The sequence below is a fragment of the Glaciimonas sp. GNP009 genome, from assembly GCF_054343755.1.
The window spans coordinates 4,495,281-4,552,951 of sequence record NZ_JBTGUV010000004.1 but is presented as its reverse complement, the minus strand read 5'-3'; the positions used below and the strand labels follow the sequence as shown (position 1 = coordinate 4,552,951).

The window sequence follows — 57,671 nt, the reverse complement described above, 5'->3', positions numbered from 1 at the left end:
AGCGGTGGTATCGGTTATAGCCTGTTGCCGGGACGCGTGGGCAAATTCAGTTCGCATATTCAGCTTATCGCGCTGGAATCAAAGTACGGAGCCAGACAACGCATCACTTTGTTACTACCGAAAAGTCGGGAACGCGATCCCAACTTATTGGCGCTGGCCGCTGAATGTCGGATGTATGGACGGCATGATGGAAAAAGTGAGGGCTTTTTTTAGAATTTTGTCGCGTTTAACTGATCCCGACGTATTAATTAGGAGTCAATTTCAATTAACGGAAAATGTCGGTAATTTTTACACAGCAGGCCTCAAGCCAATGTAAAAACTTGCGTTTCAAAATGTTGATCGTGTGAAGTTAGTCGTTATAAATTTCCACCCGACAATGTGTCGTCGTAGTCAACGCACTGATATGCCTAAACCGAGAGGCCATCGAATACCACTAAAAGAATGCTCGGAAACGATCGCAAACCCTTACTGGCAAAGGGTTGCGGTGTGAAAGACGGCTTTAGAGTATCGCCATTATTTTTCCGACGGCATAACGAACCTGCTTGCTATCGGATTTCCCGGCAGCAAGGCAACCTACCCGACCTAGGGCGGTAAATTCTATTGATCATTTTCACGGCACGATATTTGCTTTGGTAAAAAGCAACAATACATTGGTATGTGCCGCTGCTTAGACAGGCACCTTCCTGCTTGAAAACAAATTGAACTAACCGACTTTAGGAAACCGAATGAAACTGACAACCAACATTGCATACATACTCATCGCTGGCCTGTTCGCCGCATCTGCAGCGCAAGCTACTCCGACTGCGTATTCGAATATTGGCACCATCAATCCGGTAAACTATACATTTACCGCTGCCAGCACAGGCGACATAATGGCGTATTTCGCCGGATCAACTGCCGGTTACGATAATACTTTGGGCTTGTTGGTAAACGGCATCGATACCGGCTTCAATGGCTTGGACGATCATACTTCTGTCTACGGCCAACAATTGAATTTTGGCAATGTAAATGCTGGTGATGTACTCACATTCAAGCTCAACGTTTTGAGTACCGGCAATACTTGGTATTCGAATCGTGCCTTAAATAGCGATCAAACAAATCATATTTATTCGAACAGCTATGCCGGCGATATCCAAATCCCAGCCGGAACCTATGTCGCTTTCGAAGATGTTCGAATCCCAGGTGCCGACTTGAATTATCACGATGAAAACTTCGTCTTCACCAATGTTCAGGCGTCTAACGCTGTGCCGGTGCCAGCAACTACGTTGCTGATGGGCTTGGGCTTGCTTGCCATGAGTGTGTTCGCTAAGCGCAAGACTCAGGAATAAAGTCAAATCGCCGGTTGACGCGATCTGTCAGGGACAGCCTTGATCGGCGCATCGTAATAGCCGCATTTGCGGCTATTAGATTTTTATCCTTCCCTTGTACGCGATCAAAAGAGATGTCTATCTTGATGTCCATTTGGCCTTGGCGATCCATTTACCAATGGTCGCAAAATCAACGCTGCTAAATTAGCGGTTTTTTGTCTTTTGTGCGGATTTCTGTTCCAACTCTTTTTCTACCGCACCACGTACCTCAAATTTAACCTGATCGACCACCACATTTTTGCTATCCAGTAATTCCAACGTATGTCTGCCCGGCCACGGCATCCAGTCCAGGGCAATCTGGTGACTTTGGTCCGTTGCGAATTTGTGGCTATTTTTGCTCGATAGGTTAGCTGTTTTCAACACGGCGTTGGGTGAAGCCAGCAACTTTCCATCTAGTCGCCACGACCCGCTGGTTAACCCATCTGCCGCAAAACGTACGCGTTGCCGTTGCGGTGGAATATCGGGATCCAATGCCACTAACATGCCGGGTGTCGGATAGCGTATCGCGATGCTGATATCGTCAGATTTGGCGGTCGTCATCACACTTTGCTCTGTGCCGGCCATAAAATACTCTTTACGTGGCGCTTCAATCTTGTCTTGATAACGAATAGTTTGTTCGACTACTCCTTCAGGTCTCTGCGGTATCCGTTGCCGCGTTTGCTGACGCGTATGCAAGTATTGCATGACCTCTTGCCAGATTGGCGCTGCGCCAGTGACGCCGGAGACATCCCACATCGGCAAACCCGATGCATTGCCGACCCAAACGCCAACTGTGTAGCGATCCGAGTAACCGACGGCCCAGTTATCGCGCATATCTTTGGATGTGCCGGTTTTTACTGCGGCCCACACCCTGGTTGAAAGCGCACTCTCCAGACCGAAGGTGCGGCTGCGCGCACTGCGATCAGACAGAATATCGCCGATGATAAAGGACGCATCGGGACGCATCACTTTACGCATTTTTACCGGCGGATCGTTCAGCGCGGTACGTACGCCGCTGTATTGGCCTTGGTTGGCAAGCGCACGATAGGCATTGGTGAGCGCCAGCAAGCTGACATCGGCACTACCGAGTGCGAGACTGTAGCCGTAAAAATCGCCCGATTCACGTAGACCAAAGCCAAGTTGTTGCAGGCGATCAAAAAATGCCGTTGGCGTCACCGTCACCAAGGTCCGCACAGCGGGAATATTCAATGATGAACCCAGCGCAGTGCGCACACTGACCAGACCTTTAAATTGCTTATCGTAATTTTGGGGAATATATAAACCACTGGCAGTCGGCAAATTAATCGGCGCATCGTCCAGAATCGATGCGGCGGTCATCCATTTTTTCTCTATCGCCAATTCATATAAAAACGGTTTTAAGGTCGATCCAGCCTGACGCAACGCCACCACACCGTCAACCGCGGCAGCGTTCGAAAACGATCCGCTTGATCCAACCCATGCCAAGACGTCGCCGCTGGCATTGTCGATCACGACGATGGCGCCGTCTTCGATATTACGCTCAACCAATGACGCCATCTGCCGCCTTAGCGCATCATTGGCAAACCGTTGCACGCCCGCATCCAATGTGGAGCGCACCGATTGGCCGGGTGTTTTTAGTAATTTACGGGCAAGATGAGGCGCTAATTGCGGCGCAGTCGTGGTCACAATGACTTCCGAATTGGAGCCAGTTCGGGCCAGTGCCAACAAGGTGAAACCCGCCAATCCCTTGCATTCCGATGCAGCGTTCTGATCGGTCAAGATGCGACAGGCGCGTTCTGCGACACGTGCTGGTGTTGCATTAGGGCCGCGAATGAGCGCTACTGCAATCGCTGCTTCACGCTGATTTAAACCACTCGGATGCTTGTCGAACAAAACGCGGGACAAGGCGTGCATGCCGACTAACTCACCCCTAAAACTGACCAGATTTAAATAGGCCTCAAGAATTTGATCTTTGCGCCAGCGATGTTCCAATAATTGGGCCACAACGACTTGCGACATTTTTTGGCGGATCGTACGCGGCGCATTGCGGCGACGTAAATCGTCGTCCAGCAATCCCGCTAATTGCATCGTAATAGTCGATGCGCCACGGGTTCTGCTATTCCATAGATTGCCCCACGCGGCGGCGGCAACGGCACTCCAGTCAACACCGCTGTGCGCATAAAAACGTTTATCTTCGGACGCTATCAATGCATTTCGTAAAGCGGGTGAAACGTCTTCTATACCCACCCATGACAAACGTCGCTCGTTCGGATTCAAGCGGATTTGCTGTAATAACGCACCTTTGCGGTCGAGCAAGTTTGCCTCGGAGGTGCGGAACTCCTGCTGCACCTCATTAAAAGTTTGCAAGGCGTGAACCGGCGCGGTGCTGAATCCCAGCATCAATACAGCAGCCATTGATAGCCGCCCCAGACATGGTGAAGCTTTTGTACGCAGACAAAGGTTAACTGGCGACATTATCGCTTCCCCCATCCGACCAATCGGATGGGCAGCGCAATGACTAAGTCACGCACTAAGTCACTCACTTCACCGTCCATTTCGGATTAGGACTTTCACCAAACATTTCTGGCGCGTACATGGCTTCCACGCGTGTAGGCGGCAAATTAAATTCGCCCGGATTGTTGATGCGGAAGGTATAGGTCATTATGAATTTTCCTTTCGGCACGTATTCGTAGTAGCTACGAAATGCCTCAAAGCTGCGCTCTTCGTATGCCAGCCACGCACTGCCGCTTGGTCGTTCGCTGAGTGTGGAAATCGCCGAATCGCGTCCCAACCCGGAGCCCAGCAAAGTTCCACCGGCCTGGATCGGATCAGTGACGACGACCCACGTCATATCGGTCTGTGCGTCGACTTCCAGATTGATCTTATAAATATCGCCACGCGTGTATTTTCCTTTTTCTTTTTGCTCGATCGGAACGATGTTTTTATTGATCCGATAACCGCTGGAGAATGGCTTCTTCAATACAACCGCTGCCAAACTTTGGACGTTGATCCACGGTGCACCACCACCAATGTGCGTTAGCTTAAGCGTCGCTGGCGTGGCCGAGCTGGCCCAAGGGATTTGCAACTTACCGCCTCCCGTTGCTAGCCAACTGAAATTTTGGCCGTTTGGCGGATTTGGATTTGCTGAGACGATTCCCGGCTCTAGCGCAACTTTGGTGATGCCTGATACTTTTTCGGATTCGAACTTCTGTGAAAATTTCTGTAGTGCCAAACTGCCCCAACTATTGGCGGTCGTCGTTGACCAATGTCCGCGTGACTGCCGTTGAATCGCGCCATTGATTAATTTTGACATATCGTCTTTCCAGGCCGGATCGTTGAGTACGGTCAATACCAAACGGTTTGCGTTGACGTCGCCACCGGTCATCAACCACCACCAATAATCACTGCTCTCGGTAGAAAATCCCATCCGCGTTCCCTGATAATTCAGTCTTGAACGGAGTATTTGGTCCGCTTCGGCAAGACGTTTAGCGCGCTCAGGAATACTCGTAACCCGCTGCAATATATTAATCCAGTCGAGTACCGCTGAAGTCGGCCAACGATTTGGCGACAACTGGATCGCCCCCAACATGGAGGGCCGTGCGCGGTCATAGCGCGATAGCGCCTCTAACGCGGCCAGTTTGCGGACATCGAGATCTTTTTGCGGCGACCAAAAGTCACGCGTAATTTTGCCCTCAACAAATGCGGTTAAACCGTCCAGCATTTTGTCGCGACTTGGCTGTGAGATGGCAAAGCCCGACTCTTGCGTGATCGCCAGTAAATAAGCCGTTAACGTATCACTTCCGCGCCGCGCATTGCTTTCAGTCGGTGGGTAGTAATAAGCCAGACCATCGCTGTCGAGATAGGTCGGTAAGCCATTGAGGACCTTTTGCCATAATGCGTTATCTTGCAAACCAATCGCTCGCGAAGCCTGTTGTTCGAGGCAAGAGAACGGATACTCGGTGAAGTAACGTCGTAGCCCCTCATTATTGCCCGCTAATGAAGGTGACAACACAACCGCCACGCCACCGCGCCCCGGCAACGCGTCAGCCGGTTGTGAGACTTGTAGCGAAAACGCTTTATCAAGCTGGAAGAAGGTTGCCTGTTGCACCGTCACCGGCACGGCTGGCACCACACGCTGAGTGAATTTGATACTGTCTTTCACTTTAGCGCCGCCCTGCTCTTGCGCGTTGATTTCCCACGTTAATTGTTTCACCCCTGACGGCACGGTCACTTGCCAAACCAACTCACGCGACTCGCCAGGTGGGATGCTCAACTCCTTCCCTTGCAAGGTTGGCATTATAGGTAGAACAGCCTGAGCAGATCTGGTTGGTGCAGTTAGCGCGTTTGCCGAGGTCGGCAATAATACCGCCGCACCGCTAGCTTGTGCCGTGGCATTGACTTGCATGGCATGCGTGGTGGTATTGCGCACCGTCACCATTGCGCTAAAGTTATCGCCTTCGCGCACCAACGGTGGTAACCCGGAAATCAATTGCAGATCCTGCGTGGAGCGAATGCTGACCGATCCGGTGCCGAACAGGCTGTCGCCACTTTGCGCCACTGCGACTATCTTGAAACTGCTGAGCGCATCATTTAGCGGCACATCAATCTGCGCCCTTCCATTGGCATCCAGCACAATAACCGGCTTCCATAACAACAGCGTATCGAACAGTTCACGCGTGGGCGATTTGCCACCGCCACCGCCTGCAGGAATCGCCTTGCGACCATAATGGCGCTTGCCGACGACCTGCATTTGCGCGGTCGAGGTTTCAACGCCATAACTGCGACGTTGCAGCATCGCCTGTAGCAAATCCCAGCTGCGATTCGGCTCAAGTTCCAGCAACGCCTCATCGACTGCGGCCACGGCGATTTCGGCACGGGCGGCTGGCTTACCATTTGGCAAATTGGCCTGAATTGTCACCTTGGCCACAGTACGGATTGCGTAGCTCGGTTGATCGGCCTTGACTGTCACCGCCAACTGATTCGCCGCCGTGCCGACCATGATTTCGGCAATGCCAAATTTGTAGGCTGGTTTTGCCAGATCGACGGTTGCACCAGGTGCTTGATATTCTTTGAACTCACTCCACCAGTTCAACGGTTCTTTCCAACCCCATGTAAAGAATGAATACCACGGAACATCACGCATGCGGCCACGTACTGCCAATACTGAAACAAAGACGTTCGGGCCATAACTGGCTTTCACCGGCAGGCTAAAAGTCGGATCTTGTCCGTTCAATTGCATGACCTGCGTGTCGATCACACCTTCACGCTCAATGGCGATTAACGCGGTGGCATAGCGAAACGGCATGCGCACTTGAAATTTGGCGGTTTCACCCGGCTGATAATGTTTTTTCTCTGGCAAAATATCGATGCGGTCCTGGTTTTCACCATCGAACCACAACTCACCCTGTTTGGTGACCCACACAGAACTGGTCGCCAGCGATGCCTTGCCGCTGCCATCCTTGCCTTCAGCCGTCAATTCGACATTTCCCGCCTCTGACAACTCAATGCTACACATCATCACACCACGCGCATCGGTTTTACCCGAACACAGCGCTCCCAGATCGGTCGAAGTATTGGTATTTTCATACGCATAAAAACCGCCTACCATGCGTTTGCGATGGGAGTTAGTTTGCTTGCTACGGCCACTGATTTCAATCGGTATGCCAACTTGCGGCTGACCGGCGGGATTAAGGGCGACCGCAGTCAGGGTTAATTTTTTCTTCACAGATATCCACTCGCCCGCTTTTAGACCGACGACAATTGCCGAAGGCCATACCGGGGCCACGCTCGATACGGTCTGTATTTCGCCATTCGGATCGGCGAAGGTCATCTCAGTCAATAATTCTTTCGGCGCAATAATGGCTGGCAGATCCTTTATTACCGCTTTGCCAGCGCCATTTTTATCCAACGTGACCGGCAATTTGTCGGCAACAATTTTTTGATCGTCTCCGTTAGCGTTGTCGCTGCTGCCGTCATTGGATTCGCTGGAAAGCGTTGAAAAGGAATAACCGTCGTAGGCAGAAAAGCTGATCGCTTTAGTGCGCAATAAACTGGTGATATGCACCGCTTGACCAGAAGCACCGCCGCCGTTGAGGTAATTTAATTGGACATCAAGCGGTACGTCGGTCGGCGCTATTAACGTTTTCGGGGGTGTAATGCGTCCTTGTAAGAGTGGCAGACGAAACTCTTCCACCCGGAAGCTGCCGGTACTGTAACTCCGCTGGCCTCGAGCGTTAGTGTCGTTAGTGTCGTTAGTGTCGTTCGTATCGCTTTTCACCGTGCCGCTATCCAGAGTGACGTCATAACGTCCAAGCTTGGCTTCTTTTGGAATCGCGAATACGGTCTCGGCATTTTTTTGTCCGCGCCAGATCAACGGGAATTGAAACTCCTGACCACTACCTTGGTGGATAATCCGCACGCGTGTTGGCAATTGGTCTTTTGGTAGCAAACCGAAACCTTGCATGGTTTCGGTCCGGATGACATGCTTCATTGAGGCCGTTTCGCCTACACGAAAAAGCGTCCGGTCAAATACCGTGTGGGCGCGTACCGTTGCCGATTTGTCGTTGTCCATCGGTAGATTGAAACGCCAGGATTCAATCCCGTTGTTCCATGAAGTTAAGGCAAAGGTCATATCGGTACGGCCTTTTTCATCGATTTTACGGGCGCTAACAAACAGGCCATCAATTTGTCCTGGCGCACTTTGCCGACCGCTACGACAACCATCTTCGGGAAATTCAGGCACCATGGCGATGCCTAGCTTGTTGGTTTTTCCACGCCAAAGTTCGGTACCACGACAATCCGCGATTCTGACATCGGCGTTCTCTACCGGTTTGGCGTTGTCCAAAGTAGTTACCCAGACTGCACCATTTTGACGTCCGATCTTGACGTGAACCGACAAATTGGTCACTAGCGCACTGGTGCGCACGTACATCGGAACGGCCTTGCCTAATAGTGCGGCTCCTAGCTTTTGTGATTCAAGTTCGATCACATAAAAACCCGGATCTTTGAGCGGAATACCAATAACTTCGAACGGCCTCACCCCATTTTTGGCATCTGGTGAATGTGGCAAGCTTAACGTTTTGGCTCCGGCTTGATTTGCCAGCAAGCCGATGCTACGCGTTTCCACCGATTTTTTGCCGATTGTAATAGTGGTTTCGTGGTATCGATTGAGCTTGGTGAGCCATGCAATAACACTCTGATCATCGGTGACTTTGAGGTTGCTGACGTTGCCGGGATTCACTTTTCCATCCGCACTGCGGGCAAGCATGTTGGTCTCAACGCTGCGTAATGTGACCGGCAGTGTGGCATCGGCGTTCAGTTCAATAATGCCGAATGGTGCCGAGGGGAATTTTGCCAGCGGTGGGTAATCGGCCATGCGGACTTTCATCGGAAACGAATTGGCGTTTGTTAATGGGCGACCACTTTCGTCGTGGAATCCGCTTGGTAATACGATGGTTAGTTCCGATCTTTCGGCAAAAGGCGGTTTAAATGTGAGTTGCCAGACGGTGTCGTCGGTATTGTTTTTTTCAAAAAAAGGTTTCAATTTGCCATTGCTGCCATTCAGCGTTACGGCTTCCGCCAGTGCACGTGTGACGGGCGAAGTGAATAAAATACGCAGTGGCAAAATCGGTGCACAAGCCGCATTGGCATTCTCGCGCTCGCAGCTGACACTGGCCGTGAAGCTTGGGCGGACTTTGAATTTGAACACTTGCGGCTGCGTGGTGGCGATGCCTGATGGCGTAACCACACCCTTGTCCCACGTAAGTCGAACCGCGCTGTCGTTCGGCAAGCGCTGCTGGCATTGCACGGTACTAACGACTTCCGGATTAATTTTTTCTGCAAACTGATCCAGTAATACCTTGCGAGATGCCCCGGTAATCAACTTAACCGGAATCCGCTCATGCACGCCTTCGGCTTCGCAATAGACATGTTTAAGGAGACTATCGCTGGTGGCGACACCATTTTGCACGAGAATGAAAACTTGTTCCTCGTCGATGGAGTCGCCTCTGGGCATTACATTGATAACAGCGGGGCCACCGGTATTGAACTGAAATATTTTTTTACCGGTTATTACAGCACCGGATAACAATGTGAAGTCAGATTTCAGAGCAAAAGAACAGCGCGTGCCCGGTGGCACATCGCGCTCAAAATCATAAATCCAGTTTTTGTCATCGGCCCAACGTCCGCTACCGGCCTCTTTACATTGAATATCAAACGGCATCGGTGCTTTTGGATCACCGAACTTCACCGCGGCCTCAGAAAATTGTACCCGCACCTGACGCACTTGGATAATTGCTCCTTGCGGTGAAAAAGTATTGATTTTAGGTACCGGCGCGGCTTGCGCCATTTGAGCAAATATGCTCGATACGGCTACCAATATGGGCAACGATGTGGACCGTAATATCGGCAGAATTTGGTACAATATTCGGGCCAACACCATTGCAACGGGACTGCTAAAGGCTACACCCAAAAATCTGAAGACAAAAAAAAGCAGCATTAGAAATATCCTAACGCTACTTCTCTCTTCTTTTGGTTGTCTCACTTGTTGCATAGATATCCTCTGATTGGGCAAATATGAAATCTCAGATTGCGAGGATACTGCATTTTTGCACTTTTATAGTTTCCTTTATGCAACCAATAAATTGTTACAACAGTGTCCACCAATTAATATGCTGCCTATACCTTTATTGCAAATTCTCTAGTAAAGCCGGGCCAAAAATCTCCTGCCGAATTTGATTGGCCGCAATTCCTCTGTCGAGCAGAGCCTGCCGCTGGATGCGCATAAAGACGCTGGGACCACACAAATAGTAATCTCCATTTTTTGGTAATAGCGACGAGTCCAACTTGTCCAGTTCCAAATAGCCGGACTGGTCAAAATCATTGGCTGCCCGATCTTCGGCGGTTGGTGTCGCGTACGCAAAATGGGTAGTCAATATGGCTGCCTGTTCTGGCAATTTCTGAAATGCGCTTAATGCTGCCAATTCAGCCTTCAGTGGATGATGATGCCCATCCAGGGTCGCATATAAAAAATGCACATGGCGCGCCGGAGTTTGCTGAAGACTGCCATGCAACATACTCATCATTGGCGTGATGCCGACACCTGCACTAATCAATACCAACGGTGTCCGAATATTTTTGTCCATAACAAAGTCACCGCAAGGTGGACTGACCCACAATTTATCGCCAACATTAGCTTCGGCATGCAGCAGATTGGATACCATTCCGGCGGGATTGCCTTGCTCGTCCTTGTCTTCGCGTTTAACACTGATGCGCCAGTATGGTTGATCTGGTGCGCCTGACAAACTGTATTGCCGCAACTGCCTTAAGTTTAACGCAACAACGTTTCTTGCAATGCTGATGTACTGGCCTGGTTGAAAGGCTGGCAAGGGTAATCCATCTACCGACTCCAAATAAAAAGAGGTGACCGTTTGACTTTCTTTTTTCTTGTGAGTGACGACCATCTCACGTAGTTGACCTGGTTCAATCTGGTGCGACGCATACAACTTCTTTTCTTCGCCAATAAACGCGCTAGCTAACGCATCATAAGCCTCGGCCCACGCCGCGATCAATTCTGGGGTTGCCGCCTTACCGAGTACTTCGCCGATAGCCGCGAGTAAATGATGGCCAACGATAGGATAATGCTCCGCGCGGATACCAAGGCTGACATGTTTTTGCACGATTCGACTGATGACCGGGGTAAGCGCATCAGCATTATCAATGTTGGCGGCATAAGCAAATAATGCGCTTGCTAACGCTTGCTGTTGGCTGCCATTTTTCTGATTCGCCATATTGAAAATATTCTTTAGTTCAGGATGCGCCTCAAACAAACGAGCATAAAAACAGGTAGAAATAGCAACGCCATACTCCCGCAAAACGGGAACGGAGGCATCAATGTAAGGACGGGCATTAGCAGAAATCATAAATACTCCTATTGTTACATTTAAAATACTACAATATGAAGAAAAAAAGGCGTTGCATAAATAACAAAATCCCACTGCTATTTGCAGCGTGACGACTATCTTACTGCGCCATTGAGGGCTGAAAATGCATGCGCGCAATGATGCCAGCAGTTTGTGGCCCAGCGGTTTCCGGTTGCACCAACTCAGCTAGGCTATAGCGATTCATGTCGGCATAAAACGCGCGTTGCCCATTATCAAGAACCCGTTTCAAATAACAATTTCCTTTTAAAATACACAAAGGCTGCTCACAATCGACAAGTTGTGTATGCCCCTCCATCACACTCAAAATATCGCCTAAATGTAATGTTTGCGGGGCTTGCGCCATTCGAATACCACCATTACGTCCGGGCGTAGCGATTATCCAGTCTTGTTTAACCATCTTATTCACCACTTTATTCAAGTGATTCTTTGGAATGTCAAAACGATGCGCCAGTTCACCCACAGTTACAAGATCCTGCTCGGGTATTGAGGCCAGATACATCAGAATACGTAGTCCAAAGTCGGTAAATTTAGTAAGTTGCATAGGACGGAAACGTTGGGTGTGGCAGTTAAAAAATAGTCGATAAAGGCATCATACGTAAGATACATTTTAAATGCAACAATAAGAACGTAAATACGCTTCCTTAATCAATTTTCATGTCATTCATTTTCCTGAAATGTTTAAATTTAAATTTTGAAATTTTATTAATCACGATTAAGAAAATACAAACGCCAATAAAAAAAACCGATCCTAAGATCGGCTTTTTAACGTTGAATCGATCCAAAGGCCGATGTCACATTAGATTTCTTCGTATAGCGGCAATGTCAGGAACTCGGCGAAAGAAGACGAGGTCGACATTTCTTCAAAGATTTTAGCAGCGCGGTCATATGTTGGACCATTACCGACCAGTTCTTTAACCTTGGCCAACTCTTCCGGAATCATCGCAACGACCATCTCGGCGGTGACTTTCTTGCCATTGTCGAGGACGCCTTTGGTGGAACGAATCCATTGCCAGACTTGCGCACGGCTGATTTCTGCTGTCGCCGCATCTTCCATCAGGTTATGAATCGGCACGCAACCATTGCCGGACAACCAGGCACCGAGGTAATGGATACCAACGTTGATGTTGTACCGCAGACCCGCTTCAGTGATTGGCGCTTCTGGTTTAAAGTCTAGCAATTCAGCCGCAGTAACATTGACGTCATCGCGTTGCTTGCTGATTTGATTTGGCTTGTCGCCCAGGACTTTTTTGAACTCGGCCATCGACAGCTCGACCAGACCTGGATGGGCAACCCAACCACCGTCATAGCCGTCAGTGGCATCGCGTGCCTTGTCAGTGCGCACACCGCCCATGGCGATGTCGTTCTTCTCTGGATCGTTCTTGATCGGGATCAATGCGGCCATGCCGCCAATTGCTGGCGCATTGCGCTTGTGGCAAGTTTTCAACAATAGCAACGCGTAAGAGCGCATGAACGGTGCTGTCATGGTGACTTTGGCGCGATCAGCCAGACAGAAATCTTTGTCTAGCTTGAATTTCTTGATGCACGAGAAAATGTAATCCCAACGGCCAGCATTGAGACCAGCACTGTGTTCACGCAGTTCATACAAGATTTCATCCATTTCGAACGCGGCCAGAATGGTCTCGATCAATACGGTGGCCTTGATCGTGCCTTGTGGCAAACCAAGTTCGTTTTGAGTCATGACGAAAATGTCATTCCACAGACGCGCTTCAATGTGCGATTCCAGCTTTGGCAAATAGAAATACGGGCCAGCGCCGCGTGCCAATTGTTCTTTGGCATTGTGAAACATGAAAAGAGCGAAATCAAAAATACCGCCTGAGACACGTTTGCCATCGACCAATACGTGTTTTTCATCCAGATGCCAACCGCGCGGACGCACAACCAACGTCGCTACTTTGTCGTTGAGTTTGTATGATTTGCCGTTCTGTTCGAGCGAGATTGTCTTACGAATCGCATCCCGCAGATTGATCTGGCCGGTGATCTGGTTATCCCAGACTGGCGAGTTCGAATCTTCGAAGTCGGTCATGTAGCTGTCAGCGCCAGAGTTGAAAGCATTGATGACCATTTTGCGTTCAACTGGACCAGTAATTTCTACGCGACGGCATTCCAGCGCTTGTGGAATCGGTGCGATCTTCCAGTCGCCATTACGGATATGCGCAGTATCGGCCAGAAAATCTGGGCGCTCACCAGCGTCAAGACGCTTTGCGCGCTCAACGCGAACCGCCAACAATTCCTGGCGACGCGATTCGAAGGCGCGGCTTAGTTTTGCAACCAGCGCCAATGCGTCTGGCGTCAAAATTTCTTCATATCCAGCTTGAATTGCGCCGTTAATTTCTAATCCTGCTGGTAGTGTCAGTTGTGTCATACATCGCTCCTGTTTTTGAAATTTGATTCGGTATTTAATTCGGTGTTTCAAATCGCTTTTTACGTTTTTGCTTCTCTTAAGCAGACTTACGCCAAATGTCTCTGCGAGGCATAACGATAAAGTGAATATAAAGCCGGTAGGTATGAATCCGCTTTAAGGTTTTGCGTAAATCCTCGTTAATATGCTGCGCGAATCCCGTATTGTGCGCTGCTACATTCGCTATTGCACCATGTTGAGTATTCAAAAGTAGGAATAGCATTCTAACGATTTTACGTTATAGAGTATATTTAAACTAAATCATCATAGGTGGAATCATTTATCATATGATCTATGCGTTTTAGTCACAAGTGGCCAAAACTTGTAAGGATCCAGACAAAATCATTTGCGTGCAATTTCGTAAAGACAGTGGCAAGTGTAAGTCCGCGACAAAAAGAAAGAGAATCACGCGATGGACCAATTCAAGCAAATTTCGACTTTTGTAGAGATTGCTGCCAAAGGCAGTTTGTCCGCAGCGGCGCGCGCTGAAGGAATAGCGCCAGCCATGATTGGACGCCGTCTGGATGCCTTGGAAGAACGCCTTGGCGTCAAATTACTCCAGCGCACCACGCGCAAGATTGCGCTTACCAACGAAGGCGAGGCTTTTTTGGAGGACTGCCAGCGGATTCTTTCCGATCTGGAAGATGCGGAATCCGCAGTCTCTGAACGCAGCGCACACGCGAGCGGTCATTTGCTGATTTCTGCACCTGCGGGCTTTGGTCGTCAGCACGTGGCGCCGTTGATGCCTTCGTTTTTAACCGAGCATCGCGATGTAACGCTCACCCTCAATCTGAATGATCGCGTGGTGGATCTGATTGGCGAAGGCGTCGATGTCGCCATACGCATTGCTTCGCTATCCGACTCAACCCTGATCGGCACTAAATTAGCCGATAACAAGCGCGTCGTCGTGGCATCCCCCGCTTACATCAAACGCCATGGCAAACCGCAATCATTGGACGACCTGGCGAAACATAATTGTCTTGCCATGAGTGGCGACGGTAGTCAGCGCGGCTGGGTTTTTCGCCAAAATGGTAAAGTCGTGACGATGAAGGTAGCAGGCAATTTATTTTGTAACGACGGTCAGGTATTGCACGACTGGGCGATCAGCGGCAAAGGACTGGCATGGCGTTCAATGTGGGAAGTTGGCACCGAGATAGAATCAGGCCAACTTGTTACAGTAATGGACGAATTTGCTGCGCCCGGCAATGACATTTATGCAGTATTCGCACAACGACGACATTTACCCTTGCGAATACGCGCCTTCGTAGATTTTTTGCGGCATGCGTACGCGCAAGCAGATTATTGGCGTAAGGGCTGAGATGTGCATATTGAGAAGATAACATTTTATCGATATTTCGCTCTAACAACACCTCACAAAACCATCCCAGCAAAGGCGTTTGCATATCTCTCAAGTAAGACAGGACTTACGCAAAACCGTCCCAGCAAGGCGTGCCGACGCAGACAGCACGCGAGTGCGGCAAGGAAAGCACAATGCAGCTGGGGCGATTTTGCGTAAGTCCTATCATTATTTCGTGGATTTAATTGTTAATGTAGTACACTGCCGTCAGCGGAGTCACATTTGGTTCCGCCCTCCAAAGGGGAGTAGCTCTCAAGCGTCAACGTCAAGATCATATCTGCGACGTCAACGCTTTACACGGTAGTCGTCATCACGGAACAAGCACAACGCTTGCACCCGGTTACCATGGCAGATTGATCTGATCTGTTGAGCAAGACCTTTGTCAGCATGGAATCCATGCAGGCATTGTGTCGTGTGTTCTCCTCACCAATCCTGTCATCCTCCATTCTGTTCGAGATTAGAGTCGAAATTACTATTATTTACGGCTTTCACCTTACATTTATGTCGACGGAGATTTTATGGATTTTTCAAGTTTATTAGCAACCTTGGGTATGGCCGATTGGGATATGGCCAAATTTTTTACGGCGCTCTTATCGATCGTCGTCATTGATCTGGTTCTTGCGGGTGATAACGCTATTGTGATCGCGATGGCCGCTCGTAATCTACCCGATCATTTACGCAAAAAAGCCATTATCTGGGGAACCTTAGGCGCTGTCATTACGCGCGTATTAATGACTATTGCGGTCGTATGGCTGTTGAAAATTCCGGGCTTGCTGTTACTCGGTGGCGCTGCGCTGCTGTGGATTGCTTATCGCTTACTAAGCGATTCAAGTGCTCACAATATTGACGGAAGTAAAATCAATAGTATGGCTGTGGCGCTGAAAACCATCATTATTGCCGATACTGTCATGGGAATCGATAATGTTCTCGCAGTGGCTGGGGCTGCGCACGGGAGTATTTTTCTGGTCATCGTCGGCTTGCTGATTTCGGTACCGATTATGGTGTGGGGATCGACATTGGCATTAAAACTGATTGAGAAGTTTCCCGTTACGATCTACGTCGGTGCAGCGATTTTGGTCTACACCGCAATACATATGATTATCACTGAACCGTTGATTGCAGACTTCTGGAATAGCGTACCTTGGCTTACTTATATCGCCTATATCGTTGGAATGGCGGTGGTATTAGGTGGCGGATGGATGGCATCCAAAAACAGCAAATCTGTCCATACGGGACCAGCAAATAATGGTTAAAACTAATAGTTAGGGTTCTGGATAACAAAACGCCCCGCCCCTCAGGTTTGAGGTCGCGGGGCATTTTTTTAGTTAAATAGATGATATCCGACTACATTAGAACAACAAGCGCTAGTGACCACCGCCTAGATAAGCAGCCTGCACCGCTGGATCATTTCGCAGCTTTTCAGCCGGTCCGTGCACGGAAATACGACCATTTTCCAACACATAACCATAGTCCGCAACGTTCAAAGCAGCAGCAGCAAATTGCTCAACCAGCAGCATCGTGATCCCCTGCTCTTTTAGACGCATGATGATGCGGAACACTTCCTCCACCAAAATCGGGGCAAGCCCCATCGATGGCTCATCCAGCAAAATGACTTCTGGATTGAGCATCACCGCGCGCGCCATCGCCAACATCTGTTGCTCACCACCGGACAAAGTCCCAGCCAGCTGCGTTTGCCTCTCTTTCAAGCGAGGAAAAAGCTCCAACGCCTTCTCAAGATCGTGCGCTATATCGCCGCGCGGGCGCGCTTTGGTGAAACGTGGAAACGCGCCTAACAACAAATTGTCTGTCACGCTCATCGTCGCAAACACTCGCCGTCCCTCAGGCGAATGGGCTAGTCCGGCACGGGCAATTTTATGCGAGTCAAGTCCGGTAACATCCTTGCCACCCAACGTAATGGTACCCATACGCGGCTTGAGCATGCCCGAAATGGCACGCATCGTAGTCGTTTTGCCAGCACCATTGGAGCCGACCAACGTCACTACTTTTCCCTTGGGTACCTCTAAAGAAATACCATGCAAAACTTCAACTTTGCCGTAAGCGGCGTGTAGATTAGAAATTGATAGCATTTCAAGCCCCCGCTTCGCTGGATGTTAATGGTGTGGATGTGGTCGGCGCATGAGCGACTTCTTCGTCGCTAACATTACCTCCAAGGTATGCTTCGATCACAGCAGGATCGGCTTGCACAGCGGCAGGTTTGCCTTCAGCTATTTTCTGTCCGAAATCGAGCACCGTGACGGTGTCTGAAATAGTCATTACCACATCCATATGATGTTCAATCAGGATGATGGTAATGCCGTGGTCACGAATCTTATGAATGATCGCAATTAACTCCACGATATCCGGTGCTGTCAGTCCCGCAGCAGGCTCATCCAATAACAATAGTTCTGGATTTAAGCCCAATGCGCGCCCAATCTCCAGCAAACGCTGTTTGCCATAAGGAAGATTGCGCGCCTCTTCACCAGCCAAATCGGAAAGACCCACAAACTGCAAAATACTGGCAGCCCGCACCCGAGCAGCTTGTTCTTCTTCCCGATAACGACGAGTGTTAAGCATAACGTCCAAAACATTACTACGAAACGTATGATGCAAGCCAACCAAAACGTTTTCTGTCGCGGTCATTTCACCGAACAACTGCACATTTTGAAATGTGCGTGCAACCCCACCCAACGCGATGGCGGAGGGCGTTGTACCAGAGATCACGCGACCATTAAACTCAACCACGCCAGCAGTCGGTTTATAGATGCCGGTCAACACGTTCATCATGGTACTTTTGCCTGAACCGTTAGGTCCGATCAATCCATGCACCGAACCTTTCACAATATTCAAATCAACCTGATTCAACGCTTTCAAACCACCAAATTGCATCAAAAGTTGTTTGGCACTGAGTAAATTAGTGCCAATTTCAACGTTGCCGGCGCTACCAGCCCAAACATTATCTGCGACTGTCGTCACGGGAAGAGGCTTGCGGGCCGCAATACCTTTTTTAGCAAACACACCTCGCACAAATCCGACGATCCCATCTTGCAGGTAATACACGACGAACAACGTCATTAAACCAAATACCGTCAAACGCCAGTCGGTAATATTTTCCAGTCGGTAGGCAAAAATAGCCAGGCCAACAGTGGCTAAAACCGGAACAGCGAGTTCGCGTGGCGTTTTACGTTTTTTGAATAATAAGTACGCTCCGGAACCCACGCCGGCTACGGCGATGACAGTTGCAATATCCCGAAACAGGTTAATGTCGGATAACAAACTCGGTAGCATCACCACAATCAACGCGCCGATTAACGATCCGATACGGCTCTTGCGACCTCCCATAATGACAGCAAGCAAGAACAGAATCGTCAGCTCGAAGTTATAAGTGTTCGGTGAAATATACTCTTCCGAATACGCATACAAGCTACCGGCCAGACCTGCTAACGCAGCGCTAATAACAAACGCATAGACTTTATAACGATACACCGACACACCCATACAATCGGAGGCAATCGGACTATCGCGCAAAGCTTCAAAAGCCCTGCCCAAATGCGACTTCAGAATACGGTGCACTACCAGAAGCGACAACACCATTAGTACAGCGACCAGATAAAAGTATTCAACTTCATCCAGCTTGTAACCCCAGAACGAAGGTTTGCTAAGCTTGATACCCATTGGGCCATCGGTCAGAAATGACATTTCATTGATCAATATACCGGTGATGGTACCGAACGCGAGCGTCACCATTGCCAAATAAGGACCGGTAACCCGCAGCGCTGGCAAGGCCATAATGGCGCCAAATAATGCCGTCACTACCAGACTGGCCGGTGCAGCAAGCAAGAACGGCCAACCTAATTTAAATACCAAAACACCGGTTGTATATGAGCCGATACCAAATAATCCGGCATGACCCAGCGACACTTGACCGGTGTACCCGACGACGATATCGAGGCCGAATAATAAAATGGCATAAATCAGGATGGTTTCGGCCAGATGAATGTAATACGGATTATGAAATACCAGCGGAAAAACGCCCAATGCCACAATCCCTAGCAAACTTAATGCAAATATTTTTTTGCTCATCATTACACCTTCTTGATGGCAGTTTTACCAAACAAACCGGCAGGTTTAACGGCTAAGACCAGCAGGAGTAAAACTAGTCCTGGCACTTCCTTATATCCAGTCGAGACATAAAAACCAGTCAACGTTTCGGCGATCCCCAGAATTAATCCGCCAACCACCGCGCCCATACCAGAGGTCAAACCACCAATAATGGCAACTGCAAATGCTTTCAAACCCAAGGCTGCACCCATTGTTGCGCCGGTTAAGGTCAGCGGTGCCACCAGTACGCCAGCAAAAGCGGCAGTCGCGGACGATAATGCGTAGGAGAACGTAATCACCATGCTGGTGTTAATGCCCATCAGTCCCGCTGCGTCACGATCATTGGCGGTCGCAACAACTGCTTTGCCATAAATAGATTTACGATTGAATAGCTCGACCGCTAGCATCATGCCGAGAGCACCCAGCACTACAACAACTTGCATCGGCTGCACACTGGCACCAAATACCTGAAAAGGCGTTGCCGATAGCGGTGATGGGAATGTCAGGTCATCTTTGCCCCAGATATTTTCAGCGACGTTTCTGAAGATGATCGCGAGCGCGATGGTCGACATGATCCAGCCAAACTCCGACTTAATTTTGATCGCCGGGCGTACGCCTATCCACTCGACCACAACGCCTTGTAAGGCGCCGAACATAATCACTACCGGAATCATTAGCCAGTAATTTAAAAAAGGACCGCCGTGAATATTACCAACCAGACTCAAGCCGACCAGCGCACCTAGCATCAGTGCTTCGCCCTGTCCAAAATTGAGCGTGCCGGAAGTTGCGAAAGTAAGTTGATAGCCGAAAGCAATCACCGCGTAGATCATACCCAACGCGACACCGCTAAAAACCAGCTGGAGAAAGATTTCCATGTTGTTTTACCCAAAAGACGAAAAAATACGAAAAAATACGATCTCAAATTACCTTAGTACGGCAGCTATAAGGCAATAAAAAAAGCCAGCCCCCGGTTCCCAAGGACTGGCATGATCGTCAATATCCGTTCATACAGCAAAGCCAATAAACGGTTCTTGATAGCGTTACTTTGCTAGAACGACACGGCCATCCTTAACTACACCAATCGTAACCATAGTAGGCTTAATAGCCTCGTGATCATCGTGGCTGTATGGTTTATTGTAAGTGGTGATAACGCCTTCTACAGGGGCCTTTAGATTTTCCAACGCCTCCCGAACTTTCGCGCCGTCGGTGGAGCCGGCCTGTTTGATCGCCGCAGCGAGCAAGTAGATCGAGTCGTAACCTTGGGCAGCCGAAACAGCAGACGGCATCCGCTCTACTTTATAGGCCTTTTGATAGGCCTGGATAAAGTTTTTACGCATCGGCGTATTACCATCCTGAATAAAAGTTTGGGGCATACGCGCACCATCGCCGTTCTTACCTGCATTGTCGATAAAATTACCCATCGACAAAGGCCAGCTACCGATAATCGGTACTTTCCAGTTAATCTTTTCCATGCCGTTTGCGATTTGGGCCAACTCAGGTCCAATACCGTAAGTCAATATTACTTGCGCGCCGCCCTGCTTGGCCTTCAGCAATTGTGCGGTCATATCGACATCTTTGAGATTGTACTTTTCTACGGCAACCGGCTTGATGCCGTTTGCCAAAAGTGCCTTTTCCAAATCTTCCCGACCAAGTTGACCATAATTAGTGGAGTCAGCCAGAATCGCTACCTTGGTGTATTTTTGACGTCCAACAGCTTCGTCGACAATCATTTTTGATTGAATGGTGTCGTTTGCAGAAGTACGGAAAATATAGTTGTCCTTGTTTTCCGGACCAACAAATTGTTTAGTAATAATGCTGCCAGTCGCAACACTATTCATCACCGGAATTTTTGCTTCCTGATAGAAGCGTTGCGATGCAAGGGCTACACCGGTATTTGCAAAACCAACCGTGGCGACGACCTTTTCTTTGTTGATCAATTCTTGCGCTACCTGGACACCGCGCTCATTTTTAGCTTCATCATCGCGTTCAACCAATTGTAATTGACGTCCCAAAAGACCGCCCTTTGCATTGATGTCTGCAACCGCCAACTTAACGCCGTCACGCATGGAGACGCCCATCGGTGCGGAACCACCGGTAAATGGCCCTGTGACGCCTATCTTGATTGGCTCTGCTGCGACAGCCGAGGTAACACCGGCAATCGACCAAGTTAGTAAAGCAGCGGCAACGAATACGTTAGTTTTATATGACATGGTCTCTTCCTCTTTCCTGTTATTTATTATGTTCATCCTGCGTGCCTGACTTTTAACTGCTGTCCTCGGCATGACGGGAGCTCATTAGCTAGCTACACATCAACTCGCAGGATACTGCAATTGCCTACAATTTTGAGGCATTTCCCCGAGCGATTTTGTCACCATCTGCGTTTTAGTTTTTGATCTAAAAAATATCAGACAACGCAGCATTTCAGTCCACCCTTACAAGTTCCTGACAATATGATGTTTTTTAAAAAACAGTACGTACTATCCGCACAAACAAGGCTGTCACCCCCAAACCTTTTCATCAATGAGGTGAAAAATTTTAATGTCCGACGATTTCGAATCGATTCACTATTTTTTAGTAGTGCAGATACAACGCTTATTGCGCGACTTTTTCTACCTATTAAAACCAAAACAGCATAACCAATGTCGCCGTTTTTACATCAAAAAGGTCGTTAATATTCTGCCATCCAATTAGGATGGCTGAAATAAGGATGGGAAAGGGAAATACTTCCCGGATTTCAAACGACTGCGCCGTTAAGGCATTGGATAGCTAAGATGAGAACATAACAATATAGCAACGTGCAATTTGGGAAATGGAAGACAGATCAGGACAAAGAATACGAAAAGCTAGACGAAAAAAATCCCCAGCGCACCGGGGATTTTTAGAAATTACTTGATTCAGCTATTAGATAGGCTGAATGTTCGAAGCTTGCTTACCCTTAGGGCCAGCAGTAACTTCGAAAGAAACACGTTGGTTTTCTTGCAACGACTTGAAGCCGTTAGATTGGATTGCGGAGAAATGCGCGAACAGATCTTCACCGCCTTCATCAGGAGTAATAAAACCAAAACCTTTTGAATCATTGAACCATTTAACAATACCAGTTGCCATTACATTTCCTATTTCAGTTAAGTTGGGCTTGCGCCCGTTAGATCGTTTAAAGCAAGAAAGGAATGACAGACCAATACTGCACCACTAGCTCGAATCCTAAACGATTCCGTATTATACCGGAAAATTATCGAATGACACTAAAAATATATAAGAATTACTCGATTAATTATGCTTAGGATACGAGCTAAAGAGTTTCCTGTAATTCAGTCAACCTTCTTGCTCTGTTATCTTTATAACTGATAAACATAACAAATGGCAATTATTATCTTTCAAAATATAGCAAAAAAATCATTTAGCCCCTACTTTTTCGATACTTTTCAGGCGAACTAATTTCTTTTTCTCCTACATTTTTTTAATAGAAGCATACGGATAATGCACTTTTTCTAAGAGCGAACATCACTAAAAAATCATCCAGCTAGCGATCTAGAACCTACATCAAACGATTAGTAATCAAAGATTTTATTAGCAAGAGATTAATATCGAATACAGTAATATAATCGCAGCTCTTCATACTTCTACACAATGATTCAGTATAAAAGTAGCAGTCGTATCTAATCGCTATTTAGCCAAAAAAATGCACCAGTCCCCCGTAAATTTGCATGAGACTGACATTTCATTTTAATTTCACTGCTTTTGTTTTAACTACTCTTACCAATGCCAGCCAACACCGAGACGCATCCTTCTCCCGATTCTGATTCGGTCTTAAGTCATCTACCTTTTTCATTATTTTGGCGCGCAAGGGTAGCCTCTACCGTGGCAAACCAAATGCAAATCGTGGCAGTCGGTTGGCAGGTTTATCAAATGACCGGCAGTGCATTCGATCTTGGCATCGTCGGACTGGTTCAGTTCCTTCCTGCACTATTTCTGGCGTTGGTCGTGGGCCATGTCGCGGATCGTTATGATCGTCGCCAAATCGCCCGTATCTGTTTATTTATTGAAGGCATCGCCGCTGCCATATTGGCGCTCGGCAGCATTCAAGGATGGCTTTCAAAGGACGCGATTTTCGTCATTGTCTTTATTATCGGTGCCACTCGCGCCTTTGAATCACCCACCATGCAAGCATTAGTGCCCGGCCTGGTTCCCGCGAGACTATTACCACGCGCTGTTGCATGGGCAGCGTCCGCCACGCAAACCGCCGTGATTATCGGCCCTGCACTTGGTGGATTTATTTATGCTCTCGGAGCAAGTGCCGTATACGCCATCAGCAGCGCAGCGTTTATTATCGCAAGCGTATTGGTCAATCGTATACGAATTGAAACCGTTTTACCGAAACGAGAACCGGCAACTTTGACATCGCTATTTGCAGGTATTGCTTTCATCAAGAGTCGTCCAGCTGTTTTGGGCGCTATTTCACTCGACTTATTCGCTGTGCTACTCGGCGGTGCGACCGCTTTATTGCCGATCTTTGCGCATGACATACTCGCGACCGGCCCACTCGGGTTGGGCCTTCTTCGCTCAGCGCCTGCCATTGGTGCACTTTCCGTAGGTTTATATCTGACACGTCGTCCATTAACTAAACGCGTTGGCCGCAGCATGTTTATTGCCGTTGCGATTTTTGGCGTTGCCACTGTCGTTTTTGCCCTTTCCCGCTCCATGGCACTATCACTTGTGGCGTTGGTAATACTGGGAGCATCCGACATGATCAGCGTTGTCGTCCGATCCTCATTTGTCCAGCTTCAAACGCCAGACGCGATGCGGGGAAGGGTCAGTGCGGTCAATTCTGTATTCGTTGGAACCTCAAATCAGCTGGGTGAATTTGAATCAGGTATCACAGCATCATGGGTCGGCCCGGTTCCCGCAGTAATGATCGGTGGTATCGGCACCATTATTGTCGTGGCGCTATGGATTCGATTATTCCCTGAGTTATTTAAGGTTGATCGACTCACCGACCCATCGACCACAACAGAACACGCGCCACCTTCACAGCGCAAGCGAGCATCGAATTGAGTGGTCAAACTGACCTTCGCCACATGGGACGGCATGCATAATGCCCCGCGAAAAATAATCTGCGCCAGCAACGATCATTGGTTACCGCTATACTTTAAGACAACTAATACGCCGCATTAAATTGACCGAAAGCACGTTACAGATCACTACCATCCACAACATAAAGATCAACAGGATTAACGAAAAATCTACTGATGAACGCGATAAGTCTGATCAGTGGGCGCAGCAACGCTAAAGTCACTTTCCATATTCCAGTCAATTTCAACCGTCAAGATCGTGGTTGGCCTACCTTTCAAAGTGGTCATCGCGACAAAGGAACATACAATGCAATATCGCGAGCTGGGAAACACTAACCTAAAAGTAAGCCAGATCACGCTCGGCACGATGACGTGGGGAGAACAGAATACTGAGGCCGAAGCGCATGCTCAAATCGATATGGCGCTTGCGCATGGGGTGAATCTGATCGATGCAGCCGAAATGTATCCAGTACCACCTCGTCCTGAGACACAGGGCTTGACTGAAAACTATCTGGGCACCTGGCTAAAAAATTCTGGCAAACGCGATCAAGTATTGATTGCAACCAAAGCAACCGGTCCGGCACGCAAACCACACAATCCACGACACATCCGCGGCGGCGTCAATAATTTTGATCGTAAAGGTTTGACCGAAGCGCTCAATGGCAGTCTTGAACGGCTGCAAACAGATTATGTCGATCTATACCAATTGCATTGGCCGGATCGTAGCGTAAATTGTTTCGGTCATTTGAATTACACGCACCTTCCGGAGGAAGACACTGTTCCGATTGAGGAGACGCTGACGATCCTTGCTGATTTTATTCAATCTGGCAAAGTCCGTCACATCGGTATTTCGAACGAAACACCTTGGGGAATTGTGCAATTTATTCGCGCTGCCGAAAAATTCGATCTGCCACGTATTGTATCCATTCAAAATCCCTATAGTTTGCTGAACCGCACTTTTGAAATTGGGCATTCCGAATTTTCTTATCGGGAGCAAATTGGCTTGCTGGCTTATTCACCGTTGGCCTTTGGTGTTTTATCTGGAAAATATTTAAACGGTGCGCGTCCTGCCGGTGGGCGTTTGACGGTATTTGAGCGTTTTAGTCGATACACTAACCCGCAAGTTGATCGGGTCGCTGGCGATTACGTTGCGCTTGCACAAAAACACGGTCTCGATCCCGCGCAAATGGCTTTGGCTTTTGTAACGAGTCGCGGTTTTGTCACTAGTAACATCATCGGCGCTACTACGCTGCCGCAATTGCAAAGCAATCTGGACAGTATCAAAGTGACTTTAAGTGAGGAAATTTTGGCGGAAATCGAAGCAATTCATACGCGCCAACCTAATCCGGCACCTTGATGGTTATATGCGTTGTTCATTGCGTTATTGGTTGGGTGGCACACAGCTTTTTTCGTCAATGAATTGTACCGCCATGCTGAAGGCATTTTTTCTGCCTTCAGCACTCCGTCAATAACGCATCAAGCTTACTAAATTGGCGCAAGCAATCTGCTCTATACAAACATCAAACGGATGTTGAATCGGTCTTAACGATAATCGGCGGAGCCATAACCCTTGCCCGCTGAGAGTAGCGTTTTGCCAAAACTGCACAAACCATCAATTGTATTTGGTGAAATAACATCAGCGGCAATACCACCATCCCGACTGTGTGACTGGCAAATAATACGTTCGCCATGGGTATGCCGCTGGCTAAGCTTTTCTTAGAGCCACAAAATACGATAGTGATCTCATCTTCTTTATTAAATCCCAGGCGACGACTGAGAAAAGTCGCTATTGCCAGCATAACAAACAATAACAATGACAATACAACAAGTAATCCAAGCAACGAAATTGCGGGTAACTGCGACCATAATCCTTGTACCACTGCCTCGCTAAATGCGGTGTATACCACTAACAAAATCGATCCCTGATCTACGAACTTCAACAGGGCTTTGTGTTTATCAACCCAAACGCCAATCCAGCGTCGTGCAATTTGACCAGCTACAAACGGCAACAGCAGTTGATAGACGATATTCATAATCGAATCTAACGAACCATGGGATTGGCCATGTGCTACGACGATTAAACCAACCAGAACAGGAGTAAGAAATATCCCGATCAGATTGGATGCCGACGCACTGCACACCGCCGCTGGAACGTTACCCCGGGCGACGGAAGTAAAGGCGATCGAGGATTGGACAGTCGATGGCAAAGTGCACAAAAACAAAATACCCAGATACAAATCTGGCGTCACGAGCGGCAGGAAGATAGGTTTAAATGCCAAACCTAAAAGGGGAAATAAAACGAAACTAAATGCCAATACCGTTAAATGCAAACGCCAGTGCATCGCACCTTCGATCGCCGCTTCGCGCGACAATTTTGCTCCATGAAGAAAAAAGAGCAACCCGATAGCAAATGTCGTCAACATACTAAATCCGTGAGCGACTTCACCTTGAGCAGGTAAAAGACTCGCGATTAGCACGGTCGTGACAAGCATCAGAGTGAAATTATCAGGCAAAAAACGGGGACGAACCATGGTGGGATATGAATGTGATTAAAACGATTAAAAGACGGGCAAAATATTGCAGATAATATTGCATAGCTAAAATGTCGGCATGCAATTACCGGTGCCATGCCGCTAAGCGAGTTGAATGATTTGATCGGCCGGTGGGCTACTTGCCACATTAAGGTCAACATTTTACTCCGCCTCCACCAAACTTGCAGACTAGACATCAACTGGCTTGGGAAAATCGGTTTAAATGGCCCATTACAGCAGGATTAAAACAACAATGGCACCAAGCGGCGCCATTTAGTACATGTTAATACTTACATTTCAATAAAAAACGATAACCGTGGCAGCCAGCACCAGCAGGTGTTGTTAGGTTAACCTAGTGATTTGAGCAAACCCGGCAATTTTCACCATAACCAAAACATCAGCAACCAGGCAAAATTTACCACACCGAGAGCAGCTACTACTGGCGCCATACCAAGTAAGCGTCGCCCTGTTCCTGATGCGTATCGACCAGTTACACGCCATGCCAACCAGACGCTCCACAGCGTGGTAGCAATCAATAGAATCGCCCGCATGTCGTTCGCCCAGAACACGGGTAAATGTTCGGCCCGCAAGAGGCTGATGGTAGTCGCGGATAAGCCCACAAACACACCGCAACCCGCCAGAGGAATCGTAGACTGTACCAAATGATTAAAGCGGCTACGATCCCAATTACCCAACAAACGGGTACTCAAAGCAAACAGCAACGACAAAACGGTCCCCAGCACCAAGCCGGTGGTTAAAATGTAAGCAACTACGAGGCTTCCATCCAACCAACTGAAGACGTCACTTTGGGCAGGATAATTGGTAAATATCCACCACGGTGCATTGGTCGCAAAAGGCCACATGATGTCGCGATCTATTAACCAGGTCGCAATCGCTTGTTTGATCACAATGAACCATGGACTTGCCGACCAGTGGAATGCACCAATCGCTATTCCCATCAGGCCATAAAGTGCTAAAGCACTTTCCCACAGGCTATTTTGCTTTTCGCCCAGAGAGACTATCTCTAATGTCGGAGGACGCCATGTTAATGTGATCGCCTCGCGATGATTGCTACAGCGTCCGCACATATGGCAATCGGCAGCACCCGTCATTGCACGCAAAGGCACCAGCGGTGCACAATTAATGGCAATCGTTTTCTTACCGTGCGTATTGTACGAAGCACGCCAGGCCGCCTCATTAACCTTGTAATGAAAAGGCGCCAATTTTGCCAACAAGCCGAACACACCATTGACAGGGCAAAGGTATTTGCACCAAACGCGCTTTTCCCTACCATAAAGATATCCAACGATAATCGCACCAAAGGTCGAACCGCCCAATACAAGTAGAACCGCCTTGGGATATTGATAGACACTTACCATTTGTCCATAAACCGTCGTGAGCGCAAAAGCCACAAATGGCCATCCACCCCAACGCATCCAGCGTGGAATCGGCTTAAAGAGGCCATGCCGGCTGGCAAATTCAGTCAGTGCACCTTCAGGACATAATACGCCGCACCAGACACGCCCCATCAACACCATACTGATTAACACGAAAGGCCACCATACTCCCCAAAATGCAAACTGCGCAATTAAGGTCAGGTTGGACCAGATGTGCGCCGTTTCATCGGGTAGCGGTAGAAAAATTGGTACCAGAATCAGCAATGCGTAAATGAGAACGACGCCCCATTGGATGCCACGGATGAGCGGTGCATTGAGGCGCATCCACTCGCCGACGCGTGCCAAGCGGGTTGGCGACGTCGGCGATGCAGTTGATGTAGTGCAAGAGCTCATGAGTTTAGGTTGCCAGCTTAGCCTGTGCGGTGCTTTTTGGCGCGGCACGTTTTAAAAACAGTGACACTACCACCCAATAGCCAATGTAGACCAGTAAACTCATCAATGCCGGTTGAGCACGATAGCCGGTTAAGGTGCCAACCAAATTGCCGAAAGTACTGCTGTCATCGAGCAACCATGCGCTATTCCAGATCGGATCGATCAACGTGGGAACAATGTCTAGCGACATCAGGCGCTCAACGCCGGTGAGTAATAATCCCGCCGCCAAAAATAACAGCATGGTTTCGGTCACCTGAAAGAATCGACGCCAGGAAAAAATCTTGCCGCCTAATTGCAGAAGATAGAACGTCAAAACGGCTAGTCCAAACCCGATTATTGCAGCCAATATCAGCATCTGGAGACTGTTATGCTCGCTCTGTTTAATGCCATACAGGAAAATCACCGTCTCGCTACCTTCGCGTGCGATAGCCAACGCCGCCAGTACCGTCACGCCCCACCAGTTAGCAGCCTTTAAGTTGGCTTTCAACGAGGTTTCCATTTCGCGCTTCATCGTACGACCATGTTTGCGCATCCAGTACACCATCTGCACGATCAATACCGCCGCTATCAATACCATCGCTATCTGAAAATAGTCTTGCGAATCTCCTGACAGAATTTCGCTAAAACCCAGCAACGCAGCACCTAGGCCGATCGCCGCAATGATGCCGATGCCGACACCGGCCCACAAATAAGGCAGGCCACGGCGCGTTTCCGCTCCGCCGTTAGCCAACCAAGCGTGTAATATGCCAACCACTAGCAAAGCCTCAACGCTCTCGCGCCAGACGATGAACAAAACTTGACCCATCGCTTAATTCTCCATTACATCGTTAACAAGGTATAAACATTAAACATTTGAGCGATTTCCAGCGCCGCTTCGGTTATGAACCCGACAAAAACTCTCCTATTGAGATTACAAAAAATATCAACTAAAAAACCTGTTTTTTGTCAATTCAATTTAATGGTGTCAGGTTCCGAATAACTTTATTTGGCGACAATCAAGCCCTTTGCACTTAAATGAAAATCATCAAAAAATTTGTACTCACCAGGTGACAGCGGCGCAATCACGATAAATGACTGTGCGCCGGGTCCTAAAACTTTTTCTTTGCGTAACTGAACGCTCTCAAATTCCACCGCGGAAGAGCCGGTGTTGTGCACTTCGATCTTAATTTTCTGACCAGCCGGAACTTCAATTCGCGCCGGGTTTAAGACGCCATCTTTCATCTCCAACCTAAAAGTAGGTAAATCTACAGCGGACGAAAAGCCTGCGGTGCACAGCAAACCAATAGCCAGCACACCACGTAAATTTTGTACAAACATCGATATGACTCCTGATCGGAAAACGTCCACTTGAGGTTACTAAAGAAGCACATGGTGTTACATGCCGATTTAGCAACAGCATTATCTATTAATAGCCGCCCTTTTTACCGACGCCGGCAAAAACGAAATCATTCTTGACCTCAAACGGTTTGAACCAGGCGCTAACGCCGGTTTCCTTATCTACATGCCGACCAAAGTGCGCTGCCGCATTCGCAGACGGCGGTGAGATTTTCATAATCAACGTATATTTACCGGGACCTGCCAACTTGACGTTATCGCCATAATGCGGACCGTCGTTCGCTACCATCGGCATCATGTCGCCTTTGATGACTTCTTTTGATCCCACTTTTGTGAACTGATACGAGATAACCAAATTCGGCATCCAGTCCCCTTCAGCGAAACCATTAGGGTTATCTTTTACGGCACGAATGTCTGCCTCGACATGGATATCTGATAACTCTGCCTTGCGCATCATGCCTTCTGGTTCCATCTTGATAGGCTGCAAATAAACCGCAGCGACTTCAATTCCGTTCATGATTTGCTGTTTGCCGATTGGATATTCCGCAGCTAAGGCGCTATTTGTAAAGCCCGCAGTAAACAACATCGCCAAGGTCAAAAATTTCATATTAGATTTCGCTCCCATTATGTTGCTCTTTCAGAATAGTAAATGATAATGATTATTGTTTGATTGTATCACCGCCATCATAAAACCGCTTCCCCTCAAAGAATATGGCGGTCCATGCGCGCTTACCAATGTGAGGTACTAACGCTATAGCGGCGATTACCCCTTCTTTACCGGACGGGCTTTGACGATTAAAATTTATCCCGATTCAGAAAAATGTAGATTTTTTTAACAATAATGATTCATTCGCAATTTACCCCTTCCAAAATCACGCCACCTCGGCTATAATTTTGTCTTTCGCGGCTGTAGCTCAGCTGGATAGAGTACTTGGCTACGAACCAAGGGGTCGTGGGTTCGATTCCTGCCAGCCGCACCAGAAAACAAAAGAGTTGCAAGAGAAATCTTGCAACTCTTTTCTGGTTTACGGCGTCGATAAATAACACCCTCCTCCGCATCAAATATCACGCCACAAGATTCCCTTATTTAATACTCTGGCATGTGCGCAGATACCTCGCTAATGCCATTTAGCACGGGAATCAACGCGCAATTAATCCGGCATTTAAGCTCGCATACGGCTGATAAATTGCACCGCATTTCGCGCATTTAAATTTTTAAAAAAGTTTCTCCCTATTTACATAAAACCCATATACAATGTCGATCTTTCGCGGCTGTAGCTCAGCTGGATAGAGTACTTGGCTACGAACCAAGGGGTCGTGGGTTCGATTCCTGCCAGCCGCACCAGTAATACGTTGTGAAATTAAGGGGTTAGCGCTAAAAGCGTTAATCCCCTTTTTTTTGCTTGAGTGACTTTTGAATGGGTCATGTTTTTCATTGAGTGGCTGTTCGTTGCGCCAGTCGAAGACGCAGCGTGCGCATGTCGGCTTTTTTACTCCCTTACTCACTCTTAATTTCTTGCAACGCCTCGTCCATTTCCAGAATTTGAGCAACATTGTAGTGCAAGAACAGAGGTTCCTTTGCGTGCCCGAGAATGGCGTGGATCGTCATCTCCATCGGCGGTCCTTTTTTTTTAGAATCGGGCCTACACTCACGCTGCCAAACGAAAACATGCGTTTTATGCTTGCCGCGCATCGACTCGAGAACTTGTTGAGCGAAATCGCTGCAAACAATCTAATTAGCGTTACATCGAAAAATACTCTGGAGGAGAATGTTAATGGCGAGCAAGAAAGCGCAGACGCGGCTTGATGCATCACGGCAAAAGCGTCCACCATGCCAACGGAACATGATGCGTACATCAGAATAAACTATGGACCAAAATGCATTCACGCACTGTCTAGCTAGTAGGTTCAATTGATCGATTAGAAATAAAGCAGTTGTCGTAAAGCAAAGTGACATGCGGTGGTGCGACTGGGATGCCAACTTTTACTAACGCGATGTCTAGCGCGCCATATAGTGAATCCCCAAAAAACTTCAATAAACTTTTTTTTAAGCGCTATTGAGGATTTCCAAGCCTGCCATTCGATCAAATTGATTCAAAAAAAAGCCCGCATCTCAGCGGGCTTTCAGATACTTTCAACTTTTAAATACCGCCTCAGACGGCATTACTCTTTAGCTAAACAACGCCAAGGTTTGGTCTCACTTTTGTACGCAAAAAAATGGTTAAGATACATTCGGGCCGGGCGGTTAAAACCCACCGAAATTCTAGCTAGCGGTTAGATGAAGATGCCGCCCGAGACTTCGACACGCTGCGCATTTACCCAGCGATTGTCCGCAGAGAGCAAGGCTGCGACAGCCCCGCCGATGTCATCCGGCAAACCGACACGTCCTAGCGCAGTTTGGCTCGCTACAGCCGCATTCATCTCCGCGTTATCACGCACCATGCCACCGCCGAAATCCGTTTCAATCGCGCCCGGCGCCAGCGTATTAACGGCGATACCGCGTGTGCCAAGTTCCTTGGCCATGTACCGCGTCAGCACCTCGACGCCGCCCTTCATTGCAGCATAGGCAGCAAGCCCGGGAAACGTAAAGCGGGTCAGACCGGATGAGATATTTACAATACGACCGCCGTCATTCATCAGCGGCAGCAGTTTCTGCGTCAGGAAAAATGGGCCCTTCAGATGGATATTAAACAGCATGTCGAACTGTTCTTCAGTGGTTTCTGCCAGGCTTGCATGGTAGCCAACACCGGCGTTATTAACGAGAAAATCAAAGCGATCACGCTGCCAAGTAGTCGCCAGCGCAGTCTTTACCGCATCGGCAAACGCCGCAAACGACTTCGCGTCGCCGACATCGAGTTGCAGAGCCAGCGCCCGACGACCTTGCGCCTGAATCTGTTGAACCACAGCTTCTGCCTCAACTTCGTTACCCTTGTAGGTAACGATCACATCAACGCCGCGTTCGGCCAGCTTCAGCGCCGTGTTGCGCCCGAGACCGCGGCTAGCCCCGGTAATAAGCGCTATTGGAGAAGTTTGAATAGTCATTGGGAATCCTTAGTTGTTGAAACAGGTTGCGATAGCTGAACTTTAATCATTTCCTGACCGAGGATAAAGCCATCAAAACTGGTTACACTGTTCTTTTATAAAAACAATCGAGGTCGTGTAGCCATGGATTTTGATGAACTTCGGATCTTTTCAAGAGTCGCCGACTTAGCCAGCTTCAGCCGCGCCGCAGAACAATTGGGGCTGGCGAAGGGACATGTATCGACATCTATCCAACAGCTAGAAGCGCGCCTTGGTACTCGGCTGCTACAACGAACGACGCGTAGCGTGCGCCTGACAGAAGATGGCAAACGCTTTCTTGATCGCTGCAAGGAGTTGCTGATTGAAGCGGAACAACTTCAGGTCATGTTTCAACCCACTTCAGGAGGTCTCACCGGACGACTCAGAATCGACATGCCGAACATCTTCGCCCGCGATGTCATCATTCCGCGTCTGCCAGAATTTCTGAGCGCGCATCCGGGACTAGAAATCGGCATTAGTACAACCGACCGCCGCGTAGATCTGATCCAGGAAGGATTCGACTGCATCTTGCGCGTAGGCGCACTAGAAAACTCCGACCTGGTCGCCCGTCCTATCGGACTGATGCAGATGTCAAACGCGGCTAGTCCAGACTACCTAAGCCAGCACGGCGTGCCTCAGACACTCGCCGATCTGACACAACACCGCATCGTCCACTACACGCCAAATCTGACGTCGAACGATGCGAGATGGGAGTATTTCGATCGTACCAACAACACCTACAAAACATTACCGATGACCGCTGCGGTCTCAGTAAATGGCACCGATGCCTATCAGGCAGCCGCTTTGGCCGGTTTAGGCTTCATTCAGGCACCAACACTTGGCCTCCAGCGATTGGTTGATCAAGGGTCATTAGTTCTCGTACTGCCAGAGTTCACCGCGTGCCCAATGCCAGTTTCACTGCTATATGCCAATCGCCACCAGCTTGCGCCACGCGTTCAGGCTGTAATGCGCTGGCTGACGGACATCCTCACACCTTATTTGATTAAACTGAGGTGACATGCAGTGCCATGTCATCATATTTAGCTTCGTCAATTGAACGTTAAGTTTATGTGTGTTTTAAAGCAGATCTCAGTAATTTAACAGAGCGTTACTCAGCGGGAACGGGCAAAGGAACTGAAGGTCCTTGCAAAAGTGAGCGCATACCGATAAGTCCAAAAATCGGTCCGGGTAACAAGATCCAGGCAACCTTGTTGCCGACTATTGGGTAAGCCGACGTGGTAATTAGAATCGCGAAGGTTGTGAGTAGAAATCCCAGACTGTTTTGAATTGCCAACGCACTGCCAACCAATCCCGGTGGACAAGCCTTAACTGACATCGCCGAGAACTGCGGCGAGTCGGCGACCACTGCCAAGCCCCACAAGAGCATTAATGCCAGCTTCCAGAAAACTGGCAAAGTTTGTAAAAATGGAAACAGCAGGCATATCGCCCCCGATGTTGCCAACGCCCACCATGCCACGCGCGCACTTCCCACTCTTTCGCTGAGTAAGCCACCGGCGATGCACCCAATCGCACCGATGCCAATTACCGCAAATGCCCAACCTGAAATACTGTGATACGGCAGTGTTCCCGGGGATGACAGCACATCCAAAAGCAGAACAGGCACCAGAGTCCAGAACGCATATAACTCCCACATATGGCCAAAGTAGCCGAAGGCAGATGCCCGAAATTCTTTTACTCGGAATGCATCCATGACGTTACCGATCGAGCTTGATGCGTGGGTACGCCGCTGAAGGTGCGGACCATCGCCCAGCCAGCCAACCATCAACGCGCCGACAAGTGCCAATGCGGAGGATGTCAGAATAACCGTTTGCCACGAAACCATTCCGCCAACCATCCGTATTCCATGCGGCAATGCCGTGCCCAGCGTTAACATGCCCACTAGCAGGCCAAGACTTCGGCCGGCGCTTTGCGGACTCCAGCTGACGACGAGTTTCATTCCCAACGGATATATTCCGGCTAGCGACAAACCGACGACGAATCGAAACCACAAGGCGCTTTCCAGCCCGGTACTCAAAAGTGCAAAGAGGCCGTTGAAGACTGCGCCGAGGATGCAACAGACCGCAAATATCTTACTCGCGGCGAAGCGATCCGCAAAACCCGTAAAAGCAAAAATCAACGTCCCAACAATAAAGCCGACTTGAACAGCGTTGGTTAACCAACCGATATCTGCTGCACTTAATCCCCAGAGGCGCATTAAATCGTCTGCCGCACTGTTCGCACTAAACCAGAGCGATGTACCGAATAGTTGCGCCAGGACGATAGTGGTGATCGGCTTGCTCATGTAGACTGTGCTTCCGCAAAGCGGGCATCACGCCATGCGATCGCTGCCCGCATGCCACGATCTCGCGCGATGTCCATGAATGCGCGTTTGTCCGGCGAACCCTTCGACTCAATGGCGTGATCAATGTCCAGCGCTTCTTTCAACGCACTCTGCATTCCTTGAAGTTCATAGGTCCGATTCAGCGCCTTTTTTGTTTGACTGACAAGGACCGGATCCACCAATGCAATCCCGCGAGCAATGCTGAGTCCCGTCTCGACATGCGCACCTTGCGGAACTATACGGCTGATAAATCCCATACGAAGTGCATCTTGAGCACTGATTCTGTCTGCGCCGGTAAAAATGATATCCTTTGCCTGCTTCGGCCCTGTCATCCAAGGCAACAACATCGTAACGATCCCCGCACCGAATTTCAGTTCAGGCTCACCAAAAATAGCATCTTCGGCAGCGATTGTAATATCGCAAGACAGTGCTATTTCAAACGCGCCGGCCATGCATGCGCCATGAACGGCGGCGATAGTCGGCTTAGGACTATTCCAGAAACGCATCGTGGTATTGAAGTCGAGATCGAGAATATCACGCCAGATTTTTGACCCTTGCGGTTGGCTTTCCATTTGGGCCTTTAAATCGAAGCCAGATGAAAAGGCACGGCCAGATCCGCTCACCAGGATAACGCGCACAGTCTCGTCAGACTCAGCACGATCGACGGCATCGTTAATCTCATGCAGCATCGTTTTATCTAACGCATTCAGGCGTTCGGGCCGGTTAAAGATGATGTGTGCGATACCGTCTTGGGACGTATATTGGATCGTAGTGAAGTCAGACATAATGGTCCTTTAATGTTCGCGTTAAACCCGGGTCGCTGCTGAGGCCGATGCGATGGCACCGGATTGGATCATCATCTTGAGCTGCCCTCTATCCGCCTTGCCAGTGCGTCCTAACGGCAGCTCATCAGATATGTAATAAGTATCGGGCTGCTTGAATTTTTCTACTCGGCTTTCAAGGTATTTTTTTAAAGACGCAATGTCAAGTGACGTACCAGTTCGGGGTACCACCAGAACGTGAATACGTTCACCGAGAACGGTATCCGCAATCCCCACGGCCATGGCGGCCGAAATATCGGGGTGAGAGCATAACAGTTGCTCCAATTCTCCTGGCGTAACCTTGTTCCCTCCGCGACTAATTATTTCCTTGCTTCGCCCCATGAGTTCAACCACCGAGCTGTCTATCAGGCGCGCCAGGTCGCCGGTTTTCAACCAGCCATCCGACAGGGCCGTGGTCGTAAGCTCTGGCTCATCAAGATAGCCGATCATCAAATAGGGACTGTGTATTTGTAGCTCTCCCAAAGTGCCCGATAGAACCGGTGCATCATAAGCATCAACTATGCGGAAACTAACGTTGGGCGACGGGCGGCCGATGCAGCCCGGATATTTCGCATAATCTTCCGGGAAAGAAAAAAAGTCACAGGTCGCCGTTTCGGTCAATCCGTAAATATCGATCAGGTCCGTACCCGAAAAGCGTTGTCTGATGGTAGACGCAAGCGAATGACCCAGTGATTCTCCACCAATTAAAATCTGGCGCAATTTATCTTGCGCAACTACTCGATCAATTTCTGATAGTAATCCTGAATCAGAAAACAGAACACGCATCATTGTCGGCACCATCCCGACACGCGTGATGTTGTTATCGACCAGCGTTCCCAGGAAGGTTGTTGGGTCAAATTTTTCAGCCATGACTAGCGTGCCGCCCCGCATCAATGTCAGCAAACTTATCCAGAGACCAAAGCTGAAAGTAATATTCAATACCAGCAACGTATTCTCGTAGGGTTGGAAATTAAGTAAGCTATCGATCTGCTGAATCTTGCCGTAAAACGCATCATGCGAGACCACTACTCCTTTCGGCGTACCGGTGGATCCCGAGGTAAATATAATGAATGCGGCATTCTCCAACAACGGCCTGTCAGGCGGGCGTGTCATTGTGATCATAGTTACTACGCTTGCGGGGTTGGCGGCGGCTGCTTGCATGTCAATCATCAATCGTGCCTTGGTTTTATCCAGAACCTTGGCTGCCACTGCTGCCGGCGTGGTGCGATGCACTGGAACCACGACCCCGCCCGCATTCCATACCCCTAACAATGCCGCTATATCTAGTGGATGATTCGACACGTGGACATGCACAGGCTCATTGGGCCTGATCCCAATGTTGCGAAGCGCATGTGATACGCGCTCCGCCTCGTACGCCAGCGCCGTATATGACAGCGAACCATGCGTTCCAGTGAGCGCGACAGCATCGTCAAACCTGCCGCACGCATTCTTCAGCGCATTTCCCAAGCCCATGTTTAATTTTATTTGCACAGCAGTCTCCATCCAGTTTTTTTGAGCGGTTTTACATCATTACGTTACCTTCGCAATGATCAGACAGCGTTCACATCAACTAGTACACGTCCTTTGAGTTTGCCGCCCAGCATGTCTTCCGCCGCACTCTTGACCTCGGTCAATGGCACTGTCGCCGCCGTAATACCATTTAACACTTCCAATGGCAGATCGTTGACGATACGCTGCCATGCACTAACGCGATCTTTGGTTGGCAGCATCACGGAGTCAACGCCGATCAACTTTACACTACGCAGAATGAACGGCATAACGGTTGTGGGCAGATCAGCACCGCCAGCGAGACCGCACGCAGCAACAACGCCGCCATAGTGCATTTCCGCCAGAACGCGCGCCAACACTTTAGAGCCGACAGTGTCGATCGCCGCGGCCCACCGTTGCGCTTCCAAGGCACGTGGAGCCTCACTCCACTCCAGTCCGTCCGCAAATGCGGTTGCACCAAGATGTTTTACGTAAGTGTGTTTGTCGGGATCGCCAGTGAGTGCAGTAACCGAATAACCAAGATTTGTGAGAATGGCGACCGCTACACTCCCTACTCCCCCCGCAGCACCAGTGACCAGCACTGGCCCGCTTTGCGGCGTGATATTGGCCGCTTCCAGCGCGTTAACGCAGAGCATTGCGGTAAAACCAGCGGTACCAATCATCATCGCCTGTCGCGTAGTCAGCCCTTCCGGTAGCGGGACCAACCATTCGCTTTTGACACGCTGGTACTGACTGTAACCGCCCCAATATTTTTCACCGACACTCCATCCTGTCAGTACCACTCTGGTCCCCGGCTGGTATTGCGGGTTGCTGGATTCAACGACAGTACCCGCAAAGTCGACTCCAGGCACCATTGGCCAAGTACGCACAATCTTGCCCTTACCGGTGACCGCCAGTGCATCTTTGTAATTCAGCGTGGAATAGTCAACTTTGACCAACGTATCTTCATCAGGCAGCGCATCCAGAGTCAGTGTTTCAATTGACGCATTGGTTTTCTTGTCTTCTTCGCGAAGAACCAGAGCTTGAAATTTGTTTTGCGACATGAGAGTCTCCTTAATTTTTAATGGGATTTACCCCGAAAAAAAGGCGGATGCAGGTGAACCTACGCAACAACCGCCACTATATTCAACTTGCTAGTCGAGTAGTCAAATATTTACCTGGGCGGAGTTCGACTTCAACATAAGCAGTTGCACTCGCCCATTTTTTTACGTCACTTTATAGTGTGCATTGATCGAACGGCAGCGGCCTAATGTGGAAAAAAAAGTAATGTGCCGCCCATTACTGCGCACATAATGAAAAAAGCGACCACGGTATAACCCATGACACGCCCCATCCCCACACCGGCAATTGCCAGCAGCGGAATGACCCACATAGGCTGAATCATGTCGGCGGCGCTCTCGCCGAGTGCGACTGCAATTGCCACCGCACCCTGCGCAACATGCAGATGCTCTGCAGCCGCTACCACAAACGGCGCCTGGACCACCCAGTGACCACCCGCGCTCGGTATAAACATACTAATGATCACGGACGATACAAAACTCCAAAATGGCAGCGTTTGCGTCGTTGAAAAACTAATGAACCATTGGGCGATGACGTCCGCCAATCCGGTGGCCGACATGATCCCCATAATTCCGCCGTAAATTGGGAACTGCAGCAAAATCGGTCCTGTCACTCGCGCCGCATTATTTACGGCACGTACATAAGCCTTTGGCGTCCAATGCATCAACAACCCAAGCAACAGAAATATGAGAACCAACATGTTCAAATCCATCGCAAATGCACCCTCTGATATTTTCAGCCCGATGTATGCCAGTCCAAGCCCTACCAGCGCAAGATTAAGTATCCAGGCATGGTCAAGCATTCCGGCGATGGTGTGCGATACGCTTTCTTCCGGGATCACGGCATCTTCAGCCTTAAGACGAGCCGGGTCTGCTGCAATCGTCTCCGCATCGCTTGGCATCATCGCGCAAAATACAAGAGGAAGAATGATCGCCAGAATAATCAAAGGTAGGTAATTCAACGGAGAAAATAAAAACTCCTTCATCGGAAGCACGTTTCCAGTGATTTTTTCTATCACGTTGAGAGGCGAACCCTTGCTGGCACTCACCAGCGCGATCGAGCTCGAAATGCCACATACATAGAATGACCAGCCAGCATACGCGGCGGCTACCAACCAGGCAAAATCTACACGCATACGTTTTGCTATTTCCCGCGCAAATAGCGCCGAGACAACCAGGCCAACAGCCCAATTCAAAAGGCCGGCCGTCATTGAAACCAGGAATGTCAGGGTCATCGCCCCTTGTTTTGTAGTCGGGATCTGTGCAATTGTTTTAAGAAGACTTGCAACCGGTTTGGAGGTGGACAGGGCGTGACCGGTGACCAGTGTCAGTGCAACAAGAAAGGCAAAGCTAGCGATTTTGAAGACACCGTCGACCCAGCTTGTCAATACTTGGGGAACTGAGGCGTGCGGCGCTAAAAAATAAGCCAAAGCGCACGTGAGCATTGTCAACAAAATGGCAATGACAAACGGATCAGGCATGATCCGCTCGACAATCATTACGCAAAGTCTTGCAAACCGCTGCAGTGCGGCGCTAAGAAATCCATCACCGTCTCGCCTCGACGGGTTGTCCGAAATTGTTTTTTCCACCACCTGTCTCCTTAATATTTATAAATGGACATTTTTACTCAAACTTGACGAACCTGTTTGAGCTAGTAACCGATAGTTCGCTTCTAACGAGCAAATTAAAATCAGCCACTCGGCGTATTTATACCGAGTAATAACTGACTGGTCAACTATATCTTTTGAAAGTCGTTTGTAGAAAAAATTTAGAAATGCTATCAAGGGTGTATGGCGCATCTAGTCTGAGATTTAAGCTATTTCCAATAACGGATTTACCAATTTTTCTTATTTAGTTGACCAGTCAGTTATAAACTATTATGATTCCTGAAGAAATATTTGATGTTCGAATCGCTAGGTATTGCGTGGGCACCTTACTAGGGTGAATGAATAGAACCTAGTCTTGAAAATCGAAGAGCGATTCGACGTCTTCAACGCAGAAAAAAAATGCGGAGTCCTTGATCGGATTTGATTACGAAAATCATGCCTACATTTTGCGCTTAACCGTTCATCCAATCGCTCACCTCAGCATCTCCAACCGGAATCACAAATGGCTAAAAATACAGTCGCATCTGCCCCTCGCGATAAAGGAAAACGCGCCGAACTCATTCGTATTGGGGTCGAGATCTTTACGGAAAAAGGTTTTCACAATACACCGCTCGATGAAGTCGTTAAAGCTGCTGGCGTTCCGAAAGGGTCGTTTTATTACTACTTCGAAAACAAAGAAACCTACACGCTTGCAGTGATCGATGGGTATGCCGATTATTTTGCGCACAAACTTGATCGCATATTGATGGACACTTCAATTCAACCTTTAGACCGTATCAAGGCTTTTACATTAGATGCTACAGCAGGAATGGCGCGATTTAACTTCAGGCGAGGTTGCCTGATCGGAAATTTGGGTCAGGAGTTGGCCGCATTGGACGATAAATTTCGCCTCGCTCTCCTTAGCGTACTGACGGATTGGCGTCAACGTATTCAAGCCTGTCTTGACGAGGCAAAAGCAGCAGGTCATCTAAGGGCTGATGCCAACAGTGAGGCACTTGCGCGCTATTTCTGGATCGTTTGGGAGGGAGCTGTGCTTTGCTCGAAACTTGAGAAATCCAGCGCACCTCTAGACGATGCAAGCAATGCTTTCATTGAATACCTAAAGCATTTACAACCGAGTGAATCCCATAACGGAACGAGTTGAAGCAGACGCGATAGCCTGACTGAAGCCAAAATGCATCGAGAGACGTTTTTGATGCATTTGGCTAACAATACTAAATATCAACGCAACGGCAAATGCCGGAAATGGAAGACAACCTAGCCCATCGAGAATCAAAAAAGTGATAGAGCACCGATCTTTGTGCCCGTAACAAAAAGTCGCACCCGTGCTTTACATCTCGCCAGTTGCACAAATACAACATACGTTCCCCATTCTTCATCATCAAAAATTGCTCCAACGATAATGTCGCTTTCAATTCCCTGTGAAAATTTCCACGACTCAATGAGATCCTGATTACGCCTAATCAATAGTAGAAACCCATCCGATTATCAAAGGCGTGGTGTTTAGATAAGGTAAAACGCAGCACTGCTATATCTGAAGTGGTAAATCTCCAAACGCGGCATCAAACACGTATTCACCGGACGTCCATTAATGCGGGGACTATTTATCCTACAAGCGAAACGCCACCTCCAAGCAGGGCGACGATTTCAGATAAGGATGACTTTTCACGAGATTGGCCGTACAGCAAACTGCCTGACAAAATATAGCAAAGTCGCGGAAGTTTTGCCTGAAGACTAATGAGGGACAGGTTGCGAAGATGCGCAAGGAAGATGCGTCTTTATCTTTTCTATTCGTAATACCCTGAGAATTTGAATGTACTGGCTGTGTGACAAAAAAACGAAGATGATTCGCTGACTGTTTCTTTGCCCCATTCCATTCTACAATAGGAATACGCGCCGTCATTTTGCATGTTGCTGTGACTTATTGGGGTGCCTTAGATCAAGAATTCTGCCAGGCTTAAAAGAAGGCAGAATTACACTATTAACTTTTGAACTAATGGATTAATACAGCACAAATAGCAGCATAGTTAATGCATCAACGACGAGGAGGATAAAGATCGCGGCCAACCTCATTAATTTGCTGACGCAAGGCGCGTCGCTCATCAGGTGACAAACGCCCACGCGGAACTGGCTGACCCGAATCTCTGTTGGCACGTTCGTTTTGCCATTCCTGATTGCGATTGCTGTCGTGTTGCGGTTCGTACTGGCGGGAAGAGCGTTGTGGCGACGGCTCTTCACGCTCACGATCTGACCGCGCAGTTGCCCCCGCCATTGCAGCAAGCAACAACAAACAAAGACTCATTTTTCGGAACATCATATTCATAACGTTTTCTTCTGTGAATGCAGGATAACGGTTAAGATTTACCCGCCACAGCTTAAGTGTAAGCCCCCTCACTTTTTGTCATAAGAGGTATTTGGTAAAGTTTGTAACACTTTGTAATCCACGCCCTTCCTGTATATTTTTAATGTGCACTGACGTTACCATACGACTATGAATACTCACAACACCCCTACCCAAACAGCTAACGCCCACCAGTATAAAATTCTTGTGGTCGATGATGACATCCGCCTACGAGATTTATTGCGCCGCTATTTGACCGAGCAAGGCTTTCAGGTGGTCACGGCAGAGAATGCACAGGCAATGAATAAATTGTGGATACGTGAGCGCTACGATCTGTTGGTGCTTGATCTCATGCTACCGGGCGAAGATGGACTCGCGATTTGTCGCCGGCTGCGTGGTGCTGGAGACCAGACGCCGATCATTATGCTGACGGCAAAAGGGGAAGACGTAGATCGGATTGTAGGCCTTGAAATGGGCGCGGACGATTACTTGCCAAAGCCTTTTAATCCCCGCGAGCTGGTGGCCCGCATTGGTGCGGTGTTGCGACGCAAAGGCCCGGATGAATTGCCTGGCGCACCATCAGAGACGCCACAATCGTTTGAATTTGGTGAATTTGTTCTTGATCTGGGAACACGTTCCCTCAAGAAAAGCGGCGAATCTGTGCCACTTACAACGGGTGAATTTTCTGTCCTTAAGGTTTTTGCGCGCCATGCGCGTCAGCCATTGTCGCGTGAAAAATTAATGGAGTTAGCGCGCGGCCGTGAATACGAAGTATTTGATCGAAGTCTTGATGTGCAGATTTCGCGACTACGCAAATTAATTGAGCCTGATCCCGCTAATCCGCTATACATCCAAACTGTGTGGGGACTTGGCTACGTCTTTATTCCAGAAGGTCAACCGCGCTGAATGACCAATTCATGAGCACGCTATGACCACACCACAACGCTTGGCGTGGCTAAAAAGCGGCCTTCTCTGGCGCACCTTCTTTTTAATGGCATTCCTCATCACCATCAGTATGGTGGTGTGGGTTGCCAGTTTTCGCATTGTAGAACGTGGTCCCCGAGCACAGCAATTAGCGGCCCAAATCATTTCGGTCGTTACTATCACGCGGGCGGCTCTCACGCACTCCGCACCGGATTTGCGCCGCGAGCTGCTATTTGATCTCGCCAGCAATGAAGGCATACGCATCTATCCACTCGAAGAAAACGACAAGATTGAGCCACCGCCAGATAGTGCCGTGATGCCAGAACTGGAAGCCGAAGTACGAGCACGCCTCGGCAACGATACAAAATTTTCTGCCAGCGTCAATGATATCGGTGGTTTTTGGGTCAGCTTCACTATTGATGAGGATCAATACTGGCTGATGCTGGATCGTGATCGCGTTGAACGCAGCTCCGGTTTTCAGTGGTTTCAATGGGCGACCGCTGCCATGCTGTTGTCGCTATTGGGTGCGATGTTTGTCTCGGCATTGATCAATCAACCGCTGGCACGCCTTACCGCCGCCACGCGCGCGGTCGCCAAGGGTGAACAACCCGACCGTTTGCCAGAAACTGGTCCTACAGAAATCGAAGAAGCGAATCGTAGCTTTAATCAAATGGTTGATGATTTGCAGCGCGTCGATGCCGATCGGGCCATCATTTTGGCCGGTATCTCGCATGATTTACGAACGCCAATCTCGCGTATGTTACTGGAAGTTGAAATGGCGCATTTATCAGATGAAGCGCGAATCGGCATGCAATCGGATCTGGCACAGATGGACGGCATTATTGGTCAATTTCTGGATTATGCTAAACCAACTGACGTCAGTAGTTTTACCATTATTGACATGACCAATTTTCTCCATGACGTGGAGCAAAATGCCGCGCGTCATACCGATATCGAAATCCATTCCAGGGTTTCCGAGAATCTTTATATTCAGGGAAACGAAACTGAAATACGTCGGGTCTTTACCAACCTGATTGAAAATGCGCGTCGTTATGGAAAGTCCAACGGAACTGACATAGCGGTGATCGATGTCACTGCCATGCTTCAGCATGACAAAGTACTGATCGATATTTCGGATCGCGGCCCCGGCGTTCCCGAGGCTGAAATGGAACGACTACTCAGACCATTTACACGTCTCGATACCGCACGCGGCCAAGCCAATGGATCGGGATTAGGGTTAGCAATCGTGAATCGCGTTATCAAACGTCACGACGGCAAATTGCACCTATACAATCGAAGCGGTGGCGGTTTGTCGGTACAAATCATCCTTCCATTCGTCAAAAACGGCGGCAAATAGCGTTTTCGAAAAAATGTCAGGACTCTTTTTTTGCCAACAACGATAGTCACAAACGGAATAAAAGAACCACCGCCTCGGCAGCAATTCCCTCTTCTCTCCCCAGATAACCTAGCCGTTCGTTGGTTTTTGCTTTCACATTTACCTGACCCGCGGTAATACCACAGTCCTCGGCAATTCTTTCTACCATGAGTGGAATATGCGGTGCCATTTTGGGTGCCTGAGCGATCACGGTGCAATCAATATTACCGACCCCAAACCCAGAAATACTGACGCGTCGTATCGCTTCTCGCAATAATTTTCGTGAATCAGCACCGGCAAACTCCGCATCAGTATCTGGAAAATGGCGGCCGATATCGCCAAGTCCTGATGCACCAAATAATGCATCAATTATGGCGTGCAGCAACACATCAGCATCCGAATGCCCTAGCAAACCCAACCGATGCGGAATGGTGACACCACCAATAATCAATAACCGATCAGCGACAAGCGCATGGCAATCGTAGCCCTGTCCGATACGAAACCCTGGTTGACTGCTCATATTTTCTCCCTCAAAAAAATTTCTGCTAATGCAATATCGTGTGGCAACGTCACTTTAAAATTACGAGGACTGCCCTTCACTAACTTTGGCTGCAATCCAAGCATCTCAATCGCACTTGCATCGTCGGTGATGTGCAGCCCTTTCTTAAACGCGTTATCCAATGCACGATGCAACAAGCTATACCGAAACATCTGAGGCGTTTGGGCCGCCCACAATCCTGTGCGCGACACCGTTTCTGTGACCCGTGTCGTCAGCAGCTCTCGATCTTCTGCACCAACGTGACGGCCTTCATCACTGCGCTTCAGCGTGTCGACAACCGGCAAAGCCAGCAATCCGCCAACGTCATCATCGCGCAAGGCCGCAATCAATTGATCAATCAATGTCACCGTTAAACCCGGTCGCGCTGCATCGTGCACCAACACCCAATCGTCATCCGCTACATCGTCACCCATTACATTAAGTCCATTAAGGACCGATAGATGTCGACTTTCTCCGCCGTAATAAAGCAGCGTCACGCGCTCCTGCAAATGTGGCGCAGCAGCCAACAGGTCGGCGATATAGCCGTCCTCCGCACTGACCACCACGAATGTATGCGTAATCGCCGCACAGGCAACAAAGGTGTCCAGCACATGTCGTAACATGGCTTTGCCCGCCAGCGGCAAGTATTGCTTAGGATAATCGGCACCCAAGCGCGCGCCTATACCAGCTGCAGGAATCAAAGCGAAATTACGTGACGAATGCATGCGATTGAATATGGTGAAATTAAAAAAAAGAACATTTGGTCAAGGGTTGCGCAGGTCTCTCATCGACACATCACTTCCAGCGCGACATCTTTTAAAAGATCGTGTGCTTCTCTACAAGCTAACCGCAGTCGTGGTCAATCCACGCAGATTTATGAAGTTATTGTCGATTAGAAAGTTTCCGAACACAGCGCATAAATACCGCCTAACCCTGAGACGACCGCGCTGGCATCCCACATAATAAGGCTGACGAATAGACAATGGCGCCGTAGTTTATAATGTTGCACTGAATTTTAACTGTCAATACAGGTTAATTGTGGCTTTTTTGGCCTTCTCCAGTCGCCGCGTCGCTGAAGCCGATTATTATTATCCTTCACTCTCGCTGGGCTGGTATGGTCAAAGTCATGTCAAGAACGACACGACACTCTTCAGCTGGGTTGGAGGATGGGCAGCACATGCGCTCCGACCATGACCGCGTATTTTGTTCTTAAATAGGTTCCCACATCAAAACCAAAAGCCAGATGTACTTTGATCTAGATAAATCGCTGCCCAAACCGGGCGCTCGTTTCATGCTGCCAGCCGTCCATGGCTCAGCGGATGCTTACGCGTTGGCCCACGCTGCGATAACGCTGAAATCCCGGCAACAAATGTTGACAGTGATTGTCGCCAACGCCACCGACGCGCAACGACTCCTTTCCGAGATTCCATGGTTTGCCGAGCAGCATCAGAAGGAAACCGACGCTAAAAGCGGCACTAAGAGTGAAAACAGCGACACTGCGCCTAAGTTTCAAAATCGCAGCAGTTTGCGTTGCCATCTGCTGCCGGATTGGGAGACGCTTCCCTACGATGCCTTCTCACCGCATCAGGATCTGGTGTCGGAGCGCCTCGCCACGTTGTATGAAATTCAAAATGGGCATTGCGACGTATTGATCGTCCCGGCGACCACCGCTTTAGTGCGCATGGCACCGCCCTCGTTTCTGGCTGCTTACACTTTCTTTTTTAAGCAGGGCGAGATACTGGATGAAGCGCGCCTGAAATCGCAATTGACATTGGCAGGTTACAGTCACGTCACGCAAGTGATCTCACCCGGCGAATATTCTGTCCGCGGCGGATTGATCGACATTTTTCCGATGGGTTCAGTTCTCCCCTACCGCATCGATTTGTTCGGCGACACCATTGAGACTATTCGTACTTTTGATGCCGATACGCAACGTTCCTTATATCCGGTCAAAGAAATACGTTTACTCCCAGGACGTGAGTTTCCCATGGATGAAACTGCGCGTACTGCCTTTCGCAGTCGGTGGCGTGAAGTATTTGAGGGTGACCCATCCCGTTCAGCCATTTATAAAGACATCGGCAACGGTATCGCTTCCGCCGGTATCGAATATTATTTGCCGCTATTTTTTGATGGGACTGCGACATTATTTGAATATCTGCCAGAGAACACAACCTTCGCTTTGGTCGGCGATATTAATGACGCGATCATGCGCTTCTGGACCGATACGCAATCGCGTTACAGGTTTTTAAAATCTGATCGAGAACGACCTTTACTTGCGCCAGAAACGATTTTTCTCAGTGACGAAGATTTCTTCAAATTGGTAAAACCGCATGGACGGTGGATTATTCAACAGGATGACGGATTAGCCAACGATAGCAATACTGAATCAGCGACTACGGAATTACCCGCAACAGTATCCTCTTCACCAACGTTATCTGCTGCTATACCAAATATAGCAGTCAACCGGCGGATTGAAGACCCCCTTACCAATTTGCGTGGCTATCTTTTGCAAACAGGCAAACGGGTGTTGATCTGCGCTGAGTCAAATGGCCGACGCGAGACGCTTCAGCAATATTTCACCGAATACAATCTACCGCTGCAACTATCCGAGAGTTACACCGATTTTGTCACCTCGTCGTCGAAGTTGATGCTGGGCGTGGCCCCGCTACACGTCGGGTTCGAACTCAACGATTTCGCCTTCATCACCGAAACCGAACTATACGCAGGCTCCGGGCGGCGTATCGGCAAGAAAAAACAGGAAGGCGCAACGCAGGTCGAATCGATGGTCCGCGATTTGTCGGAACTCAAGATCGGCGATCCGGTAGTCCACATTAATCATGGGATCGGCCGTTACATGGGACTGGTCAGCATGGATCTTGGTGAAGGTGAAACTGAGTTCCTGCATCTCGAATATGCCAAAGATACCAAGCTTTACGTGCCAGTATCGCAGCTCCACGTGATCTCACGCTATTCCGGTGCATCTCCCGAAGATGCGCCTTTGCACGCGCTCGGCTCCGGTCAATGGGAAAAAGCCAAACGCAAAGCCGCACAACAAGTGCGCGATACTGCTGCCGAATTACTGAATTTGTATGCGCGTCGTGCATTACGTCAAGGTCATACCTTCGAATACTCGGCCCATGACTACGCCACCTTTGCCGAAAGTTTTGGTTTTGAAGAGACGGTTGATCAAGCCGCTGCAATTAATGCGGTGATCGGTGATATGACCAGTGGAAAGCCAATGGATCGCTTGATTTGCGGTGACGTAGGATTCGGCAAAACAGAAGTCGCCTTGCGCGCAACGTTTGTCGCCGTGCTCGGCGGCAAACAGGTAGCCATTTTGGCGCCGACCACTTTGCTGGCGGAGCAGCATGCACAAACCTTTGCAGACCGATTTGCGGACTGGCCGGTTAAGATTGCAGAGCTATCGCGCTTCCGTTCAGGAAAAGAAATCACGCAAGCGATGAAAGGCATGGCCGACGGTACTATCGACATCGTCATCGGTACGCATAAGCTGTTATCGGACGACGTTAAATTTGCGCGTTTGGGATTGGTCATTATCGATGAAGAGCATCGCTTTGGTGTTCGTCAAAAAGAAGTACTGAAATCGTTACGAGCCGAAGTCGATGTCCTGACGCTGACAGCAACTCCGATTCCACGTACCCTTGGCATGGCACTCGAAGGACTACGTGACTTTTCGATTATCGCAACCGCACCGCAAAAGCGTCTGGCAATCAAAACATTTGTGCGCAGTGAAGATGAATCTACCATTCGTGAGGCCTGCTTGCGTGAGCTCAAACGCGGCGGTCAAGTCTACTTTTTACACAATGAAGTCGACACCATCCTGAATCGTAAGGCAATGCTGGAAGTCCTGTTGCCAGAAGCTTGCATTGCAGTCGCGCATGGACAGATGCACGAGCGCGATCTCGAAAAAGTGATGCGTGATTTCGTTGCACAGCGCTTTAACATCTTGTTATGCACCACCATCATTGAAACCGGCATTGACGTTCCCACGGCAAATACCATCATCATGCATCGCGCTGACAAATTCGGCCTGGCGCAACTACATCAGTTACGCGGTCGGGTCGGACGTTCGCATCATCAGGCTTACGCCTATTTGTTGGTAAACGACGTACAAGGACTGACCAAGCTTGCCCAACGTCGCCTCGACGCCATCCAGCAAATGGAAGAACTCGGTAGCGGTTTTTATCTAGCAATGCATGATCTGGAAATCCGAGGTGCCGGAGAAGTGCTAGGCGACAATCAATCTGGCGAAATGCACGAAATCGGCTTTCAACTTTATTCCGACATGCTCAACGAGGCTGTACGGTCACTCAAAAATGGCAAAGAGCCAGATTTGGCCGCACCACTCTCGACCATGACCGAAATAAATCTGCACGTTCCTGCATTGTTGCCTAGCGACTATTGCGGCGATGTCCACGAGCGTTTGTCGCTATACAAGCGTTTGGCGAATTGCAATGTGCAGGATAAGATTGACGATCTTCAGGAAGAATTGATTGATCGTTTTGGCAAATTGCCAGATCCGGCGAAAGCCCTGATCGAAACGCATAGACTCCGTGTGGCGGCCAAGCCGGTTGGTATCGTTAAAATTGATGCCCATTCAGAAGCGGCATTACTACAGTTCGCCCCGAATCCACCCATCGATGCCATGCGGATTATCGAATTGATCCAAAAGAATCGCCACATCAAACTCAATGGTCAGGACAAATTACGTATTACTATCCCCATGCCGGATTTGGCTGCACGCGTGAATCAGGTGAAGGCAACGATCCGGGCGCTCATTGGCTAATAACTTTTTTCAATTTGATTTAACTGTATCCAAAGTCCTTGAGGTTTTTAGGCCACTTGAGACTTTTATAATACTAAAGTTGAATCAATATCAAGTCAGGCTAATTAAAGTAATAAATCGACCACATTATTCAGTCGAATCAAGATTTCAACCAATATTATAAATACGGTTGAGATGTGTAGATGGATAAACGGATCAACGGATCAATTAGCAGGTATTAAAAAACACGTATTAAAAAATACTTAACAAAGCATTACGAAAGAATGACGACATGAATTTAATCCTGCAAGGCCTGAGCCAAGACCGCGCCGCCGCGACCCACATCGCCAATCTTGCAAGTGGCCGGCTCATAGACCTTTCAGCAACGACTTGGCGCTGTGAGGGTATCGCGATGTCGGATGCGCTGAAGGCTGAAATTGATAGTGCTTGTCACATAGCCAAGCTTGACTACGCGTTCATGACGCCAGAGCGTCAGTTATCCGATTTCAAATTACTTGCTATGGATATGGATTCGACGCTGATCACTATAGAATGCATCGATGAAATTGCCGACATGCAAGGTCTAAAACCACAAGTTGCGGCCATTACCGAGGCTGCCATGCGTGGGGAACTGGAGTTCAACGAAAGCCTGATTCGTCGTGTGGCCTTGCTAAAAGGATTGGATGCATGTGCCCTCGAACGGGTTTATGACGAGCGCCTTCAGCTGTCAATGGGCGCTGAAAAAATGCTAACAGCGATAAAAGCTGCCGGCATCAAAACACTACTGGTTTCAGGCGGATTTACCTTTTTTACTGCTCGCATTAAAAAACGTCTTGGCCTCGACTATACACACGCCAACGAATTAGAAATCGTCGATGGAAAACTCACCGGAAAAGTTATCGGTGAAATCGTCAATGCTGATGTAAAACAACGTACCGTAGAACGTATTTGTACCGAGCTGGGGATTCTGCCAGCGGCGGCAATCGTCATGGGCGATGGCGCAAATGACTTAAAAATGATGCGCGTCGCTGGCCTGTCCGTGGCGTTCCGCGCCAAACCCGTAGTACGCGCTCAAGCAAGTGTGGCCTTGAATTTTGTTGGTTTAGACGGCATCTTGCCACTATTGACCTAATAATCGCGCTGATCCGTAACTAAAAACGGAGAATCTGGTCTCATCGTCTAGTGGCTCGACTTACGCACACTATCATTTTGAAACAATTCAATGCAAGGATCGCTACGATGACACAAGAATTAGTATTCGATAACAAACTGAACTCTTTGAAAAATCTCGCGTGGTGGCTCTATCTATTCCACGGCGCTTGTCTGGTATTTTCTCTTGGACTATTTTCGTTTATTCCGCTCATTATTAACTATATGAAGCGAGAAGATGCCGCAGATACGTTCATCTACAGCCATCACAACTGGCAAATTCGTTCGTTTTGGTGGTATCTGGTCTGGGTTGCGGTTGGCGGCGTCTTATTTTTCACGATTGTCGGTATTCCACTGGCATTTCTCGTGTGGGGTGTCGCCTGGCTATGGAAAGCGTATCGTTTGATCAAGGGCCTACTCGACTTGAATGACAACAAGACTATGCCGATTTAAGACCCGCTTTAGCGCCCATGTCAGCATGGGCGCTAATATAAAAAACTTTAACCAAAAGACTATTCAGAATAACGACGGTTTTATTCAAGTATTCGACGGCAGCATGAGAAAGAGGCGGTGGACAATTTAAACGGACGATTTAGCCCGTTTTACCTAAAAGTCACTTTCTCGTCTTTGCTGGTTGCGGTGAGATTTTCATGACAACCAGCCCATGATTTGCCGCCATGTGGGGCAATTTTTAATCATTTCAGCTGATTTAGCGCCTGCTCAATATCTGCAATCAGATCCTGCGGATCTTCCAGACCTATATTAAAGCGCACCAAAATTCCCTCTTCTGCCCAGTCTTTACGCATGCCTTGAATCCGATACGGGACTGCCAGACTATTCGCTCCACCCCAACTAAAACCAATCTTGAACAACTTCAGGCTATCAACAAAACGATCGGTTTGTTCTTCGGTATACCGCTTATCAAATAGTACGGAGAATAAACCGGCAGCACCGGTAAAATCACGCTTCCAGATTTCGTGACCAGGACAATCGGCAAAAGCCGGATGCAACATCCGCGTAATTTCCGGCCGATTTTTGAACCAGGCGGCTACCGTGCGCGCAGCTGCATCATGCGCCTCAAAACGCAACTTCATTGTCGGTAAACTACGTAGCACCAGATAAACATCATCCATGCCGACGCCTAATCCAAGATTATTAAAAGCGATCTCAATCTTCTTTGCGACTGCCGGATCACGCGTAATCACCGCGCCCATCAATACATCCGAGCCACCGGACTGATATTTGGTCAGTGCATGCATGACGATATCAATGCCGTGATCAAATGCCCGAAACGCCAGACCAGCCGACCAGGTATTATCAAGCGCGACCAAAACGCCGCGAGCATGTGCGGCGGCGCAGATTGCTGGAATATCAGGCACTTCCATCGATACAGAACCCGGCGCTTCGGTCCAGATCAGCGTCGTATTCGGTTGAATCAGATCAGCAATTCCAGCACCCATCATCGGATCATAATAGCGTGAGGTGATCCCGAAATTAGTTGATAGCCAATTGCTCAGCACGCGATTGGAGCCGTACACATTATCCGGCACCAGAACGTCATCACCGCTTTTTAGAAATGCGAAGTCAACCATCGTAATCGCAGCCAAACCACTAGGCGCGAGGCGACAATGCGTACCGCCCTCGATATCGGCTAGGCGCGCTTCTAGCGTAAAGGTGGTCGGTGTACCGTGCAAACCATAGTTATAAGCACTCTTATCGAGCCAGTCCCGCGCGCGCATCGCGGCGACATTTTCAAACAAAACAGTCGATGCGTGATATATCGGCGTTGGAAATGCGCCAAATCCTTGCGGAGCAACGTAATCGTTGTGAATGATAGAAGTTTGCAGTGACTTTTTGGACATATGGGATTACCCGATTGTTGAATTGATTATTGGCGCAATTACTGACCAGATTGCATACTTACATATTGGATTAATTACAGCCAAAGAGAATGCATTGATTACGACTTGCTTTACTAAACAGGTGAAGCTTGACAGGTGTGGCTTGAATCAGGCGCTAATCTTTAAACGAGGTTCAACCACACGCGTTTGAGCTACGAGCATAGCAACTTTTCCAGGTGAAGATAAAATGAATGATGCAATTCGCATGATGAATGTGACTTCGCTTCGAAATAATGTTGATTACAATTATTTTTTGGACGATTTTTTGCGTTCTTTGCTGGACTCAACTACCAACACAAAAGGCTTGGTAATCGCATCATCAATGGTTGACCAGGTGCCGCTGAATGTCTTGCCATCAAATTTGCCTGACCAGTCGCCAGACACGTCCTTGCCATTAATAGACTCTTCCATGATGACATCGCCACCGTCATACTCACCGGCCAACAATATTTGGGCAGATTGACCGGGAGCCGAATAGGTGCCTTGCAGCCCTTCGGTCGGGTCAGGCTTTAGCTGAAGATGCATTTCAATCGTCGCATCCCCCAACGTACCGCGGAACGACAGCGGTTGCGTGAAAAGGTCTGGTGTAACTTGCTTTTTTGCCGGTTGATCGACTGGAACTGAAACCGGAACGCCAGACATGGCCGAAAATTGCGGCGTCTCTGCTGCAATCGGTGCGGCAACTGCTAAGTGAGAGACTGTCAATAACGCGGTAAGTAAGACCGGAAGTAAGGATGTACACAACTTGGCCCTCCCGGCCGTCCAACTAACGTGATACCTCAACGTCATGCAGACGCCCACAGATCGTGCGAATCTGCAGCGGTAATCGTGACATCAACAAACTCGCCGACGACTAATTTTTTATGCGGCTCGTACGGCGGCTTGACATACACCACGCCATCAATTTCGGGCGCATCTGCGCTCGAGCGCCCAACACCACCACTACCATCGATTGAGTCGATCAACACCCGCATGGTTTTGCCGACTTTGGCTTTCAGTCGCTTTTTAGAAATTTCTTCTTGTAATAACATGACACGGCCACGACGTTCTTCACGCAGCTCTTCTGGAACAGGATTGGCAATCTCATTCGCGGTCGCACCGTCTACAGGAGAATAAGCAAAACAACCCAAGCGATCGATTTCAACTTCTTTCAAGAAATCCAACAGATATTCAAACTCCGCTTCGGTCTCACCTGGAAATCCAGCGATAAAAGTCGAGCGAATAGTAATGTCCGGGCACATTGCACGCCACGCCTGAATACGCTCAATATTCTTCTCGCCATTGGCAGGGCGCTTCATCCGCTTCAATACATCGGGATGTGCATGTTGCAGAGGCACGTCCAGATACGGCAAGATTTTTCCTTCAGCCATCAAAGGAATGATGTGATCAACATGCGGGTACGGATAAACATAATGCAGGCGAACCCACGCACCATATTGCGCAGCCAACTCACCCAGCGCGGTTACCAACTGGGTCATGTGGGTCTTGACCGGCTTGCCATTCCAGAATCCCATGCGGAATTTAACATCGACGCCATAAGCGCTGGTGTCCTGAGAAATAACGAGTAGTTCTTTGACCCCGGCCTTAAAAAGGTTTTCAGCTTCCAGCATGATGTCGGCGACTGGGCGCGATACGAGGTCGCCACGCATCGATGGAATAATGCAAAAGGTGCAGCGATGATTGCAGCCTTCAGAAATTTTCAGGTACGCAAAATGTTTGGGTGTCAGCTTGACCCCTTGCGGTGGGACCAAATCAAAAAAAGGCGCATGCGGCTTTGGGAGATGCTTATGCACCGCAAACATGACTTCAGTCAGCGCGTGTGGACCAGTCACTTCCAGCACTTTTGGATGAATTTTTTTGATGATATCGTCACCGGCGGCATCTTTTTTGACGCCTAGACAACCAGTGACAATCACCTTGCCGTTTTCGCTAAGGGCTTCACCGATGGCATCGAGAGACTCTTGCACGGCAGCGTCGATGAATCCGCAGGTGTTCACGATCACCAGATCGGCACCATCGTAAGACTTGGCAGTTTCATAACCTTCCGCACGTAATTGCGTTAGGATTTGCTCGGAATCGACCAACGCCTTAGGACAACCAAGGGAGACGAATCCAACTTTAGGGGCAACCGGAACGGCTACAGGAGTAACATTTGACATGATGGAGAAAATGGGGACGAAGCGAAGGCGCTATTGTACCCCTTCCGCTGACATGGACACCTTAGAACCTGTTTTAGATGAGATTTCCCTTTTTGTGGATGGAAAAATCTGTCTCATCTCTTCGTTCGAGGTGGTATTACCTCCTGAGAGCGCCACTTCAGCGACCACACTTCAGCGGCCCCACCTTTTATTATATTAACTTGTTAGGCGGGTAGAGCCGCATTACTCGCAACATGTTACGGACGCCTGTAAATGTATGCTGTTTTAGACACCAACCATCATTTTTCGTCTTTATCGGACGGCGGTGGGACAAAGGGGAATGTGCCAAACATATTTTTGCTTTGATTTTGCATTTTTTCCTGCATCTGAACAAATAATGTTTTGCTTTGCTCAATGTAGTTGCTCATCATGCCTTGCATCATTGGGCCCTGTACATTCATGAACTGTGCCCACATTTCAGGGCTAAATGGCTTACCTTCGTAAAAACCTTTAGAATTTTCAGTCAGCTTATTTTGAATATCGATGAATGCCTGGATATTTTTTTCCAAGTATGACCCCATCATGCCTTGCATGGCGTGACCATAATAGCGAATTATTTGAGACAACGCTGCGCTCGAAAACATCGGCGTTCCGTTGGACTCCTCTTCCAGAATAATTTGTAGCAATATACTTCGCGTCAAATCCTCATCACTCTTGGCATCAATCACTGCAAACTCTTCGGTTTCAAGCACTAACTGTTTGACGTCAGTCAATGTAATGTAAGAACTAGTCTGCGTATCGTAAAGGCGGCGGTTCGGGTATTTTTTGATCAGGCGCACAGAAATTTTTTTTGGTGTGGTCATGGGAATTTCCAGTTTATCGCGCATAAACGCATTTCAAATCAAGCATGTAAGTCAGCTCCCTCTTACACAATACAGTACACCGCTTGAAACGCGGTCAACTTACAGTATCATATTGCGCCAATTGCGCTGAGTTGTGGGATAAAAAGAAATAATGCAAGGCAACCGATGACGTTAGACTCCTTCTCACGCTAGTGTGAAAAGGAGTCTACCGGTACAAAAGACACGGATCACAGGGCCCGCGCTAGTGATACTCAACAAAAAAACGATAAAACATTGACGGCGTCAAACCTTTCGCCCGACCTCTCGATTGAGCAAAAAGCGTCACTTAGCCCATGTGCAAACCGCCATTCAGCGAGAAATCCGATCCGGTGGCGTAACCGCCCTCGTCAGACGCAATCCAGGCAATAATCGAAGCAATTTCTTCTGGCTCACCCAAACGTTTGACTGGAATTCCTGAAATAATCTTCTCAAGAACTTCGGGGCGTATCGAGCGCACCATATCGGTACCAACATAACCAGGAGAGACCGTATTCACAGTAACACCTTTAGTGGCCACCTCTTGCGCCAAAGCCATGGTAAAACCGTGAATTCCAGCCTTTGCAGTCGAGTAGTTGGTCTGCCCGAACTGACCCTTCTGTCCATTTACGGATGAAATGTTAATGATCCGTCCAAAACCACGATCTGCCATGCCGTCAATAACTTGTTTAGTCACGTTAAATAGTGAATTCAAATTAGTATCAATGACTGAATCCCAGTCTGCCTTTGACATTTTACGGAATTGACCATCCCGCGTAATGCCAGCGTTGTTGACCAGAATATCAACTTCACCAATTTCAGCTTTGACTTTGTCAAAAGCGACTTTGGTTGATTCCCAGTCTGACACGTTCCCTTCAGACGCGTGAATATCAAAACCTTGAGAGCGCATTGCTGCAAGCCAAGTGTCCTTTCGCGTTGAATTAGGACCACAGCCTGCGACCACGGTGTAACCATCTTTACAGAGACGAGTACAAATTGGGGTCCCAATGCCACCCATTCCACCTGTTACATAAGCAATTCGCTTGGACATTTTGTCTCCTCTTTCATTCAATTAACAAAAACCGATGCAGGCAACGCATCGCTAAAACTCCCTTGGGGGGATTACTATGCTGTGGAATTCTAGTGGTTGAATCTGGTTTATGAATTGTAGTATATTTCTGTCCGCGATAAGTTTGAATTATTATGAATTTAGTAATTTATTCAGCCCTTACTTTGACATAACGTCCCGGAGCTGGCTCAATTAATTTGTAAGTGGTATTACCTGGTTTGCGCGGTGCCGCCACTTTTTTACCACCGTTCTCAGCCAGGAACGCTGACCAT

At 48.7% G+C, this 57,671-nt stretch carries 43 protein-coding genes and 2 tRNA genes (2 of these 45 cut by a window edge); 15 read left to right on the top strand and 30 right to left on the bottom strand.

Annotated elements, in window-relative coordinates:
- Together ACXX82_RS20935 and ACXX82_RS20930 are read left to right on the top strand one after the other, a co-directional pair.
- On the top strand, positions 1–213 hold the 3' portion of the coding sequence (locus tag ACXX82_RS20935; protein WP_322238063.1) for a LysR family transcriptional regulator. It extends 735 nt beyond the left edge of the window; only the last 213 of its 948 coding nucleotides appear in the window; its start codon lies off the left edge, out of view; the stop codon is at positions 211–213.
- Positions 214–725: 512 nt separating this feature from the next.
- Complete coding sequence (locus tag ACXX82_RS20930) at positions 726–1,328, top strand: PEP-CTERM sorting domain-containing protein (RefSeq protein WP_458563629.1); 603 nt, start codon at positions 726–728, stop codon at positions 1,326–1,328.
- 183 nt (positions 1,329–1,511) lie between these two features.
- On the opposite strand, the gene pbpC is transcribed toward ACXX82_RS20930, so the two are convergent.
- From pbpC to aceB, 5 genes are all read right to left on the bottom strand, one after another.
- Positions 1,512–3,800: a penicillin-binding protein 1C gene (gene pbpC / locus ACXX82_RS20925; protein WP_458563628.1), complete on the bottom strand. Its 2,289-nt coding sequence runs from the start codon at positions 3,798–3,800 to the stop codon at positions 1,512–1,514.
- 64 nt (positions 3,801–3,864) lie between these two features.
- On the bottom strand, positions 3,865–9,672 hold the full coding sequence (locus ACXX82_RS20920) for an alpha-2-macroglobulin family protein (RefSeq protein ID WP_458564036.1): 5,808 nt from the start codon (positions 9,670–9,672) through the stop codon (positions 3,865–3,867).
- Positions 9,673–10,009: 337 nt separating this feature from the next.
- Positions 10,010–11,245 (bottom strand): NO-inducible flavohemoprotein, encoded by a 1,236-nt coding sequence (hmpA, locus tag ACXX82_RS20915; RefSeq protein ID WP_323507341.1) that lies wholly within the window; start codon positions 11,243–11,245, stop codon positions 10,010–10,012.
- 100 nt (positions 11,246–11,345) lie between these two features.
- Positions 11,346–11,807 carry an RrF2 family transcriptional regulator gene (locus tag ACXX82_RS20910; protein ID WP_322238060.1) on the bottom strand — a complete coding sequence of 154 codons (462 nt, stop codon included), beginning with the start codon at positions 11,805–11,807 and terminating at the stop codon, positions 11,346–11,348.
- 255 nt (positions 11,808–12,062) lie between these two features.
- Complete coding sequence (gene aceB / locus ACXX82_RS20905) at positions 12,063–13,649, bottom strand: malate synthase A (RefSeq protein WP_322238059.1); 1,587 nt, start codon at positions 13,647–13,649, stop codon at positions 12,063–12,065.
- Positions 13,650–14,097: 448 nt separating this feature from the next.
- On the opposite strand from aceB, the gene ACXX82_RS20900 reads away from it, so the two are divergent.
- Entirely contained in the window at positions 14,098–15,003 is a 906-nt protein-coding gene (locus tag ACXX82_RS20900) for a LysR family transcriptional regulator (RefSeq protein WP_322238058.1), read from the top strand.
- A 557-nt stretch (positions 15,004–15,560) separates the two neighbouring features.
- Positions 15,561–16,295 carry a TerC family protein gene (locus tag ACXX82_RS20895; protein WP_322238057.1) on the top strand — a complete coding sequence of 245 codons (735 nt, stop codon included), beginning with the start codon at positions 15,561–15,563 and terminating at the stop codon, positions 16,293–16,295.
- Positions 16,296–16,406: 111 nt separating this feature from the next.
- Here ACXX82_RS20895 and ACXX82_RS20890 read toward each other — a convergent pair whose 3' ends face one another.
- From ACXX82_RS20890 to ACXX82_RS20870, 5 genes are all read right to left on the bottom strand, one after another.
- Positions 16,407–17,129: an ABC transporter ATP-binding protein gene (locus tag ACXX82_RS20890; RefSeq protein WP_322238056.1), complete on the bottom strand. Its 723-nt coding sequence runs from the start codon at positions 17,127–17,129 to the stop codon at positions 16,407–16,409.
- Position 17,130: 1 nt separating this feature from the next.
- Positions 17,131–19,122, bottom strand: a complete 1,992-nt coding sequence (locus tag ACXX82_RS20885) for a branched-chain amino acid ABC transporter ATP-binding protein/permease (RefSeq protein WP_322240626.1) — start codon at positions 19,120–19,122, stop codon at positions 17,131–17,133.
- Between the two features lie 2 nt (positions 19,123–19,124).
- Positions 19,125–20,015: a branched-chain amino acid ABC transporter permease gene (locus ACXX82_RS20880; RefSeq protein ID WP_322238055.1), complete on the bottom strand. Its 891-nt coding sequence runs from the start codon at positions 20,013–20,015 to the stop codon at positions 19,125–19,127.
- 165 nt (positions 20,016–20,180) lie between these two features.
- The gene (locus ACXX82_RS20875; RefSeq protein WP_322238054.1) at positions 20,181–21,350 is read right to left on the bottom strand and encodes an ABC transporter substrate-binding protein; all 1,170 of its coding nucleotides are present in this window, start codon (positions 21,348–21,350) and stop codon (positions 20,181–20,183) included.
- Between the two features lie 691 nt (positions 21,351–22,041).
- Positions 22,042–22,245: a cold-shock protein gene (locus tag ACXX82_RS20870; protein WP_010398811.1), complete on the bottom strand. Its 204-nt coding sequence runs from the start codon at positions 22,243–22,245 to the stop codon at positions 22,042–22,044.
- Positions 22,246–22,899: 654 nt separating this feature from the next.
- Between ACXX82_RS20870 and ACXX82_RS20865 the strand changes: the two genes are divergently transcribed.
- Together ACXX82_RS20865 and ACXX82_RS20860 are read left to right on the top strand one after the other, a co-directional pair.
- Positions 22,900–24,192, top strand: coding sequence for an MFS transporter (locus ACXX82_RS20865; RefSeq protein ID WP_323518635.1), 1,293 nt, complete (start codon positions 22,900–22,902; stop codon positions 24,190–24,192).
- Between the two features lie 324 nt (positions 24,193–24,516).
- On the top strand, positions 24,517–25,566 hold the full coding sequence (locus tag ACXX82_RS20860; RefSeq protein WP_458563627.1) for an NADP(H)-dependent aldo-keto reductase: 1,050 nt from the start codon (positions 24,517–24,519) through the stop codon (positions 25,564–25,566).
- Positions 25,567–25,729: 163 nt separating this feature from the next.
- Here ACXX82_RS20860 and ACXX82_RS20855 read toward each other — a convergent pair whose 3' ends face one another.
- The 5 genes from ACXX82_RS20855 to ACXX82_RS20835 all read right to left on the bottom strand — a co-directional run bounded on the left by ACXX82_RS20855 (position 25,730) and on the right by ACXX82_RS20835 (position 30,511).
- The gene (locus ACXX82_RS20855; RefSeq protein WP_322238051.1) at positions 25,730–26,740 is read right to left on the bottom strand and encodes a bile acid:sodium symporter family protein; all 1,011 of its coding nucleotides are present in this window, start codon (positions 26,738–26,740) and stop codon (positions 25,730–25,732) included.
- A 380-nt stretch (positions 26,741–27,120) separates the two neighbouring features.
- Entirely contained in the window at positions 27,121–28,461 is a 1,341-nt protein-coding gene (locus ACXX82_RS20850) for a 4Fe-4S binding protein (RefSeq protein ID WP_322240623.1), read from the bottom strand.
- A 73-nt stretch (positions 28,462–28,534) separates the two neighbouring features.
- A complete protein-coding gene (locus ACXX82_RS20845; protein ID WP_322238050.1) occupies positions 28,535–29,374 on the bottom strand; it encodes an FTR1 family iron permease in 840 nt (279 codons plus the stop codon).
- A 176-nt stretch (positions 29,375–29,550) separates the two neighbouring features.
- The gene (locus ACXX82_RS20840; protein ID WP_322238048.1) at positions 29,551–29,886 is read right to left on the bottom strand and encodes a cupredoxin domain-containing protein; all 336 of its coding nucleotides are present in this window, start codon (positions 29,884–29,886) and stop codon (positions 29,551–29,553) included.
- 88 nt (positions 29,887–29,974) lie between these two features.
- A complete protein-coding gene (locus ACXX82_RS20835) occupies positions 29,975–30,511 on the bottom strand; it encodes an iron transporter (protein ID WP_322238046.1) in 537 nt (178 codons plus the stop codon).
- Positions 30,512–30,807: 296 nt separating this feature from the next.
- Between ACXX82_RS20835 and ACXX82_RS20830 the strand changes: the two genes are divergently transcribed.
- A tRNA-Arg gene (locus tag ACXX82_RS20830) sits at positions 30,808–30,884 on the top strand.
- A gap of 288 nt (positions 30,885–31,172) precedes the next feature.
- Positions 31,173–31,249 (top strand) — tRNA-Arg (locus ACXX82_RS20825).
- A 929-nt stretch (positions 31,250–32,178) separates the two neighbouring features.
- Here ACXX82_RS20825 and ACXX82_RS20820 read toward each other — a convergent pair.
- Positions 32,179–32,946: an SDR family NAD(P)-dependent oxidoreductase gene (locus ACXX82_RS20820; RefSeq protein ID WP_322238044.1), complete on the bottom strand. Its 768-nt coding sequence runs from the start codon at positions 32,944–32,946 to the stop codon at positions 32,179–32,181.
- A gap of 123 nt (positions 32,947–33,069) precedes the next feature.
- Here ACXX82_RS20820 and ACXX82_RS20815 point away from each other — a divergent pair, with 123 nt between their 5' ends.
- The gene (locus ACXX82_RS20815; RefSeq protein WP_323506327.1) at positions 33,070–33,981 is read left to right on the top strand and encodes a LysR family transcriptional regulator; all 912 of its coding nucleotides are present in this window, start codon (positions 33,070–33,072) and stop codon (positions 33,979–33,981) included.
- 91 nt (positions 33,982–34,072) lie between these two features.
- Here ACXX82_RS20815 and ACXX82_RS20810 read toward each other — a convergent pair whose 3' ends face one another.
- From ACXX82_RS20810 to ACXX82_RS20790, 5 genes are all read right to left on the bottom strand, one after another.
- Complete coding sequence (locus ACXX82_RS20810) at positions 34,073–35,266, bottom strand: MFS transporter (RefSeq protein ID WP_458563626.1); 1,194 nt, start codon at positions 35,264–35,266, stop codon at positions 34,073–34,075.
- Positions 35,263–36,090 carry an enoyl-CoA hydratase/isomerase family protein gene (locus ACXX82_RS20805; protein ID WP_458563625.1) on the bottom strand — a complete coding sequence of 276 codons (828 nt, stop codon included), beginning with the start codon at positions 36,088–36,090 and terminating at the stop codon, positions 35,263–35,265. The genes ACXX82_RS20810 and ACXX82_RS20805 overlap by 4 nt, the downstream gene beginning before the upstream one ends.
- 21 nt (positions 36,091–36,111) lie before the next feature.
- On the bottom strand, positions 36,112–37,617 hold the full coding sequence (locus ACXX82_RS20800; protein WP_323506330.1) for a class I adenylate-forming enzyme family protein: 1,506 nt from the start codon (positions 37,615–37,617) through the stop codon (positions 36,112–36,114).
- 59 nt (positions 37,618–37,676) lie between these two features.
- Positions 37,677–38,678 (bottom strand): MDR family oxidoreductase, encoded by a 1,002-nt coding sequence (locus tag ACXX82_RS20795; protein WP_322238034.1) that lies wholly within the window; start codon positions 38,676–38,678, stop codon positions 37,677–37,679.
- A gap of 203 nt (positions 38,679–38,881) precedes the next feature.
- The gene (locus ACXX82_RS20790; protein ID WP_458563624.1) at positions 38,882–40,282 is read right to left on the bottom strand and encodes a TIGR00366 family protein; all 1,401 of its coding nucleotides are present in this window, start codon (positions 40,280–40,282) and stop codon (positions 38,882–38,884) included.
- Positions 40,283–40,802: 520 nt separating this feature from the next.
- Between ACXX82_RS20790 and acuR the strand changes: the two genes are divergently transcribed.
- Positions 40,803–41,444 (top strand): acrylate utilization transcriptional regulator AcuR, encoded by a 642-nt coding sequence (gene acuR / locus ACXX82_RS20785; RefSeq protein ID WP_322238033.1) that lies wholly within the window; start codon positions 40,803–40,805, stop codon positions 41,442–41,444.
- 891 nt (positions 41,445–42,335) lie between these two features.
- On the opposite strand, the gene ACXX82_RS20780 is transcribed toward acuR, so the two are convergent.
- Positions 42,336–42,623 carry a hypothetical protein gene (locus ACXX82_RS20780; RefSeq protein WP_322238031.1) on the bottom strand — a complete coding sequence of 96 codons (288 nt, stop codon included), beginning with the start codon at positions 42,621–42,623 and terminating at the stop codon, positions 42,336–42,338.
- A gap of 168 nt (positions 42,624–42,791) precedes the next feature.
- Here ACXX82_RS20780 and ompR point away from each other — a divergent pair, with 168 nt between their 5' ends.
- Positions 42,792–43,547: an osmolarity response regulator transcription factor OmpR gene (gene ompR / locus ACXX82_RS20775; RefSeq protein ID WP_205321144.1), complete on the top strand. Its 756-nt coding sequence runs from the start codon at positions 42,792–42,794 to the stop codon at positions 43,545–43,547.
- 22 nt (positions 43,548–43,569) lie between these two features.
- A complete protein-coding gene (locus ACXX82_RS20770) occupies positions 43,570–44,922 on the top strand; it encodes an ATP-binding protein (protein WP_322238029.1) in 1,353 nt (450 codons plus the stop codon).
- A gap of 46 nt (positions 44,923–44,968) precedes the next feature.
- On the opposite strand, the gene ispF is transcribed toward ACXX82_RS20770, so the two are convergent.
- Together ispF and ispD are read right to left on the bottom strand one after the other, a co-directional pair.
- On the bottom strand, positions 44,969–45,460 hold the full coding sequence (ispF, locus tag ACXX82_RS20765) for a 2-C-methyl-D-erythritol 2,4-cyclodiphosphate synthase (protein ID WP_323506333.1): 492 nt from the start codon (positions 45,458–45,460) through the stop codon (positions 44,969–44,971).
- Positions 45,457–46,203, bottom strand: coding sequence for a 2-C-methyl-D-erythritol 4-phosphate cytidylyltransferase (ispD, locus tag ACXX82_RS20760; RefSeq protein ID WP_458563623.1), 747 nt, complete (start codon positions 46,201–46,203; stop codon positions 45,457–45,459). The genes ispF and ispD overlap by 4 nt, the downstream gene beginning before the upstream one ends.
- A gap of 518 nt (positions 46,204–46,721) precedes the next feature.
- Between ispD and mfd the strand changes: the two genes are divergently transcribed.
- From mfd to ACXX82_RS20745, 3 genes are all read left to right on the top strand, one after another.
- Positions 46,722–50,285, top strand: coding sequence for a transcription-repair coupling factor (gene mfd / locus ACXX82_RS20755; protein WP_458563622.1), 3,564 nt, complete (start codon positions 46,722–46,724; stop codon positions 50,283–50,285).
- A 271-nt stretch (positions 50,286–50,556) separates the two neighbouring features.
- The gene (gene serB / locus ACXX82_RS20750; protein WP_323506335.1) at positions 50,557–51,396 is read left to right on the top strand and encodes a phosphoserine phosphatase SerB; all 840 of its coding nucleotides are present in this window, start codon (positions 50,557–50,559) and stop codon (positions 51,394–51,396) included.
- Positions 51,397–51,503: 107 nt separating this feature from the next.
- The gene (locus ACXX82_RS20745; RefSeq protein WP_322238019.1) at positions 51,504–51,866 is read left to right on the top strand and encodes a DUF4870 family protein; all 363 of its coding nucleotides are present in this window, start codon (positions 51,504–51,506) and stop codon (positions 51,864–51,866) included.
- Between the two features lie 242 nt (positions 51,867–52,108).
- Here ACXX82_RS20745 and ACXX82_RS20740 read toward each other — a convergent pair whose 3' ends face one another.
- The 6 genes from ACXX82_RS20740 to phaC form a co-directional block, all read right to left on the bottom strand.
- Positions 52,109–53,275 (bottom strand): cystathionine beta-lyase, encoded by a 1,167-nt coding sequence (locus ACXX82_RS20740; protein WP_458563621.1) that lies wholly within the window; start codon positions 53,273–53,275, stop codon positions 52,109–52,111.
- Between the two features lie 285 nt (positions 53,276–53,560).
- Positions 53,561–54,058, bottom strand: a complete 498-nt coding sequence (locus ACXX82_RS20735) for a hypothetical protein (protein ID WP_323506336.1) — start codon at positions 54,056–54,058, stop codon at positions 53,561–53,563.
- A 41-nt stretch (positions 54,059–54,099) separates the two neighbouring features.
- Positions 54,100–55,473 (bottom strand): 30S ribosomal protein S12 methylthiotransferase RimO, encoded by a 1,374-nt coding sequence (rimO, locus tag ACXX82_RS20730; protein ID WP_322238013.1) that lies wholly within the window; start codon positions 55,471–55,473, stop codon positions 54,100–54,102.
- A gap of 278 nt (positions 55,474–55,751) precedes the next feature.
- Positions 55,752–56,315, bottom strand: coding sequence for a polyhydroxyalkanoate synthesis repressor PhaR (phaR, locus tag ACXX82_RS20725; RefSeq protein ID WP_322238011.1), 564 nt, complete (start codon positions 56,313–56,315; stop codon positions 55,752–55,754).
- Positions 56,316–56,640: 325 nt separating this feature from the next.
- Positions 56,641–57,381, bottom strand: coding sequence for a 3-ketoacyl-ACP reductase (locus ACXX82_RS20720; RefSeq protein ID WP_458563620.1), 741 nt, complete (start codon positions 57,379–57,381; stop codon positions 56,641–56,643).
- Positions 57,382–57,547: 166 nt separating this feature from the next.
- Positions 57,548–57,671, bottom strand: partial view of a class I poly(R)-hydroxyalkanoic acid synthase gene (gene phaC, locus ACXX82_RS20715; RefSeq protein ID WP_458564035.1) — the final stretch only. 1,613 nt of this gene lie beyond the right edge of the window; only the last 124 of its 1,737 coding nucleotides appear in the window; its start codon lies off the right edge, out of view; the stop codon is at positions 57,548–57,550.

What these genes read in the sequence shown, in the direction of transcription:
- ACXX82_RS20805 (WP_458563625.1), bottom strand. Translation starts at nt 36,090, where the DNA reads ATGTCTGACTTCACTACGATCCAATATACGTCCCAAGACGGTATCGCA.
- ACXX82_RS20835 (WP_322238046.1), bottom strand. Translation starts at nt 30,511, where the DNA reads ATGAAATTTTTGACCTTGGCGATGTTGTTTACTGCGGGCTTTACAAAT.
- ACXX82_RS20920 (WP_458564036.1), bottom strand. Translation starts at nt 9,672, where the DNA reads ATGGCGCAAGCCGCGCCGGTACCTAAAATCAATACTTTTTCACCGCAA.
- ACXX82_RS20795 (WP_322238034.1), bottom strand. Translation starts at nt 38,678, where the DNA reads ATGTCGCAAAACAAATTTCAAGCTCTGGTTCTTCGCGAAGAAGACAAG.
- ACXX82_RS20845 (WP_322238050.1), bottom strand. Translation starts at nt 29,374, where the DNA reads ATGGGTCAAGTTTTGTTCATCGTCTGGCGCGAGAGCGTTGAGGCTTTG.
- aceB (WP_322238059.1), bottom strand. Translation starts at nt 13,649, where the DNA reads ATGACACAACTGACACTACCAGCAGGATTAGAAATTAACGGCGCAATT.
- ACXX82_RS20770 (WP_322238029.1), top strand. Translation starts at nt 43,570, where the DNA reads ATGACCACACCACAACGCTTGGCGTGGCTAAAAAGCGGCCTTCTCTGG.
- hmpA (WP_323507341.1), bottom strand. Translation starts at nt 11,245, where the DNA reads ATGATTTCTGCTAATGCCCGTCCTTACATTGATGCCTCCGTTCCCGTT.
- ACXX82_RS20930 (WP_458563629.1), top strand. Translation starts at nt 726, where the DNA reads ATGAAACTGACAACCAACATTGCATACATACTCATCGCTGGCCTGTTC.
- ACXX82_RS20850 (WP_322240623.1), bottom strand. Translation starts at nt 28,461, where the DNA reads ATGCGCCTCAATGCACCGCTCATCCGTGGCATCCAATGGGGCGTCGTT.
- ACXX82_RS20910 (WP_322238060.1), bottom strand. Translation starts at nt 11,807, where the DNA reads ATGCAACTTACTAAATTTACCGACTTTGGACTACGTATTCTGATGTAT.
- rimO (WP_322238013.1), bottom strand. Translation starts at nt 55,473, where the DNA reads ATGTCAAATGTTACTCCTGTAGCCGTTCCGGTTGCCCCTAAAGTTGGA.
- ACXX82_RS20895 (WP_322238057.1), top strand. Translation starts at nt 15,561, where the DNA reads ATGGATTTTTCAAGTTTATTAGCAACCTTGGGTATGGCCGATTGGGAT.
- ACXX82_RS20890 (WP_322238056.1), bottom strand. Translation starts at nt 17,129, where the DNA reads ATGCTATCAATTTCTAATCTACACGCCGCTTACGGCAAAGTTGAAGTT.
- pbpC (WP_458563628.1), bottom strand. Translation starts at nt 3,800, where the DNA reads ATGTCGCCAGTTAACCTTTGTCTGCGTACAAAAGCTTCACCATGTCTG.
- ACXX82_RS20870 (WP_010398811.1), bottom strand. Translation starts at nt 22,245, where the DNA reads ATGGCAACTGGTATTGTTAAATGGTTCAATGATTCAAAAGGTTTTGGT.
- ompR (WP_205321144.1), top strand. Translation starts at nt 42,792, where the DNA reads ATGAATACTCACAACACCCCTACCCAAACAGCTAACGCCCACCAGTAT.
- ACXX82_RS20720 (WP_458563620.1), bottom strand. Translation starts at nt 57,381, where the DNA reads ATGTCCAAGCGAATTGCTTATGTAACAGGTGGAATGGGTGGCATTGGG.
- ACXX82_RS20815 (WP_323506327.1), top strand. Translation starts at nt 33,070, where the DNA reads ATGGATTTTGATGAACTTCGGATCTTTTCAAGAGTCGCCGACTTAGCC.
- ACXX82_RS20855 (WP_322238051.1), bottom strand. Translation starts at nt 26,740, where the DNA reads ATGGTTCGTCCCCGTTTTTTGCCTGATAATTTCACTCTGATGCTTGTC.
- ACXX82_RS20900 (WP_322238058.1), top strand. Translation starts at nt 14,098, where the DNA reads ATGGACCAATTCAAGCAAATTTCGACTTTTGTAGAGATTGCTGCCAAA.
- ACXX82_RS20865 (WP_323518635.1), top strand. Translation starts at nt 22,900, where the DNA reads ATGCCAGCCAACACCGAGACGCATCCTTCTCCCGATTCTGATTCGGTC.
- ACXX82_RS20875 (WP_322238054.1), bottom strand. Translation starts at nt 21,350, where the DNA reads ATGTCATATAAAACTAACGTATTCGTTGCCGCTGCTTTACTAACTTGG.
- acuR (WP_322238033.1), top strand. Translation starts at nt 40,803, where the DNA reads ATGGCTAAAAATACAGTCGCATCTGCCCCTCGCGATAAAGGAAAACGC.
- ACXX82_RS20745 (WP_322238019.1), top strand. Translation starts at nt 51,504, where the DNA reads ATGACACAAGAATTAGTATTCGATAACAAACTGAACTCTTTGAAAAAT.
- mfd (WP_458563622.1), top strand. Translation starts at nt 46,722, where the DNA reads ATGTACTTTGATCTAGATAAATCGCTGCCCAAACCGGGCGCTCGTTTC.
- ACXX82_RS20740 (WP_458563621.1), bottom strand. Translation starts at nt 53,275, where the DNA reads ATGTCCAAAAAGTCACTGCAAACTTCTATCATTCACAACGATTACGTT.
- ACXX82_RS20885 (WP_322240626.1), bottom strand. Translation starts at nt 19,122, where the DNA reads ATGAGCAAAAAAATATTTGCATTAAGTTTGCTAGGGATTGTGGCATTG.
- ACXX82_RS20780 (WP_322238031.1), bottom strand. Translation starts at nt 42,623, where the DNA reads ATGAATATGATGTTCCGAAAAATGAGTCTTTGTTTGTTGTTGCTTGCT.
- ispD (WP_458563623.1), bottom strand. Translation starts at nt 46,203, where the DNA reads ATGCATTCGTCACGTAATTTCGCTTTGATTCCTGCAGCTGGTATAGGC.
- ACXX82_RS20840 (WP_322238048.1), bottom strand. Translation starts at nt 29,886, where the DNA reads ATGTTTGTACAAAATTTACGTGGTGTGCTGGCTATTGGTTTGCTGTGC.
- ACXX82_RS20860 (WP_458563627.1), top strand. Translation starts at nt 24,517, where the DNA reads ATGCAATATCGCGAGCTGGGAAACACTAACCTAAAAGTAAGCCAGATC.
- ACXX82_RS20880 (WP_322238055.1), bottom strand. Translation starts at nt 20,015, where the DNA reads ATGGAAATCTTTCTCCAGCTGGTTTTTAGCGGTGTCGCGTTGGGTATG.
- ACXX82_RS20810 (WP_458563626.1), bottom strand. Translation starts at nt 35,266, where the DNA reads ATGAGCAAGCCGATCACCACTATCGTCCTGGCGCAACTATTCGGTACA.
- serB (WP_323506335.1), top strand. Translation starts at nt 50,557, where the DNA reads ATGAATTTAATCCTGCAAGGCCTGAGCCAAGACCGCGCCGCCGCGACC.
- phaR (WP_322238011.1), bottom strand. Translation starts at nt 56,315, where the DNA reads ATGACCACACCAAAAAAAATTTCTGTGCGCCTGATCAAAAAATACCCG.
- ACXX82_RS20820 (WP_322238044.1), bottom strand. Translation starts at nt 32,946, where the DNA reads ATGACTATTCAAACTTCTCCAATAGCGCTTATTACCGGGGCTAGCCGC.
- ispF (WP_323506333.1), bottom strand. Translation starts at nt 45,460, where the DNA reads ATGAGCAGTCAACCAGGGTTTCGTATCGGACAGGGCTACGATTGCCAT.